Origin of the sequence: Brevundimonas sp. NPDC007368 (genome assembly GCF_042869015.1) — a bacterium.
Lineage (GTDB): Bacteria > Pseudomonadota > Alphaproteobacteria > Caulobacterales > Caulobacteraceae > Brevundimonas.
On sequence record NZ_JBIAFA010000006.1, the window covers coordinates 1 to 57046 of the forward strand.

At 68.7% G+C, this 57046-nt stretch carries 47 protein-coding genes and 1 tRNA gene (1 of these 48 cut by a window edge); 39 read left to right on the top strand and 9 right to left on the bottom strand.

Annotated features, from left to right (window positions below; genetic code table 11):
* The first annotated feature begins 675 nt into the window (after positions 1-675).
* Genes ACFYLW_RS13500 through leuB form a run of 9 tightly spaced genes read left to right on the top strand, consistent with a single transcriptional unit; the run spans position 676 to position 10767 of the window.
* The gene (locus ACFYLW_RS13500) at positions 676-2415 is read left to right on the top strand and encodes a dihydroxy-acid dehydratase (RefSeq protein ID WP_312065315.1); all 1740 of its coding nucleotides are present in this window, start codon (positions 676-678) and stop codon (positions 2413-2415) included.
* Positions 2416-2418: 3 nt separating this feature from the next.
* Entirely contained in the window at positions 2419-3432 is a 1014-nt protein-coding gene (ilvC, locus tag ACFYLW_RS13505; RefSeq protein ID WP_312065314.1) for a ketol-acid reductoisomerase, read from the top strand.
* A 30-nt stretch (positions 3433-3462) separates the two neighbouring features.
* Entirely contained in the window at positions 3463-5181 is a 1719-nt protein-coding gene (gene ilvG, locus ACFYLW_RS13510; RefSeq protein WP_312065313.1) for an acetolactate synthase 2 catalytic subunit, read from the top strand.
* 2 nt (positions 5182-5183) lie between these two features.
* Complete coding sequence (locus tag ACFYLW_RS13515; protein ID WP_312065312.1) at positions 5184-5435, top strand: ACT domain-containing protein; 252 nt, start codon at positions 5184-5186, stop codon at positions 5433-5435.
* Positions 5435-6691, top strand: coding sequence for a 2-isopropylmalate synthase (locus ACFYLW_RS13520; RefSeq protein WP_312065311.1), 1257 nt, complete (start codon positions 5435-5437; stop codon positions 6689-6691). The genes ACFYLW_RS13515 and ACFYLW_RS13520 overlap by 1 nt, the downstream gene beginning before the upstream one ends.
* The gene (locus tag ACFYLW_RS13525) at positions 6675-7646 is read left to right on the top strand and encodes a branched-chain amino acid transaminase (protein ID WP_312065310.1); all 972 of its coding nucleotides are present in this window, start codon (positions 6675-6677) and stop codon (positions 7644-7646) included. Before ACFYLW_RS13520 ends, ACFYLW_RS13525 begins: the two co-directional genes overlap by 17 nt.
* Complete coding sequence (gene leuC, locus ACFYLW_RS13530; RefSeq protein ID WP_312065309.1) at positions 7633-9054, top strand: 3-isopropylmalate dehydratase large subunit; 1422 nt, start codon at positions 7633-7635, stop codon at positions 9052-9054. Before ACFYLW_RS13525 ends, leuC begins: the two co-directional genes overlap by 14 nt.
* Positions 9047-9649, top strand: a complete 603-nt coding sequence (leuD, locus tag ACFYLW_RS13535; protein WP_312065308.1) for a 3-isopropylmalate dehydratase small subunit — start codon at positions 9047-9049, stop codon at positions 9647-9649. Before leuC ends, leuD begins: the two co-directional genes overlap by 8 nt.
* A complete protein-coding gene (gene leuB / locus ACFYLW_RS13540; protein WP_312065307.1) occupies positions 9649-10767 on the top strand; it encodes a 3-isopropylmalate dehydrogenase in 1119 nt (372 codons plus the stop codon). Before leuD ends, leuB begins: the two co-directional genes overlap by 1 nt.
* A gap of 57 nt (positions 10768-10824) precedes the next feature.
* Here the strand turns inward: leuB and ACFYLW_RS13545 are convergent, their stop codons facing one another.
* On the bottom strand, positions 10825-11418 hold the full coding sequence (locus ACFYLW_RS13545; RefSeq protein ID WP_292084718.1) for a TetR/AcrR family transcriptional regulator: 594 nt from the start codon (positions 11416-11418) through the stop codon (positions 10825-10827).
* A gap of 160 nt (positions 11419-11578) precedes the next feature.
* Here ACFYLW_RS13545 and ACFYLW_RS13550 point away from each other — a divergent pair, with 160 nt between their 5' ends.
* The 9 genes from ACFYLW_RS13550 (at position 11579) to ligD (ending at position 30221) form a co-directional block, all read left to right on the top strand.
* Complete coding sequence (locus ACFYLW_RS13550) at positions 11579-12772, top strand: efflux RND transporter periplasmic adaptor subunit (protein WP_312065306.1); 1194 nt, start codon at positions 11579-11581, stop codon at positions 12770-12772.
* Positions 12773-12778: 6 nt separating this feature from the next.
* On the top strand, positions 12779-16051 hold the full coding sequence (locus ACFYLW_RS13555; RefSeq protein WP_312065305.1) for a multidrug efflux RND transporter permease subunit: 3273 nt from the start codon (positions 12779-12781) through the stop codon (positions 16049-16051).
* A complete protein-coding gene (locus ACFYLW_RS13560; protein ID WP_312065304.1) occupies positions 16051-17490 on the top strand; it encodes a TolC family protein in 1440 nt (479 codons plus the stop codon). The genes ACFYLW_RS13555 and ACFYLW_RS13560 overlap by 1 nt, the downstream gene beginning before the upstream one ends.
* Positions 17491-17659: 169 nt before the next feature.
* Positions 17660-18805, top strand: coding sequence for a glutamate 5-kinase (gene proB, locus ACFYLW_RS13565; RefSeq protein ID WP_390183204.1), 1146 nt, complete (start codon positions 17660-17662; stop codon positions 18803-18805).
* Positions 18802-20064 (top strand): glutamate-5-semialdehyde dehydrogenase, encoded by a 1263-nt coding sequence (locus ACFYLW_RS13570; protein WP_312064028.1) that lies wholly within the window; start codon positions 18802-18804, stop codon positions 20062-20064. The genes proB and ACFYLW_RS13570 overlap by 4 nt, the downstream gene beginning before the upstream one ends.
* A gap of 267 nt (positions 20065-20331) precedes the next feature.
* Positions 20332-21765, top strand: coding sequence for an NAD(P)-dependent oxidoreductase (locus ACFYLW_RS13575; RefSeq protein ID WP_312064030.1), 1434 nt, complete (start codon positions 20332-20334; stop codon positions 21763-21765).
* Positions 21762-26288 carry a glutamate synthase large subunit gene (gene gltB, locus ACFYLW_RS13580; RefSeq protein WP_312064032.1) on the top strand — a complete coding sequence of 1509 codons (4527 nt, stop codon included), beginning with the start codon at positions 21762-21764 and terminating at the stop codon, positions 26286-26288. The genes ACFYLW_RS13575 and gltB overlap by 4 nt, the downstream gene beginning before the upstream one ends.
* A 44-nt stretch (positions 26289-26332) precedes the next feature.
* Positions 26333-27658: an ammonium transporter gene (locus ACFYLW_RS13585; protein ID WP_312064034.1), complete on the top strand. Its 1326-nt coding sequence runs from the start codon at positions 26333-26335 to the stop codon at positions 27656-27658.
* A 55-nt stretch (positions 27659-27713) separates the two neighbouring features.
* Positions 27714-30221 carry a DNA ligase D gene (gene ligD, locus ACFYLW_RS13590; RefSeq protein WP_312064036.1) on the top strand — a complete coding sequence of 836 codons (2508 nt, stop codon included), beginning with the start codon at positions 27714-27716 and terminating at the stop codon, positions 30219-30221.
* On the opposite strand, the gene ACFYLW_RS13595 is transcribed toward ligD, so the two are convergent.
* On the bottom strand, positions 30218-31117 hold the full coding sequence (locus tag ACFYLW_RS13595; protein ID WP_313471828.1) for a LysR substrate-binding domain-containing protein: 900 nt from the start codon (positions 31115-31117) through the stop codon (positions 30218-30220). The two genes, ligD and ACFYLW_RS13595, sit on opposite strands and share 4 nt — an antisense overlap.
* A 100-nt stretch (positions 31118-31217) precedes the next feature.
* Between ACFYLW_RS13595 and ACFYLW_RS13600 the strand changes: the two genes are divergently transcribed.
* Positions 31218-32402, top strand: coding sequence for an MFS transporter (locus ACFYLW_RS13600; protein ID WP_312064040.1), 1185 nt, complete (start codon positions 31218-31220; stop codon positions 32400-32402).
* Between the two features lie 90 nt (positions 32403-32492).
* Complete coding sequence (locus tag ACFYLW_RS13605) at positions 32493-32675, top strand: DUF3606 domain-containing protein (RefSeq protein WP_292084701.1); 183 nt, start codon at positions 32493-32495, stop codon at positions 32673-32675.
* Here the strand turns inward: ACFYLW_RS13605 and ACFYLW_RS13610 are convergent, their stop codons facing one another.
* On the bottom strand, positions 32676-33515 hold the full coding sequence (locus tag ACFYLW_RS13610; RefSeq protein WP_312064044.1) for a Ku protein: 840 nt from the start codon (positions 33513-33515) through the stop codon (positions 32676-32678). It lies immediately after the preceding gene.
* 89 nt (positions 33516-33604) lie between these two features.
* On the opposite strand from ACFYLW_RS13610, the gene ACFYLW_RS13615 reads away from it, so the two are divergent.
* Positions 33605-34255, top strand: a complete 651-nt coding sequence (locus ACFYLW_RS13615) for a DUF1345 domain-containing protein (protein ID WP_312064046.1) — start codon at positions 33605-33607, stop codon at positions 34253-34255.
* On the opposite strand, the gene ACFYLW_RS13620 is transcribed toward ACFYLW_RS13615, so the two are convergent.
* The gene (locus ACFYLW_RS13620; protein WP_312064047.1) at positions 34252-34626 is read right to left on the bottom strand and encodes a helix-turn-helix domain-containing protein; all 375 of its coding nucleotides are present in this window, start codon (positions 34624-34626) and stop codon (positions 34252-34254) included. The genes ACFYLW_RS13615 and ACFYLW_RS13620 overlap by 4 nt on opposite strands.
* A gap of 112 nt (positions 34627-34738) precedes the next feature.
* Here ACFYLW_RS13620 and ACFYLW_RS13625 point away from each other — a divergent pair, with 112 nt between their 5' ends.
* Together ACFYLW_RS13625 and ACFYLW_RS13630 are read left to right on the top strand one after the other, a co-directional pair.
* A complete protein-coding gene (locus tag ACFYLW_RS13625) occupies positions 34739-35494 on the top strand; it encodes an SDR family NAD(P)-dependent oxidoreductase (protein WP_312064049.1) in 756 nt (251 codons plus the stop codon).
* A 354-nt stretch (positions 35495-35848) separates the two neighbouring features.
* Positions 35849-37318 carry a DEAD/DEAH box helicase gene (locus tag ACFYLW_RS13630; protein ID WP_312064080.1) on the top strand — a complete coding sequence of 490 codons (1470 nt, stop codon included), beginning with the start codon at positions 35849-35851 and terminating at the stop codon, positions 37316-37318.
* Between the two features lie 79 nt (positions 37319-37397).
* On the opposite strand, the gene ACFYLW_RS13635 is transcribed toward ACFYLW_RS13630, so the two are convergent.
* Together ACFYLW_RS13635 and ACFYLW_RS13640 are read right to left on the bottom strand one after the other, a co-directional pair.
* Positions 37398-38690 (bottom strand): OmpP1/FadL family transporter, encoded by a 1293-nt coding sequence (locus ACFYLW_RS13635; RefSeq protein WP_292084696.1) that lies wholly within the window; start codon positions 38688-38690, stop codon positions 37398-37400.
* Between the two features lie 165 nt (positions 38691-38855).
* Complete coding sequence (locus ACFYLW_RS13640; protein ID WP_313471830.1) at positions 38856-39629, bottom strand: molybdopterin-binding protein; 774 nt, start codon at positions 39627-39629, stop codon at positions 38856-38858.
* A 134-nt stretch (positions 39630-39763) separates the two neighbouring features.
* Between ACFYLW_RS13640 and map the strand changes: the two genes are divergently transcribed.
* From map to ACFYLW_RS13665, 5 genes are all read left to right on the top strand, one after another.
* Positions 39764-40585 (top strand): type I methionyl aminopeptidase, encoded by an 822-nt coding sequence (map, locus tag ACFYLW_RS13645; protein ID WP_312064054.1) that lies wholly within the window; start codon positions 39764-39766, stop codon positions 40583-40585.
* Between the two features lie 138 nt (positions 40586-40723).
* Positions 40724-41461: a DNA repair protein RadC gene (radC, locus tag ACFYLW_RS13650; protein WP_313471831.1), complete on the top strand. Its 738-nt coding sequence runs from the start codon at positions 40724-40726 to the stop codon at positions 41459-41461.
* Positions 41458-41982 (top strand): GNAT family N-acetyltransferase, encoded by a 525-nt coding sequence (locus ACFYLW_RS13655; protein ID WP_312064057.1) that lies wholly within the window; start codon positions 41458-41460, stop codon positions 41980-41982. The genes radC and ACFYLW_RS13655 overlap by 4 nt, the downstream gene beginning before the upstream one ends.
* A 66-nt stretch (positions 41983-42048) precedes the next feature.
* Positions 42049-42291: a BolA family transcriptional regulator gene (locus ACFYLW_RS13660; protein WP_292084691.1), complete on the top strand. Its 243-nt coding sequence runs from the start codon at positions 42049-42051 to the stop codon at positions 42289-42291.
* Between the two features lie 3 nt (positions 42292-42294).
* Positions 42295-43212: an oxidoreductase gene (locus tag ACFYLW_RS13665; protein WP_312064059.1), complete on the top strand. Its 918-nt coding sequence runs from the start codon at positions 42295-42297 to the stop codon at positions 43210-43212.
* Here the strand turns inward: ACFYLW_RS13665 and cysQ are convergent.
* Positions 43209-43994, bottom strand: coding sequence for a 3'(2'),5'-bisphosphate nucleotidase CysQ (cysQ, locus tag ACFYLW_RS13670; protein WP_312064061.1), 786 nt, complete (start codon positions 43992-43994; stop codon positions 43209-43211). The genes ACFYLW_RS13665 and cysQ overlap by 4 nt on opposite strands.
* Positions 43995-44083: 89 nt before the next feature.
* Here cysQ and chpT point away from each other — a divergent pair, with 89 nt between their 5' ends.
* The 3 genes from chpT to ACFYLW_RS13685 all read left to right on the top strand — a co-directional run bounded on the left by chpT (position 44084) and on the right by ACFYLW_RS13685 (position 46054).
* On the top strand, positions 44084-44770 hold the full coding sequence (chpT, locus tag ACFYLW_RS13675) for a histidine phosphotransferase ChpT (RefSeq protein WP_312064063.1): 687 nt from the start codon (positions 44084-44086) through the stop codon (positions 44768-44770).
* 88 nt (positions 44771-44858) lie between these two features.
* On the top strand, positions 44859-45242 hold the full coding sequence (locus tag ACFYLW_RS13680) for a response regulator (RefSeq protein ID WP_312064065.1): 384 nt from the start codon (positions 44859-44861) through the stop codon (positions 45240-45242).
* Positions 45239-46054, top strand: a complete 816-nt coding sequence (locus ACFYLW_RS13685; protein WP_312064066.1) for a protein-glutamate O-methyltransferase CheR — start codon at positions 45239-45241, stop codon at positions 46052-46054. Before ACFYLW_RS13680 ends, ACFYLW_RS13685 begins: the two co-directional genes overlap by 4 nt.
* Here ACFYLW_RS13685 and ACFYLW_RS13690 read toward each other — a convergent pair.
* Positions 46051-47418 (bottom strand): metallophosphoesterase, encoded by a 1368-nt coding sequence (locus tag ACFYLW_RS13690; protein WP_312064068.1) that lies wholly within the window; start codon positions 47416-47418, stop codon positions 46051-46053. The genes ACFYLW_RS13685 and ACFYLW_RS13690 overlap by 4 nt on opposite strands.
* A 249-nt stretch (positions 47419-47667) precedes the next feature.
* On the opposite strand from ACFYLW_RS13690, the gene ACFYLW_RS13695 reads away from it, so the two are divergent.
* The 3 genes from ACFYLW_RS13695 to ACFYLW_RS13705 all read left to right on the top strand — a co-directional run bounded on the left by ACFYLW_RS13695 (position 47668) and on the right by ACFYLW_RS13705 (position 52984).
* Positions 47668-49914: a TonB-dependent receptor gene (locus tag ACFYLW_RS13695; RefSeq protein WP_390183196.1), complete on the top strand. Its 2247-nt coding sequence runs from the start codon at positions 47668-47670 to the stop codon at positions 49912-49914.
* Between the two features lie 117 nt (positions 49915-50031).
* On the top strand, positions 50032-51918 hold the full coding sequence (locus tag ACFYLW_RS13700) for a M28 family peptidase (RefSeq protein WP_312064072.1): 1887 nt from the start codon (positions 50032-50034) through the stop codon (positions 51916-51918).
* A gap of 43 nt (positions 51919-51961) precedes the next feature.
* Positions 51962-52984, top strand: coding sequence for an NAD-dependent epimerase (locus ACFYLW_RS13705; RefSeq protein ID WP_312064074.1), 1023 nt, complete (start codon positions 51962-51964; stop codon positions 52982-52984).
* A gap of 48 nt (positions 52985-53032) precedes the next feature.
* Here ACFYLW_RS13705 and ACFYLW_RS13710 read toward each other — a convergent pair.
* Positions 53033-53108 (bottom strand) — tRNA-Ala (locus tag ACFYLW_RS13710).
* A 123-nt stretch (positions 53109-53231) separates the two neighbouring features.
* Here ACFYLW_RS13710 and ACFYLW_RS13715 point away from each other — a divergent pair.
* From ACFYLW_RS13715 to hisS, 5 genes are all read left to right on the top strand, one after another.
* Positions 53232-53561, top strand: coding sequence for a YggT family protein (locus tag ACFYLW_RS13715; RefSeq protein WP_292084678.1), 330 nt, complete (start codon positions 53232-53234; stop codon positions 53559-53561).
* Between the two features lie 127 nt (positions 53562-53688).
* Positions 53689-54567: a 3-hydroxybutyryl-CoA dehydrogenase gene (locus tag ACFYLW_RS13720; RefSeq protein WP_312064075.1), complete on the top strand. Its 879-nt coding sequence runs from the start codon at positions 53689-53691 to the stop codon at positions 54565-54567.
* Complete coding sequence (locus ACFYLW_RS13725) at positions 54567-55130, top strand: hypothetical protein (protein ID WP_312064076.1); 564 nt, start codon at positions 54567-54569, stop codon at positions 55128-55130. The genes ACFYLW_RS13720 and ACFYLW_RS13725 overlap by 1 nt, the downstream gene beginning before the upstream one ends.
* A 77-nt stretch (positions 55131-55207) precedes the next feature.
* A complete protein-coding gene (locus ACFYLW_RS13730) occupies positions 55208-56443 on the top strand; it encodes a DUF418 domain-containing protein (RefSeq protein WP_312064077.1) in 1236 nt (411 codons plus the stop codon).
* 55 nt (positions 56444-56498) lie between these two features.
* Positions 56499-57046 carry the 5' end (the start) of a histidine--tRNA ligase gene (gene hisS / locus ACFYLW_RS13735; RefSeq protein ID WP_313471833.1) on the top strand. The gene runs 946 nt beyond the window's last position, so the window shows 548 of its 1494 coding nt (coding positions 1-548); it begins with the start codon at positions 56499-56501; its stop codon lies off the right edge, out of view.

Here is a 57046-nt window from a genome sequence, read left to right on the forward strand (position 1 = left end):
GCCCGTCTCCGAGCGAGCGGCGGATATACGGACACCACCCCGAGTCCACAAGCCCTGAATGACAGTTTCACAAACTATCTCAACGAACGAGAGTCCCGGAAAGGATGCGGCCGCTGACCGCCACGCCCCTGCACATACAGGGAGACTGCAGCCCCGCCCCTAGGCCTCCCCACTCAGCGCACAACAGCCCTCGCCACCCCCGCGCTGAGGCCGCCCGCCCCGGTGGAGCCGAGCCCGCCAGACCCACACAATAATAGGCCCGCCGCCACGACGCGGTAAAATGTTGCGCCGAGGACACCGCTTCAGAGCACAGACGCGCGCTGGAAGGACCGAAAGACGGCATGACGCACTTTTATTCCACATTCGGGCCGCTGCGGGTTGCAACGCAGCATCGACGGCGGCATAAGAGCGCCCAGTTGAAAGGTTCTCCTGTGTCCCACCGCGCCGCCACTGCTGCGATCCTGAGCCCCGCGAAAGCGGCGGCTGATCTGCGCGTGCTGTCGCTGGGCGTACTCCTTCTTTCGGTAATTCTTATTCCGCTTAGCCGAGCGGTGTGGATGCCTGCGACCTGACCTGACCCCGTCAAAATCGCCCGCTTCACCCCGCTCCCTCCCGGCAGCGGGGTTTTTCATGTGCTCAGCCCAGACCCGACAGACAGAAACTTCCAATAACCCGATGACCAAGACGCCAGGCAGCAATAATCGACCCAATACGCGCAGTTCGGCCGTCACCCAGGGCCCGAACCGCGCCGCCGCGCGCTCCTATCTGCGGGCGGCGGGCATGCAGGACGCCGACTTCGACAAGCCGATGATCGCCATCGTCAACACCTGGTCGACCGTCACGCCGTGCAACATGCACTTGGATCGCCTGGCCAAGGACGTCCGCGCCGGCATCATCGCGGCGGGCGGCTATCCCGTCGACTTCAACACCATCGTCGTCACCGACGGCATCTCCATGGGCACGGCGGGCATGAAGGCCTCGTTGATCAGCCGCGAGGTCGTCGCCGACTCCATCGAGCTGGCGGTCGAGGGCCATCAGCTGGACGGCGTCGTCTGCATCGTCGGCTGCGACAAGACCATCCCGGCGGCGGCCATGGCCCTGGCGCGGATGGATATCCCCGGCCTGGTCTATTACGGCGGCACCATCCTGCCCGGCCGGATCGGCGAGAAGGAGGTCTCGGTCCAGGAGGTGTTCGAGGCCATCGGCGCCCACGGCGCGGGCGCCCTGTCCGACGAGGGCCTGAAGGCGGTCGAGAGCGCGGTCTGCCCCGGCGCCGGCGCCTGCGGCGGTCAGTTCACGGCCAACACCATGGCCATGGCCCTGTCGATCATGGGCATCAGCCCCATGGGCGCCAATGACGTCCCCGCCGTCGATCCCGGCAAGCGCGCGGAAGGCGAGCGCTGCGGTCGCCTGATCGTCGAGCGCGTCTTCGCCGGCGACACCGCCCGAAAATACATCACCAAGGCCAGCCTGAAGAACGCCGCCGTCGCCGTCTCGGCCTCGGGCGGATCGACCAACGCCGTCATGCACCTGACCGCCATCGCCGCCGAGGCCGGCGTCGACTTCGGCATCGAGGACTGCCACCAGGCCTGCGTCGAGGCCCCGGTCATCTGCGACCTGAAGCCCGGCGGCCGCTTCCTGGCCTCGCACCTGTTCGCGGCGGGCGGCACGCGTCTGGTCGCCCAGCGGCTGGCCGAGGCGGGCAAGATCGTCAACACGCCGACCGTCAGCGGCCGCAGCCTGTTCGCCGAAGCCGCCGAGGCCGAGGAGACGCCCGGCCAGCAGGTCGTCACCAGCATGGACGCCCCGGTCATGGCGCGCGGCTCCTACGCCGTCATCTATGGCGACGTGGCCCCCGAAGGCGCGGTCATCAAGCTGACCGGCCACAAGGTCGACCGCTTTGAAGGCCCCGCCGCCGTCTTCGACTGCGAGGAGGACGCCTTCCACGCGGTTCAGGACGGCTCGGTCGGCGAAGGCGACGTCATCATCATCCGCTACGAAGGACCCAAGGGCGGTCCCGGCATGCGCGAGATGCTGCAGGTCACCGCCGCCCTGAAGGGCCGCAAGGTCGAGAACGTCGCCCTGCTGACCGACGGCCGCTTCTCGGGCGCCAGCTACGGCTTCGTCGCCGGCCACGTCTCGCCCGAAGCGGCGGTCGGCGGCCCGATTGCTCTTATTCGCGATGGCGATCCGATCGTCATCGACGTCACCAACCGAAGGATCGACGTGCTCGTCGATCTGGAGGCGCGCCGGGCGGACTTCGCCCCCAACCGTGTCCGCCCGGCGCAAGGCGTTTTCGCGAAATACCGCGCCGCCGTCGCCTCCGCCTCGCAAGGGGCCGTGACCATCCCCAATCCGCCGCCGGCTCAAACCGCCGAAACCTATTCCAACGCCGCCATCTCTGAGGACGCCTGACCCATGGCCATCACCATCTACACCAACGACGACATCAAGCCGGGCGCCATCGCCGGCCAGCGCATCGCCGTCATCGGCTATGGCTCGCAGGGCCGCGCCCACGCCCAGAACCTGAAGGACTCGGGCCATGACGTCATCGTCGGCGTTCGCCACGGCGGCACGGGCTGGAAGCACGCCACCGCCGACGGCGTCCCCACCGCCGAGCCGGCCGAGGCCGTTCGCGGCGCCGACATCATCGCCATCCTGACCCCGGACATGATCCAGAACGAGGTCTATCGCGACATCATCGAGCCCAACGCCAAGCCGGGCGCCGCCCTGCTGTTCGCCCACGGCTTCTCGATCATCTACGACCGCATCACGCCGCGCGACGACATGGACGTCATCCTGGTCGCCCCCAAGGGTCCGGGAGATCTGGTCCGCCGCGAGTTCGCCCGTGGCCGCGGCGTCCCCTCGCTGTTCGCCATCGAGAAGGACGCGACCGGCAAGGCGCGCGACCGCGCCATGGGCTACGCCAAGGGCATCGGCGGCGCGACCGGCGGCCTGCTGGAGACCAGCTTCCGCGAAGAGACCGAAACCGACCTGTTCGGCGAACAGGCTGTGCTGTGCGGCGGTGCCAAGGAGCTGGTCATCTCGGGCTTCAACACCCTGGTCGAAGCCGGCTACCAGCCCGAGATCGCCTACTTCGAATGCCTGCATGAGCTGAAGCTGATCGTGGACCTGTTCTACGAGGGCGGCATCTCCAAGATGCACCACTTCATCTCGGAAACGGCCAAGTGGGGCGCCGTCGCCTCGGGCCCGCGCGTCATCACCGACGAGACCCGCGCCCGCATGAAGGAGGTCCTGACCGAGATCCAGGACGGCACCTTCGCCCGCAACTGGATCGCCGAGAACGAGACCGGCAAGCCGCAGTACCAGGCCTGGCTGGACGCGGATCGCCAATCCCACATCGAACAGACGGGCGCCCGCCTGCGCGAGCGGATGGCCTGGCTGCAGACCCCCAAGTCTGAAGCCGCCTGACCCGCACATATATAAAGAGAGACTGACCCGATGAGCGCCGTCGCGCCCGCCCCGAAACCCGCCTCCGCCCCGGCGTCCGTGAACGACACGGCCACCGGCGCGCGCCTGCTCGTCTCCAGCCTGGAGCGGATGGGCGTGGAGGTGGTCTTCGGCTACCCCGGCGGCGCCATCATGCCCATCTATGACGCCCTGACCGGCACGGGCCTGAAGCATATCCTGGTCCGCCACGAACAGGGCGCGGCCTTCGCCGCCGACGCCTATGCCCGCGCCTCGGGCAAGGTCGGCGTCTGCATGGCCACCTCCGGCCCCGGCGCCACCAATCTGATCACCGGCATCGCCAACGCCATGATGGATTCTGTGCCGATGGTCTGCATCACCGGCAACGTCCCCCAGGGCGTCATGGGCACCGACGCCTTCCAGGAGATCGACATCCTGGGCGTCACCCTGCCGATCGTGAAGCACTCTATATTGGTGCGCGACGCGGCCGAGATTCCGGCCGCCGTCGAACAGGCCTTCCACATCGCCGCCTCGGGCCGTCCCGGTCCGGTCCTGGTCGACCTGCCAAAAGACGTCCAGTTCGCCACGGCGACCGCCCCCTTCGGCTTCAACATCCCCAATGAGACCGCCGACGTCGACCACGACGCCATCGCCGAGGCCGAACGCTTCATCCGCGCCGCTGAACGACCCCTGATCTACATCGGCGGCGGGGTGAAGATCGGCCGCGCGACCGAGGCCGTCCGCACCTTCGCCGAGACCACCGGCATCCCGACCGTCTCCACCCTGAACGCCCTGGGCACGGTCGCCACCGACGCCCCGGGCTATCTGGGCATGCTGGGCATGCACGGCACGCGCGCCGCCAACGAAGCGGTCCAGGCGTCCGACCTGCTGATCGTCCTGGGCGCCCGTTTCGACGACCGCGCCACGGGCAAGCTGGCCGAGTTCGCGCCCCACGCCCGCGTCGTCCATTTCGACGTCGACGCCTCCGAGATCGGCAAGCTGCGCGAGACCCATGTCGCGGTCGCCGGCGAGCTGAAGCCGGGCGTCGAGGCCCTGACCGCGCGTCTGGCGACGGCGTCTCTGGCCATCGATCCCTGGGTCATCCGCTGCGCCACGACCGCCGAGCGTCACGCCGCCCGCTATGACGCACCTGGCGAAGGCGTCTATGCGCCCGCCCTGCTGAAGCAATTGTCAGAAGCCGCCGGCGACCGCTTCGTCGCCGCCTGCGACGTCGGCCAGCATCAGATGTGGGCGGCTCAACATTGCCGCTTCTCCAAGCCGGAAGCCCACATCACCTCGGGCGGTCTGGGGGCCATGGGCTTCGGCCTGCCCGCCGGTCTGGGCGCCAAGCTGGCCGATCCGTCGGCCACGGTCGTCACCATTGCCGGCGACGGCGGCTTCATGATGAACATCCAGGAGCTGGCGACCCTGAAGCGCTACGGCGTCGCCCTGAAGATCGTCCTGCTGGACAACTCCTCGCTGGGCCTGGTGCGCCAGTGGCAGGAGCTGTTCTTCGAGGAGAACTATTCCGAGGTCGACCTGTCCGACAACCCGGACTTCGTGAAGGTGGCCGAGGCCTTCCGCATCGAGGCCTTCCGCATCGACCAACGCGATCAGGTCGAGGCCGGCATCGCCCGTCTGCTGGCCGCCGACGGCCCCTGCCTGGCCCACGTCGTCATCAACCCCAAAGAGAACGTCTGGCCTCTGGTTCCGCCGGGCAAGAGCAACGCTGAAATGATGGAAGGCGCATGAGCATGAGCGACACCATTCACATCCAGATCGACCGGGCCGACGGCTCGCTTCAGCGTCTCATCGGCCTGGTGGAACGCCGCGGCTTCCACATCGACGGCATGAGCATGGCTGACGAAGGCCCCTCGCGCCGCATCGCCCTGACCGTGCGCGGGCGCGACGCCGCGCGCTCCATCGACAATCTGGGTTGCCAGATCGACCGCCTGTTCGGCGTCGCTCGCATCAGCACCCCTGCCTATCAGTCCGAGGCCGCCTAATGTCCCGAGTAGAACGAGTATCCAGAACCGCCGAGATTACGGCGTCGGATCCCAACCGCGTCATCATCTTCGACACCACCCTGCGCGACGGCGAACAGGCCCCCGGCTTCTCCATGTCGGCCGAGGCCAAGCTGAAGATGGCCCATGTCCTGCGCGACCTGGGCGTGGACGTGATCGAGGCCGGCTTCGCCGCCGCCTCGCCGGGCGACGAGGAATGCATCCGACGCGTCTGCGGCGAGATCGAGGGACCGATCTTCGCCTCGCTGAACCGCGCCAACGAGAAGGACATCGACGCCTCGTTCCGGGCTCTGGCGCCGGCGCCCAAATCGCATCGCCGCTGCCACGTCTTCCTGGCCACCAGCCCGATCCACCGCTCGGCCAAGCTGCGGATGAGCACCAACGAGGTGCTGGCCACCATCTCGCGCACGGTGGAATACGCCGCCTCGATGTTCGACGACGTCGAGTTCTCGGCCGAGGACGCCTTCCGCACCGAGCCCGAGTTCCTGGCCGAGGCCCTGATGGCCGCCGCCGATGCGGGCGCCCAAACGCTGAACGTGCCCGACACCGTCGGCTACGCCACGCCGGAAGAAGCGCGCCAGCGCTTCGCCTATCTGGACGGGATCATCCGTCCGCGACACGCCGACATCATCTTCTCGTCGCACGCGCACAACGACCTGGGCCTGGCCGTGGCCAACTCCCTGGCCGCCGTCGAGGGCGGCGCGCGTCAGATCGAGGGCGCGATCAACGGCATCGGCGAACGGGCCGGCAACGCCTCGATCGAGGAGATCATCATGGCCCTGCGCACCCGCGCGGACCGCTATGGCGTCACCGTATCCGCCGAGAGCCGCCATCTGGTGCGCGCCTCGCAGACCCTGCGCGAAGTGACCGAGACGGTCATCGCCCGCAACAAGGCCATCGTCGGCCTGAACGCCTTCGCCCACGAGGCCGGGATCCACCAGCACGGCATGATGGCCGACGCCCGCACCTACGAGATCATGCGTCCCGAGGACGTCGGTTTCGAGGGCAGCTACTTCGTGCTGGGCAAGCATTCCGGCCGCCACGCGGTCGGCAAGCGGGCCGAGGCCCTGGGCCATGTGCTGGAAGGCCAGCGCCTGGCCGACGTCTTCGCCGGCTTCAAACAACGCGCCGACCAGATCGGCGAAATCAATGACGCGGAGCTGACCGCCATCATCACGGCTGTGACAGCCGCCGGCGCCTCCGCACAAATGGACAAGACCTATGCAACCGCTGGCTAAGAATATCTGGATCAACGGCGACCTGACGCCCTGGGCCGACGCCAAGATCCACGTCATGAGCCATGCCCTGCACTACGGCACCTCGGTGTTCGAGGGCATCCGTGTCTATGACACCCCCAACGGCCCGTGCGGCTTTCGACTGACCGACCACATCCGCCGCCTGTTCGACAGCGCGCGCATCTATCACTTCCCCCTGCCCTTCACCGAGGACGAGCTGGTCCAGGCCTGCAAGGACGTGGTCAGTTCCGAGGGCCTGCGTTCGGCCTACCTGCGCCCGCTGGCCTTCCTGGGCGAGTGCGGCATGGGCGTGACCCCGTCGCCGGAAAGCATCCGCACCGACGTCATGATCTCGGCCTTCCCCTGGGGCGCCTATCTGGGCGAGGAAGCCTTGGAGAAGGGCGTCGACGCCTGCGTCTCCAGCTGGAACCGCGTCGCTCCGAACACCATCCCGGCGGGCGCCAAGGCGGGCGGCAACTATTTGTCCGGCTACCTGATCGGCCGTGAAGCCCGCGTCGGCGGCTTCGGCGAAGGCATCGCCCTGGGCGTCGACGGCCGCCTGTCTGAAGGCGCCGGCGAGAACCTGTTCGTGGTCAAGGACGGGGTGCTGATGACGCCCCCCGCCGCCGCCTCCATCCTGCAGGGCATCACGCGCGACAGCGTGATGAAGCTGGCGCGCGGTCTGGGCTACGAAGCCCGCGAGCAGATCCTCCCGCGCGAAGCTCTCTACGTCGCCGACGAAGTCTTCATGACCGGCACCGCCGCCGAGATCACTCCGGTGCGCTCCATCGACGGCATCACGACCCGCGCCGCCGGCCCCGGCCCGATCACGAAGGCGGTCAACAAGGCCTTCCGCGGCCTGTTCGACGGCACGACGCCCGACCGCTTCGGCTGGCTGGAGCCCATCCACGACACCGCCATCGTCGCCACGAAAGAACGCGTGCATGAGCCCGCCTAAGACCGGCCCGAAAACCCTGTACGAAAAGGTCTGGGACCGGCACGTCGTCGTGCCGGAAACGGCCGAAACGCCGGGCGTCATGTATGTGGACCTGCATCTGGTTCACGAGGTCACCTCGCCCCAGGCCTTTTCCGAAATCGAGGCGCGCGGACTGAAGGTCCGCCGCCCCGACCGCACCTTCGCCACCCTGGACCACTCCACCCCGACCCTGCCCGCCGGGCCGGACGGCCAGCGGCCCTATTTCACCCAGGCCGCCAAGGCCCAGGTCGAGACCCTGGAGACCAACTGCGCCCGCCACGGCGTTGAGCTGGCCGGCTGGGATTCCGACCAGCGCGGCGTCGTCCACGTCATGGGGCCTGAACTGGGCCTGACCCAGCCGGGCATGACCGTGGTCTGCGGCGACAGCCACACCGCCACCCACGGGGCCTTCGGCGCCCTGGCATTCGGCATCGGCACCTCCGAGGTCGGCCATGTTCTGGCGACCCAGTGTCTGTTGCAGCGCCGCGCCAAATCCATGCGCGTGACCGTCGATGGCCGTCTGCGTCCCGGCGTCTCGGGCAAGGATGTCGCCCTGGCCGTCATCGCCGCCATCGGCTTCGGCGGCGGCACCGGCTACGTCATCGAATACGCCGGCGAGGCCGTGCGATCGCTGGACATGGAAGGGCGCATGACCCTGTGCAACATGTCCATCGAGGCAGGCGCGCGGGCGGGCATGATCGCCCCCGACCGCGTCACCATCGACTGGCTGCGCGGCCGCAAACACGTCCCCGCCGACTATGAGAGCGCCGCCGCCGACTGGCTGAGTCTGGCCTCCGACCCCGGCGCGACCTTCGACAAGGAAGTCGTGCTGGACGGCGCCGCCATCCGCCCGATGGCCACCTGGGGCACCACCCCCGACGCGGGCGCTCCCGTCGGCGCGCCCGTCCCGCAACCGCGCTCGGACTCGGACCGCAAGGCCATCGACTACATGGGCTTCACCGCCGGCGAGGCGACGACCGGCCACAAGGTCGACGTGGTCTTCATCGGCAGTTGCACCAACGGCCGCCTGCCCGACCTGCGCGCCGCCGCCGACGTCCTGCGCGGCCGCAAGGTCCAGCCGGGCGTGCGGATGCTGGTCGTTCCCGGCTCCGAGGCCGTGCGTCGCGACGCCGAGGCCGAGGGTCTAGACAAGGTCTTCACCGAGGCCGGCGCCGAATGGCGCATCCCCGGCTGCTCCATGTGCATCGCCATGAACGGCGATTTCGTCGCTCCCGGTCAGTTGGCGGTCTCGACCTCCAACCGCAATTTCGAAGGCCGCCAGGGCAAGGGCGCCCGCACCATCCTGGCCAGCCCGGCGACCGCCGCGGCCAGCGCCGTCGCCGGCGTCCTGACCGACCCGCGCGCCTATCTGGAGGCCGCTCATGTCTGAGCCCTTTAAAACGCTGACGTCGCAGACCCTGACGCTGAGCCAGGCCAATATCGACACCGATCAGATCATCCCGGCGCGCTTCCTGACCACCACGACGCGCGAGGGTCTGGGCACCCACGCCTTCTATGACTGGCGCTATGAAGCCGACGGCTCGCCCAAGCCCGAGTCCGTGCTGAACCGCATCGACCCGAGCGAGCACCGCATCCTGCTGGCCGGCCCCAACTTCGCCTGCGGCTCGTCGCGCGAGCACGCGCCCTGGGCCCTGCTGGACTATGGCTTTCGCGCGGTGATCTCGACCGAGATCGCCGACATCTTCACCTCCAACGCGCTGAAGAACGGCCTGCTGCCCATCGTCGTCGATCAGGCGACCTGGGACGACCTGGCCGCCCACCCGGAACAGGCCGTCACCGTCGATCTGGAAGCCGGCGAGATCCGTCGCGGCAACGTCGCCCCCGTCCCCTTCAAGGTCGAGGCCTTCGCCCGCCAGTGCCTGCTCGACGGGGTCGACACCCTCGGCTGGCTGCAAGCGAAGCTGCCCTACGTCGAAACCTTTGAACGCCTGCGCCAAGATTCCTATCAGCCGGAGACCGCCTGATGCCCCACCATGAAGCCCACCCCGCTCCCCGTACCTTCAACATCGTGGTCCTGCCCGGCGACGGCGTCGGGCCTGAGGTTGCCCTGGCCGCAGAGCGCGTCCTGACCTGCATCGGCGATATCTACGGCCACCGCTTCGACTTCACCGAGCACCTGATCGGCGGCGCCGCCATCGACGCGACCGGGGAGGCCCTGCCCGAGGACACCAAGGCCGCCTGCCTGGCCTCCGACGCCGTCCTGCTGGGCGCGGTCGGCGGTCCCAAGTGGGACGGCGCCCCGGTCCGCCCTGAACAGGGTCTGCTGGCCATCCGCAAGGCCATGGGCCTGTACGCCAATCTGCGCCCGCTGCAGGTCTCGCCGGTCCTGGCCCACCGCTCCCCGCTGAAGAAGGAGATCGTCGAGGGCGTCGATCTGATCGTCTTCCGCGAACTGACCAGCGGCGTCTATTTCGGCGAGAAGACCCGCACCGCGACCAGCGCCTCGGACCTGTGCGTCTATACGGTCGAGGAGATCGAACGCGTCGCCCGCGCCGCCTTCCAGGCCGCTGCTCAGCGTCGCGGCAAGGTCACTTCGGTCGACAAGGCCAATGTCATGGAGACCAGCCGCCTGTGGCGCGAGGTGGTGACCCGCATCCACGCCGAGGAATATCCGCAGATCACCCTGGAACACGCCCTGGTCGACTCCATGGCCATGCACCTGATCAGGAAGCCGCGCGACTACGACGTCATCCTGACCGAGAACATGTTCGGCGACATCCTGTCGGACGAGATCTCGGTGCTGGGCGGCTCCATCGGCCTGCTGCCCTCGGCCTCGCTGGGCGCGGACGGCCCCGGCCTGTTCGAGCCGATCCATGGCTCGGCCCCGGACATCGCCGGTCAGGATCTGGCCAACCCGGTCGGCATGGTGCTGTCAGCGGCCATGATGCTGCGCCACAGCTTCGATCTGGAGGACGAAGCGGACTCGATCGAAGCCGCCGTTGCGGCGGTTCTGGCCTCGGGCGCGGTCACCGCCGATCTGGGCGGCGCCCTGGGCACGGTCGAGGCCACCCGCGCCATCGTCGACGCCATCCGCGCCATCCACTGGGCCGCCGCCCGCCACGTGCCGATGCACTGGGCCTGAGCCCCGACGTCGGCGCACAAAGAAAGGGCGGGCCTCGCGGTCCGCCCTTTTGGCGTTTCAGTTGTCGATCAGGCCCTGCAAGGCCACGGCCATGCGCCGCGCCAACTCCGCCTTCTGCGTCTCATCCAGCGAAGAATAGCCGTCCGACAGTTCGCGCCCGATCGCCATGCCCATGATCAGGCCCGCCGCCAGACGCGCACGCACCGGGGCCTCGGGACCGCCGATCCAGGCGGCCAAAGGGTCGAAGAAGCGGTTGTTGGACGTGCGCTGCATGACGTCCATCGCTTTGGCCGAACCGACTGATCGCAGCAGGATCAACAGACCTCGCATCTTGGCGCCCGCGCCGTCATCCTGACAGGGCATGACCTCCCCGTAGACGATCTCGCGCGCCAGCCGCTCGCCGAAGTCCTCGCGCGGGCCGTCCATCAGGTCGCGACCGTTCTTGCAGCTGTCCAGCACGGCGACGAACAGGTCTTCCTTGGACCCGAAGTAGCGGCTGATCAGAGCGGCATCCACGCCGACGTCGCGCGCGACGTCTCGCATGCCGACGTCATCGTAGCTGTCGGAACAAAAACGCTCCCGCGCCGCTTCCAGAATCGCCTGGCGCGTCGCGTTGGCGTTACGCGGTCGAGGGGCGTCGCAAAGGACCAACGGAACCTACTCCAATAAACCTTAAACCCTATATGGCTTTGTCATCAGACGTTGACAAGCGCTGCCGCCGTTCTTTAAGTCACCCAGCGTTGACTGGACGCTCCCTCCCCAAAGAGCGACGGTCTTCCAGATTCAATTCCCTCCCAAGGAGAATGCGCCGATGCGCACGGTGAAGATCGCGGCCGCGTCCGTACTGATGGCGACCGCCCTCTACGGCTGTTCCAAGGGCGGCGAAGCCCCCGCCCCCCAAGCCCCGCCGGTGACGGTGGCCCTGCCCCTGGCCCGCCAGGTGGTGGACTGGGACGAAGTCACGGGTCGCTTTGAAGCCCCCCGCACGGTCGATGTGCGCGCGCGCGTCGGCGGCTACATCCAGTCGGTCCATTTCAAGGACGGCGACTTCGTGCGTCAGGGCCAGCTGCTGTTCACGCTTGACCCGCGCCCGGCCCAGGCCGCCCTGGCCTCGGCCCAGGCCCAGCTGTCGCAGGCCCAGGCCCAGCTGACCCTGGCCCGCACCGAGTTCGCACGCGCCGAAGGCCTGCTGGCCTCGCAGGCCGTGTCCCAGGCCGAGGTCGACGCCAAGCGCGGCGCCGTGGCCCAGGCCCAGGCCGCCGTCTCGGCCGCCAACGCCGCCATCCGCGCGCGTCAGCTGGACGTCGAGTTCACCCGCGTCACGGCCCCGATTTCCGGCCGTGTGTCCGACCGCCGCGTCGATCCCGGCAACCTGGTCGGCGGCGGCTCCTCCGCCGGCGACGTGCTGACGACCGTGGTTTCAGCCTCGCCGATCTACTTCGTCTTCGACGGTTCCGAAGCCCTGGCGCTCAAGTATCAGCGCGACGCCCGCTCCGGCGGCGCGGCCCCGATCCGCATCCGCCTGCAAGACGAGACCAGCTATGACCGCGTCGGCACGCTGGACTTCACCGACAACGCCATCGACCCGGCCTCGGGCACTATCCGCCTGCGCGCCGTGGTGCCGAACGCCGACGGCTTCCTGAAGCCCGGCATGTTCGGTCAGGCCCAACTCGCCGGAGCGGGCGCCTATCAAGCCCTGCTGGTGCCCGACGCCGCCATCGCCACCGACGCAGCGCGCCGCGTGGTCATCGTGGTCAAGCCTGATGGCACGACCGAGCCGCGGGCGGTCCAGACCGGACCTCTGGTCGACGGCCTGCGTGTCATCCGTTCCGGCCTGAAACCGACCGATCGCGTCATCATCGCCGGCGGTCAGCGCATCCAGATGCCGGGCATGAAGGTCGCACCCAAGAACGGCACCATCGCTCCGGTCGCGCCGCAGGCTGGCGGCGCCCCGGTCACCCAGGCGGCGCCGGCTTCCAGCGCCTCCTTCGCCAACGCCGGCTGATAGCTCATGAATTTCTCACGCTTCTTCATCGATCGGCCGATCTTTGCAGGCGTGATCTCGGTGTTCATCACCCTGATCGGCCTGTTCGCCTATCCGATGCTGCCCCTGTCGCAGTATCCGGAGATCGCGCCGCCCACCATCACCATCAACGCGGCCTATCCGGGCGCCTCGGCCGAGACCCTGGCCGAGACGGTCGCCGCCCCCATCGAGCAAGAGGTCAACGGCGTCGAGAAGATGCTGTACCTGACCTCCTCGTCCACCTCCGACGGGGCAGTGGCGATCACGGTGACCTTCCAGCCAGGCACGGATCTCGATTCCGCCCAGGTGCTGGTGCAGAACCGCGTCGCCCTGGCCGAGCCCAAGCTGCCTGAACAGGTCCGCCAGATCGGCGTGACGGTCAACAAGGCCGAAAGCGGCTTCCTGATGATCGTGGGCCTGACTTCGCCCGACGGCAGCCTGGACAACGACTATGTCGGCAACTTCGCCAACTCGACGCTGCGCGACCGCCTGCTGCGGATCGACGGTGTCGGTCAGGTCCAGGTGTTCGGCGGCGGCAACTATTCGATGCGGATCTGGATCGACCCGGCCAAGGCGGCCGAGCGCGGCCTGACGGGTCCTGACATCGTCGCCGCCCTGCGCGCCCAGAACGTCCAGGCCGCCGCCGGCGCCATCGGTCAGCCGCCCTTCGCCACCAACGCCGCCGCCTTCCAGCTGCCGGTTCAGGTCCAGGGCCGTCTGTCCGACCCTGACCAGTTCGCCGACGTCGTCATCAAAACCGATGCTCAAGGGCGCGTGACCCGCGTCCGTGACGTCGCCCGCGTCGAACTGGGAGCTCAGGACTACGGTATCCGCGGCTTCTTCGACGGAGAGCGCGGCGTCGGCGTCGCGGTCGTCCAGCAGCCGGGCGCCAACGCCCTGGGCACTGCCAACCGCGTCCTGGCCGAGGTCGAGGCCATCAAGACCGAACTGCCGGCCGGCATGGCCGTCTCCATCCCCTACAACCCGACGGAATTCGTCGCCGCCTCGGTCGAAGCGGTGCAGCACACTCTTCTGGAAGCCGTCGTCCTCGTCGTCATCGTTGTCATGGTCTTCCTGCAGACCTGGCGCGCGGCCATCATTCCCATCGTCGCCATCCCCGTCGCCCTGGTCGGCACCTTCGCGGTGCAACTGGCGCTCGGCTATTCCATCAACTCCCTGTCGCTGTTCGCTCTGGTCCTCGCCGTCGGCATCGTCGTCGACGACGCCATCGTCGTGGTCGAGAACGTCGAGCGCTACCTGAGACAAGGCCTGACGCCCAAGGAGGCCGCCTATCGCTCCATGCAGGAGGTCTCCGGCGCCCTGATCGCCATCGGCCTGGTGCTGACGGCGGTGTTCGTTCCGACCGCCTTCGTCCCCGGCATCCCCGGCATTTTCTACCGTCAGTTCGCCGTCACCATCGCCTCGGCGGCTCTGATCTCGCTGCTGGTGTCCCTGACGCTGTCCCCGGCCATGGCCGCCCTGCTGCTCAAGCCGCACACAGAGCACGACAACGTGCGCAAGCCGGGCCTCTGGGGCGCGGTCGTCTATTACGTCCGTTGGGCCGGCGACAAGTTCAACCAGGGCTTCGACTGGCTGTCGGACAAGTATGGTCGTCTGACCGCCCGTCTGGTCCGCTCGCTGATGGTCGTCATGATCATCTATGCGGGCCTGTTGGCCCTCACCGGCTGGCGCCTGATGGACACGCCCTCGGGCTTCATTCCGGAGCAGGACCAGGGCTTCCTGATCGGCGTCATCCAGCTTCCGGCCGGCGCTTCGCTTGACCGCACCGAGGCGGTGATGAAGCGCGCCAACGAGATCATCCAGAAGACCGAGGGTGTCGACGGCACCGTGGCCTTCGCTGGTCTCGACGGCTCCAGCTTCTCGTTCGGTTCGAACGCCGCGACCATCTTCGTGCGCCTCGACGCCTTCGAGAACCGCACCAAGGAACAGGCCGCCACGGCCCTGGCCGGCGCCATCACGGGCGCCACCGGCGGCATCGAGGAAGCCAACATCTTCGTCATCGCCCCCCCGGCCGTTCAGGGCCTGGGCAACGGCAACGGCTTCAAGATGATGATCCAGGACCGTTCCGGCGCGGGCTACCGCGCGCTGGAAGGCGCCACCTTCGCCATGATGGGCGGCGCGGCCCAGATGCCTGAACAGGTGCAGCAGGTCTTCTCGACCTACAACACCGGCTCGCCCCGCATCGCCGCCGACGTCGATCGCAACAAGGCCCTGATGATGGGCGTCCAGCCGTCGGCGGTGTTCGACACCCTCGGCGTCTATCTGGGCTCCTCCTACATCAACGACTTCAACCTGCTGGGTCGCACCTTCCGCGTCACCGCCCAGGCTGAACCCTCGGCCCGCGACGACATCGCCGACATCGCCAACCTGAAGACCCGCTCCGCCTCCGGCGCCATGGTGCCGATCGGCGCCGTCGCCAACCTGCGCGAGGATTCCGGTCCGGCCCGCGTCGTCCGCTACAACCTGTTCCCCGCTTCCGAGCTTCAGGGCCAGGCCGCGGCGGGCGTCTCGTCCGGCCAGGGCATCGCGGCGATGGAGCAACTGGCCTCTCAAGCCCTGCCGCAAGGCTTCAGCTACGAGTGGACCGAACTGGCCCTGCAGGAGAAGCAGGCCTCGGGCGGCGCCTCGATGATCTTCATCATGGCCGTGGTCTTCGTCTTCCTGGTGCTGGCCGCGCAGTATGAGGCCTTCACCCTGCCGCTCGCGGTGGTGCTGATCGTCCCCATGTGTCTGCTGGCGGCCATGATCGGGGTGAACATCCGCGGTCTGGACAACAACATCCTGGTCCAGATCGGTCTGGTCGTCCTGATCGCCCTGGCGGCCAAGAACGCCATCCTGATCGTCGAGTTCGCCAAGCAGGCGGAAGAAGAAGAGGGCATGGATCGCTTCGAAGCGGCTGTTTACGCCGCCAAGGTGCGCCTGCGTCCGATCCTGATGACCTCCTTCGCCTTCATCTTCGGCGTCGTGCCGCTGATGCTGGCGACCGGCCCCGGCGCCGAAATGCGCCAGTCGCTGGGCACGTCGGTCTTCTCCGGCATGCTGGGCGTGACCTTCTTCGGCCTGATCTTCACCCCGGTCTTCTACGTGATGATGCGTTGGCTTTCGGCCAAGCTGCCCAAGACGCCGGAGAAGCCGCGCGAGCTGCCGACGACCTACGGCGCGCCTCCGCATGATCCGTACGACCCCAACGACCCCGCGCCGACGGCCCCCACGGCCAGCCCGCGCCTGGGAGACGCCTGATGAACCGTAAAGCCCTCTCGCTCCTGACCGCTTCCGGCGCCGCGCTTTTGCTCGCCGCCTGCGCGGTCGGGCCCAAGGCGCCGGACGCTACGATCCCGGCGCAGGGCCAGGGTGCCTTCATCGGCTCGCAATCCGCCTCGGTTTCGACCGAGGCGGCCCGCGCCGACTGGTGGCGGCTCTATAACGACGCCACGCTGGACGGCCTGATCCAGCAGGCGCTGACCGAGAACAACGAGCTGGAGGCGGCCGCGGCCAATCTGCGCGCCGTCCGGGCCTCGCTGTCCGAGGCTCGCGCCGGCCGTCTGCCCACGACCAACGCCAACGCCGCCTTCAACCGCAGCCAGGCCTCGACCATCACCAACCCCGCCGCCAACGGGGCCAAGCTGGACGACGTCGACACCTACAGCCTCGGCCTGGACGTCTCCTACGAGGTCGACCTGTTCGGTCGGGTGGAGTCCTCCATCCGCGCCGCGCGTGGCGACGCCGCCGCCGCCGCCGAGGCGCTGGAGATCGTTCGCATCTCGGTCGCCGCTGAAACCGCCCGGGCCTATGCCGACACCTGCTCGGCCAACGCCCAGATCGCGGTGGCCGAACGCACCATCGACCTGCAGGGCAAGACCGTCGATCTGACCCAGCGTCTGCTCGACGGCGGATCGGGCAATGGCCTGGACGTGGCCCGCGCCCGCGCGGCCCTGGAGCAGACCCGCGCCAGCCTGCCGCCTCTGCGGGCCTCTCGCGACGGCGCCCTCTATCGCCTCGCCACCCTGACCGGGCGCACCCCGGCCGAGGCCAGCGAGGCGGCGCGCGGTTGCCAGTCGCCGCCGCAACTGTCGCAGCCGATCCCCATCGGCGACGGCGCGGCCCTTCTGGCCCGTCGTCCCGATGTGCGTCAGGCCGAGGCCCGTCTGGCCGCGGCCGCCGCCCGCGTGAACGTGGCCACCGCCAGCCTCTATCCGTCGATCAGCCTGGGGGGCTCGCTGGGCTCGACCTCGCTGGATTCCTCGGGTCTGGGCGACGACGCCAACTTCCGCTTCAGCGTCGGCCCGCTGATCAGCTGGAACTTCCCCAACATCGCCGTGGCCCGCGCCCGCATCAAGCAGGCCGGAGCCCAGACCGACGCGGCCCTGGCCACCTTCGACCAGACCGTGCTGACGGCGCTGCAAGAGACGGAAACGGCGCTCAGCAGCTACGCCAACGAGCTGGACCGCCGCACGGCCCTGCGCACCGCGCGGGATCAGGCGGCGACGGCGGCCCGTCTGTCGCGTCTGCGTTTCGACGCCGGCGCCGACAGCTTCCTGACGGTGCTGGATTCGGAACGGACCCTGGCCGGCGCCGACGCCGCCCTGGCGGCTTCGGAAGCCCAGGTCGTCACCTACCAGATCGCCCTGTTCAAGGCCCTGGCCGGCGGCTGGGATCAGGCGCCCGATCCGGAAGCCTGATCGTCCGATCACCACTGAAAATGCAAACGCCCGGCAGGTTCGACCCCGCCGGGCGTTTTCTTTTGAAGCCCGCCGCACGATTTTCACGCCCGTGGGCGTGACCCCGGCCCGATTGATGCTCTAGGGAGAACGGGTGACCGTTCCCGCCGCGCCCTCCCCCGCCGCCGAGATCGCCGCCGAGGCCGCCCCCTCGCCTGCGACAGCGCTGGCCCACGCCCGCCGCCTGGTGGTCAAGATCGGCTCCTCCCTGCTGATCGACGCCGCCACCCGCGCCGTGGCCCGCGACTGGCTGGCCTCCCTGGCCCAGGACATTGCCGACCTGCGCCAGCAAGGCCGCGAAGTCATCGTTGTCTCCTCCGGAGCCGTGGCCCTGGGACGCGGACGCTTGAACACCACGCCCGGACGGCTGCAGGACAAGCAGGCGGCCGCCGCCGTCGGCCAGACCCTCTTGATGCACGCCTGGGAAGAGGCCCTGGCCCCCCACGGCCTGATCACCGCCCAGGTGCTGCTGACCCGCGACGACACCGAGCGCCGCCGCCGCTGGCTCAACGCCCGCGCCACGGTCGAGGCCCTGCTGGCCCACGGCGTCGTCCCCGTCGTCAACGAGAACGACACCGTCGCCACCGAGGAAATCCGCTACGGCGACAACGACCGGCTGGCCGCCCGCGCGGCCCAGTTGGCGCGCGCCGACCTGCTGGTCCTGCTGTCCGACGTGGACGGCCTCTACACCGCCGACCCGCGCCGCGATCCCGAGGCCCGCCATCTGCCCCTGGTCGAGAGCCTCGGCCCCGACATCCTCGGCATGGCCAGCGGCGCCAACGCCGACGCCGGGGTCGGCACCGGCGGCATGGCCACCAAGCTGGCCGCCGCCCAGATCGCCCGCTCGGCCGGCTGCGCCACCGTCATCGCCTCGGGCCTGACGCTGCATCCGCTGAAGGCCGTCGCCGAGGGCGCCCGCGCCACCCTGATCACCGCCCCGGCCACGCCCCTGGCCGCGTGGAAGCAGTGGATCGCCGGCAGCATGGCGCCCGGCGGGTCGCTGACCCTGGACGACGGCGCCGTGCGCGCGCTGCGGTCGGGCAAGAGCCTGCTGCCCTCCGGCGTCGTCGCCGTCAGCGGCGCATTTGAAAAGGGCGAAAGCCTGCGCCTGCTCGACCCGACCGGCGCCGTGGTCGGCGTCGGCCTGGCGGCCTATCCGGCCGATGAAATCGCCCTGATCCGGGGCCGTCATTCCGACGAGATCGAAACCCTGCTGGGCTATCGCGGCCCCTCGGTCGTGATCCACCGCGACGACCTGGTGCTGGAAGCCCGATGACCGACATCAACGCTCTCATGCTGGACATGGGCCGTCGCGCCCGCGCCGCCGCCAACGCCCTGCGCGCAGCGACGCCAACCGCCCGCACCGAGGCCCTGACCCGTCTGGCCGAGGGCCTGCGCGCCGCCGAGGCCGAGATCCTGTCCGCCAACGTCCGCGACATCGAAAACGCCCGCGCCTCCGGCCTGTCCGAGGCCCTGATCGACCGCCTCGCCCTGACGCCCGCGCGCGTCGAGGGCATGGCCGTCGCCGTCGAGACCATCGCCGCCCAGCCCGATCCCGTCGGCGCCGAGATGGCCCGCTGGACCCCCGCCAACGGTCTGGACATCGCCCGCGTCCGCACCCCCATCGGCGTGCTGGGCGTCATCTACGAGAGCCGGCCCAACGTCACCGCCGACGCCGCCGCCCTGTGCCTCCGCTCCGGCAACGCCGCCATTCTGCGCTGCGGCTCGGACTGTCTGGAATCCTCACGCGCCATCGCCGCCGTGGTCGCCCGCGTCGTCACCGGGGCCGGTCTGCCCGCCGACGCGATCCAGCTGGTCCCCGTCCCCGATCGCGAAGCTGTGGGCGCCATCCTGTCGGGGCTTGAGGGCGCCGTCGACCTGATCATCCCGCGCGGCGGCAAGAGCCTGGTCGCCCGGGTTCAGGCCGAAGCGAAAGCCCCCGTCCTGGGCCACCTCGAAGGCCTGTGCCACACCTATCTGGACGCCGCCGCCGACCTCGACGTCGCCCGCCGCGTCGCCGTCAACGCCAAGATGCGCCGCGTCTCGGTCTGCGGCGCCACCGAGACCCTGCTGGTCGATCGCGCCGCCGCCGAGCGGCTGCTGCCCGCCGTCGCCGCTGACCTGATCAAGGCCGGTTGCGAACTGCGCGGCGACGCCGAGACCCGCGCCCTGGTTCCCCAGGCCGCCGAAGCGACCGAGGCCGACTGGACCACCGAATACCTGGCTCCCGTCCTGTCAGTGAAAATCGTCGATGGCGTGAACGGCGCGGTCGAGCACATCCGCCGCTACGGCTCGGGCCACACCGAGGCCATCATCACCACCGACGCCGAGGTCGCCGAACGCTTCGTGGGCGGCGTCGACAGCGCCATCGTCCTGATCAACGCCTCGACCCAGTTCGCCGACGGCGGTGAGTTCGGCTTCGGCGGCGAGATCGGCATCTCGACCTCCAAGCTGCACGCGCGCGGCCCCGTCGGCGCTGAACAGCTGACCACCTACAAGTACGTCGTGCGCGGTCAGGGTCAGACCCGACCCTGAGCCTTCCCCCCCCCCCCGGAGAGCGCCACAGCCCTCCCCGGAATGACGCAAGGCCGCCTGAAACCAACATTTTCCCCAAGGCGATGCCCGCAGGGGCCGCGCCCATCGCGTCCGCACCCGCGAAAACATGCTGCGTCGCACACCACAGCCAGGTGATAAATTCCGCAAATTTAGATTTGAAAGCCCATTAATGCCTATGCATATAAAATTTTAGCTTCACTTCGGAAAATATTTGCGCTCTCGCCGCAGGATTCGCTTAATGAGCAGATGCAAAAAGGTGGACGTTCCAACCCCGGTGGTTTTCTGATCGAGCAGCGTCGGCTGGAGAAACAGCCCGCTGATCTGCGCGTACGCGCCTTTACGGAGATCACGCTCAAACCGACCGCCGACAGCGGGACGGTCCAGGCGTCGCGCTGCACCGACTGCGGCGTGCCCTTCTGCCAGAACGCCTGCCCGCTGCAGAACAACATCCCCGACTGGCTGGCCCTGTCGGCCGACGGCGACCTGCGCGAGGCCTGGCGCGTCGCCTCGGCAACCTCGACCATGCCGGAAATCTGCGGCCGCATCTGTCCTCAGGACCGCCTGTGCGAGGGCGCCTGCACCCTGCAACAATCCGGCTGGGACGGCGTCACCATCGGCTCGGTCGAGGCCTGGATCGCCGACACGGCCTTCGACAACGGCTGGGTCGAGCCCATCCGCCCCCTGGCCGACCGCGGCCAGAGCGTCGCCATCGTCGGCTCAGGTCCCGCCGGTCTGGCCGCCGCCGACCGCCTGCGCAGCGAAGGCTACGCCGTCACGGTCTATGACCGTCACGACCGCGCCGGCGGCCTGCTGACCTACGGCATCCCCGGCTTCAAGCTGGAGAAGCGCATCGTCCAGCGCCGCATCGACCGCCTGGTCGAGGGCGGGGTCCAGTTCGTGCTGAGCACCAACGTCGGCGTCGACGTGTCGATGGACGAGCTGCGGTCGCGCCATGACGCCGTCCTGCTGGCCATGGGCGTCTATCAGGCCCGCACCCTCGCCGTGCCCGGTCGCGGTCCGAATGACACCGTCGCCGCCCTCGACTTCCTGATCGCCCAGAACCGCGTCGACTGCGGCGACGCTGCTGATGCGTCCGCGCCTCATGCGGCGGGTCGCGACGTGGTCGTCGTCGGCGGCGGCGACACGGCCATGGACTGCGTCCGCACGGCTATCCGCCAGGGCGCCAACAGCGTCGTCTGCCTCTATCGCCGCGACCGCGAGAACATGCCCGGCTCGGCCCGCGAGGTGCAGAACGCCGAGGAGGAAGGCGTCCGTTTCGAATGGCTGGGCGCGCCCAAGGCCCTGATGTCGAAAGGCGAGGCCGTCACCGCCGTCCGCGCCCAGCGCATGGCCCTGACGGAAGCCGCCCCCGGCCAGCGTCGCGACATCGCCTCTGTGGCCGGCTCGGACTTCGACCTGCCCGCCGACCTGGTGATCGAGGCCCTCGGCTTTGAGCCCGAGGCCTTCGCCGAACAACTCGACGCCGGCCTCGGCCTGACCAAATGGAACACCCTGCAGGTGGCGCGTGGCGGTTTCGCCACCACCCTGCCCGGCGTGTTCGCCGCCGGGGACGCCGTGCGCGGCGCCTCTCTCGTCGTCTGGGCCGTGCGCGACGGCCAGGACGCCGCAGCCGAAATCGACCGCTACCTGCGCGCGCGTACCGAGGAAGCCGCGGCATGACCGACGCATCGCAACAGAACTGGCTGGCCCAGTACGAAGAGAACCGCGCCCGCCTGATCGAAGGGGGGGCCTATGATCCGGCATCGGAACGCGACGCCTGCGGCGTGGGTCTGGTCTGCGCCATCGACGGCAAGCCGCGCCGCGAAATCGTCGAGATGGCGATCAAGTCGCTGAAGGCCGTGGCCCACCGTGGGGCGGTCGACGCCGACGGCCTGTCCGGCGACGGCGCCGGCGTCATGATCGAGCTGCCCCAGGCCTTCTTCGCCGCCCAGGTGCGCGCCGTCGGCCAGACCCTGCGCCCCGGCCCCATCGCCGTGGGTCAGGTCTTCCTGCCCCGCACCGACCTGGGCGCCCAGGACCACGCCCGCGCCATCGTCGAGGCCGAGGCCATCCGCTCGGGCTTCTACATCTACGGCTGGCGCCAGACGCCGCTGGATTTGTCGGTCGTCGGCGTGCGCGCCGACGCCACCCGGCCCGAGATCGAACAGATCATGCTGGCCGCCCCCGAAGGCATGGAGATCGAGGAGCTGGAGCGCGAGCTCTTCCTGTGTCGCCGCCGCATCGAAAAGGCGGTGCAGGCGTCGGGCCTGAACGGCTTCTACCTGTGTTCGCTGTCGGCCCGCTCCATCGTCTACAAGGGCATGGTCCGCGCCGAGCTGCTGGGCCAGCTGTATCACGACCTGAACGACCCCACGGTCGAGGCCGGCTACGCCGTCTTCCACCAGCGCTACTCGACCAACACCTTCCCCGAATGGAAGCTGGCCCAGCCCTTCCGCATGCTGGCCCACAACGGCGAGATCAATACGCTTCAGGGCAACCTGAACTGGATGCGCGCCCACGAGATCCGCATGGCGGCCTCGGCCTTTGGCGACCGCGATCAGGAGGTCAAGCCGGTGGTCCAGCCGGGCGGCTCGGACTCGGCGGCTCTGGACAATGTCTTCGAGGTTCTGGTCCGCGCCGGGCGTCCCGCCCCCCTGGCCAAGGCCCTGCTGGTGCCCGAGGCCTGGTCCTCGGACGACGTGGTGATGAAGCCCGAACACCGCGCCCTCTACGCCTATTGCAACGCGGTGATGGAGCCGTGGGACGGTCCCGCCGCCCTGTGCGCCGTCGATGGCCGCTGGGTCGTGGCGGGCAAGGACCGCAACGGCCTGCGCCCCCTGCGCGCCGTCGAGACCGTGGACGGCCTGCTGCTGGCGGGCTCCGAAGCCGGCCTGGTCCCCCTGCCCGAGGGCCGCATCAAGCGCCGTCTGCACATCGGCCCCGGCAAGTTGATCGCCGTCGATCTGAAGCATGGCCGCATCTATGACGAGCATGAGGCCGTCGACGCCCTGGCCGCCGCCCAGCCCTATTCGGACTGGCTGGAGAACATGGTCGATCTGGAGCCCATCATCGGCCCCGGCCCCGAGCCGCGCGCCGCCGTCGGCGAGGCCCTGATCCGTCGCCAGATCGCCGCCGGCTTCAGCCGCGAGGATCTGGACCTGCTGCTGGACGCCCTGGTCCGCGACGGCAAGGAGGCGGTCGGCTCCATGGGCGACGACGCCCCGCCGGCCGTCCTGTCCAGCCTGCCTCGCCCCCTGGCCCACTACTTCCGCCAGAACTTCTCCCAGGTCACCAACCCGCCCATCGATCCCCTGCGCGAAGCCGGGGCCATGAGCCTGAAGACCCGCTTCAAGAACCTGGGCAACATCCTGGCCCAGGACGAGGCCCAGACCGAGGTCTTCGTGCTGGACAGCCCGGTCCTGACCACCGGCATGTATCAGCGCCTGCTGGGCGTCGTCGCAGACGGCTCGACCACGGTGATCGACTGCACCTATCCGGTCCCCGCTGAAGGCGATCGCCCCGGCGCCGGCCTGCGTCAGGCGCTGGACCGCATCCGAGACGAAGCTGAGGCCGCCGCGCGCGAGGGCGCCACCCTGATCGTCCTGACCGACGAGCACGCCTCGGCCGAGCGCCTGGCCGCGCCCATGATCCTGGCTGTCGCCGGAACCCACGGCCGCCTGATCGAAGCCGGCCTGCGCACCTATTGCTCGCTGGTCGTGCGCTCCGCCGAGACTCTGGACCCGCACGCCTTCGCCGTTCTGGTCGGGGTCGGCGCCACCGCCGTCAACCCGTGGCTGGCGCAGGAACTGTTCCAGGAGCGTCTGGATCGCGGGGCCTATCCCGGCCTGACGCTCCACGACGCCTGCCTCAACTACAAGCACGGCATCGAGGCGGGCCTGCTGAAGGTGCTGGCGCGCAAGGGCATCAGCATCATCTCCGCCTATCGCGGCGGCTGCGAGTTCGAGGTTCTGGGCCTGTCGCGGGCCCTGGCCGCCGAGTTCTTCCCCGGCGCCCCGTCGCGCATCTCCGGCATCGGCCTGGCCGGTCTGGAGCAGGCGGCGCTCAAGCGCCATGCCCTGGCCTTCGGCGCGGCAGTCCCCTCTCCGTCGATGGGCGGCTTCTTCCGCATCCGTGCGGGCGGAGAGGCCCACGCCCATGACGCCAGGACCATCCACCTCTTGCAGGACGCGGTGAATCGCGGCGACTACAAGCGCTTCAAGCAGTACTCCGCCGCCGTTCGCGAGCAGCCGGATCTGGCCCTGCGCGACCTGCTGGACTTCAAGGACGGCCTGACCCCGGTGCAACTGCATGAGGTCGAGAGCGTCTCGGACATCCGCCGCCGCTTCCTGTCTCAGGCCATGTCGCTCGGCGCCCTGTCGCCCGAGGCGCATGAGACCCTGAATATCGCCATGAACCGGATGGGCGCGCGCGCCGTGTCCGGCGAGGGCGGCGAAGACCCGGCGCGTTACGTGCCGCGCCCGAACGGCGACAACGCCAACTCGGCGGTCAAGCAGGTGGCCTCGGGCCGCTTCGGCGTCACCGCCGAATACCTGAACCAGTGCCGCGAGATCGAGATCAAGGTGGCCCAGGGCGCCAAGCCCGGCGAGGGCGGCCAGCTGCCCGGCTTCAAGGTCACTGAATTCATCGGCCGGATGCGCCACGCCGTTCCGGGCACGACCCTGATCAGCCCACCGCCGCACCACGACATCTATTCGATCGAGGACCTGGCCCAGCTGATCTACGACCTGAAGGCGATCAATCCCGACGCCAAGGTCACGGTCAAGCTGGTCTCGGCCACAGGCATCGGCGCCATTGCCTCCGGGGTCGCCAAGGCCAAGGCCGACGCCATCCTGATCGCCGGCCACAACGGCGGCACGGGCGCCTCGCCCCAGACCTCCGTCAAGCATGCAGGCATGCCGTGGGAGATCGGTCTGGCCGAGGCGCACCAGGTCCTCAGCCTGAACCACCTGCGGTCCTCGGTGTCCTTGCGCTCCGACGGCGGCATCCGCACCGGCCGCGACGTGGTCCTGGCCGCCCTGCTGGGCGCCGAGGAATACGGCATCGGCACCTCGGGCCTGATCGCCATGGGCTGTCTGATGGTGCGTCAGTGCCACTCCAACACCTGCCCGGTCGGCGTCTGTTCGCAAGACGAGCGCCTGCGCGCCAAGTTCACCGGCACGCCGGAAAAGGTGGTCAACCTCTTCACCTTCATCGCCGAAGAGGTGCGCGAAATCCTGGCCTCGATCGGCGCCCGCACCATCGACGAGATTGTGGGCCGCACCGACCTGCTGCGTCAGACCCGGCGCGGCGGCTCGCATCTGGACGACCTGGACCTCAACCCCCTGCTGATGAAGGTCGACGTCGACCGGCCCGGCCGCTGGGCCGACAAGGTGCGCAAGCCCGTCCCCGAGAGCCTGGACGCTCAGGTGCTGAAGGACGCCGCTCCCTTCCTCGAGCGCGGCCAGACGCTGGAGCTGTCCTATCCGCTGAACAACACCCAGCGCACCGCCGGCGCCGGCGTCTCCTCGGCCATCGTCCGCAAGTTCGGCCCTCAGGGTCCGCAAGGCCGTCTGAAGCTGAAGCTGGAAGGCATCGCCGGTCAGAGCTTCGGCGCCTTCGGGGCCAAGGGCCTGATCCTCGACGTCACCGGCGAGGTCAACGACTACGTCGGCAAGGGCCTGTCCGGCGCCGACATCCATGTCCGTCCCCATGAGTGGCGCGCCGATCAGCAGGTCTGCGGCAACACCACCCTCTATGGCGCCACCTCGGGCCGTCTGTTCGTGGCGGGCGCGGCGGGTGAACGCTTCGCCGTCCGCAACTCCGGCGCCGAGGCCGTGGTCGAGGGTCTAGGCGCGCACGGCTGCGAATACATGACCGGCGGCCGCGTCGTTGTTCTGGGATCGGTCGGCTGGAACCTGGCCGCGGGCATGAGCGGCGGCGAGCTGTTCGTGCTCGACGCCGACGGCCGCGCGGCTCAGGCCCTGAACGGCGATCTGGCCGGCATCGGCCGCATCGACGCCGACGCCGAGGCCCGGTTGAAGGCCCTGATCGAGGCCCACGCCGCCGCCACCGCCTCGCCCCTGGCCCGACGCATCCTGGCCGACTGGTCCCAGTTCGCACCGCGCTTCGTCCGCATCGCGCCCAAGACCGTCCTCGCCGCCGAGGCCGCTGAGACCGACGTCAGGCTGGCCCAACCGGCCTGACGTCGCCCTCCCCTTTTCGCCCGCGTCTTCTCCCCGAGACCTTCATGACACCACCGACGATCACCAAGGCCGCAGCATTCTGTTGCGGCCTTTTCGCCTTTGCGTTCGCGGCGCCCGCCTTCGCCGCGCCGCCGAACCTGCTCGCGCATCAGGTCGCGCTGGCGCTGGACGGTCCCGGCACGGCCTGGATCCTGACCTCGACGGCCCTGGTGCTGATGATGACCCTGCCGGGTCTGGCCCTCTTCTACGGCGGCATGGTGCGCAAGAAGAACCTGATCGCCACCATCGCCCATTCCACGGCGGCCATGGCCATCGTCACCGTCCTGTGGTTCGTCGCCGGCTACACCCTGTCCTTCGGCACCGTCGACGGCCCCGCCAACGACTTCATCGGCAGTCTTCAGGCCCTCTTCCTCAACGGCGTGGGGGTGAAGACCGCCCACGCCCTGACCCCCGGCCTGCCCGAGTTCCTGTGGGTCAGCTATCAGCTGACCTTCGCCATCATTACTCCGGCCCTGATCGCGGGCGCCTTCGCCGAGCGGATCAAGTTCTCGGCCAGCGTCCTCTTCTTCACCCTGTGGCACCTGATCGTCTATGCGCCGATCTGCCATCAGGTCTGGGGCGGCGGCTGGATGGGCGAACTGGGCGTGCTCGACTTCGCGGGCGGGGCCGTGGTCCACGTCAATGCGGGCGTGGCCGGTCTGGTCTGCGCCATCGTGCTCGGCCCGCGCCACGGCTGGGGTCGCGACAACATGGCCCCGCACAACCTGGCCTTCACCGCCATCGGCACCGGCCTGCTGTTCGTCGGCTGGATGGGCTTCAACGGCGGCTCGGCGGCCGGCGCCAATGAGATCGCCGCCGTCGCCGTCTTCAACACCCTGCTGGCCCCCGCCGCCGCCGCCGTCGGCTGGATCGCGGTCGAGTGGACGCTGAAGAAGAAGCCGACCCTTCTGGGCCTCCTGACCGGCGTGGTCGCCGGCCTCGTCGCCATCACCCCCGCCGCCGGCTTCGTCGACCCCAAGGGGGCCTTCCTGATCGGTCTGATCTCGGGTCCGGTCGCCTATATCGGCGCGGTCTGGCTGAAGCACAAACTCAAGTACGATGACAGCCTCGACGCCTTCGGCGTGCACGGCGTCGCGGGGATCGCGGGCGCCCTGCTGACCGGGGTCTTCGCCAACGCCGCGATCAACCCCCTCGCCGAAGGCGCCACGGTCTGGAAACAGGCCATCGGCCTGGGCGGCGCCATGGTCTGGAGCGCCGTCGGCACCTTCGTCGTGTTGATGATCTGCAAATACACCGTCGGCCTGCGCGTCGAGAAGGAGGCCGAGATCGAGGGCCTCGACTACAGCCAGCACGGCGAGGCCATGCACTGACGAGCGGGCGGCGTGGGTCGATGAAGCCTTCGCCGCCCCTCTGCGTTCCCACCGGATGACCGCGCGCGGCGAGCTCGACACCTATCAGGCCAAACGGAACTTCGGCGTCACGCCGGAGCCGAAGGGCCGCAAGGCGAAAGCCCGCCAGACCGGCCTGCGCTATCTGATCCAGCGCCATGCCGCCTCGCACCTGCACTACGACTTCCGCATCGAGCACGACGGGGTGCTCAAGTCCTGGGCCGTGACCAAGGCCCCGTCCCGCGATCCCGCCATCAAGCGGCTGGCGGTCGAGGTCGAGGACCATCCCCTCGACTACGGCGGCTTCGAGGGGACTATCCCGGCCGGGAACTATGGCGCGGGCACGGTGCAGTTGTGGGACGTCGGCGAATGGACGCCCCAGGACCCCGATCTGGACGCGGCCTTCGCCAAGGGCGTGATCAAGCTGACCCTCGACGGCGAGCGGCTGAAGGGCGGCTGGGCCCTGGTCCGGCTGAAGTCGGATCGCGGCAAACCCTCCAAGCGCCCGAACTGGCTGTTGCTCAAGGAGAAGGACGCCTACGCCGTCGACGGCGAAGGCGACGCCCTGGCCGAGATCGACGCCTCGGTCGTCAGCGGGCGCAGCCTGGCCGAGATCGCCGAAGGTCATACCGAATGGACATCGTCCAAACCCGCCGCCCGCAAGACGGCGCCCAAGCCCGCCGTCTCTCCCAAACCCCTCGCCAAGCCCCGCGCCTTCGTGCCGATCCAGCTGTGCCAGGTCGCCGAACGTCCGCTTTCGACGCCCGGCTGGGTGCATGAAATCAAGTTCGACGGCTATCGGATTCAGGTCGCGACCGGCGGCGGGCGAGCGTCCCTGCGCACTCGCAAGGGCCTGGACTGGACCGACCGATTTCCCGAACTGGCCGACGACGCCGCCCATTGGCCCGACGCCGTGGTCGATGGCGAACTGTGCGCCCTGGATGAGGACGCCATGCCGGACTTCTCGGCGCTGCAAACCGCCATCGCCGAGGGCGACACGGGCCGTCTGGTCTACTTTGCCTTCGACCTGCTGTTCGACGGGGCCGAAGACCTGCGCCCACTGCCGCTGTCGCACCGCAAGGCGCGGCTGCAGGCCTGGTGCGACCGCGTGACGAAATCTCATGGAGCGCGTCTGCGCTACGCCGACCATTTCGTCGCCAAAGGTCAGGCCGTTCTGGAAGGCGCCTGCCGCATTGGGCTGGAGGGCGTCATCTCCAAGAAGCTGGACGCCCCCTATCGCGCCGGCCGCTCGGCGACCTGGATCAAATCCAAATGCCGGGGTCGCGACGAGGTGGTGATCGGCGGCTGGTCCTCCGAGGACGGAAGCCGCTTTCGCTCCCTGCTGGTCGGGGTGAAGGCGAAGGGCGGCCTGCGCTACCTGGGCCGCGTCGGCACGGGCTATTCCGCCGCCTTGACCAAGACCCTTCTGCCCGCGCTGAAAGCCGCCGCCGCCGAGCGCTCGCCCTTCGTCGCCCCGCCCGAGGCGGAGGATCAGTTGCACTGGGTCACCCCCGTCCTCGTCGCCGAGATCGAACACGCCGGCTATTCCAAGGATGGCCTCCTGCGTCAGGCCGCCTTCAAGGGCCTGCGCGAAGACAAGGCCCCCGCCGATGTGACCGCCCCGCCCCAACCGCCCGCCGCCAAAGCCGGTAAGCTGACCGTCGCAGGCGTGAGCATCACCCACCCCGACAAGATCCTGTGGCCCGCGACCGACGACCACGCCGCCGTCAGCAAGGCCGATCTGATCGCCTATTACGAGGCCGTGGCCGAGCGCCTTCTGCCCCATGTGCTTGACCGGCCAGTCTCCATCATCCGCGCCCCAGACGGCATCGAAGGCGAACGCTTCTTCCAGCGCCACGCCCTGGCGGGCCGACATCCGGGCCTGACGGCGATCGACGTCGGCGAAGGCAAACCCTACCTCGCCGTCACCGACCTAAGCGGCCTGATCGCCGTGGGTCAGTCAGGCGGGCTGGAACTGCATCCCTGGGGCTGCAAGCCCGGCGATCCCGAGACGCCGGATCAGATCACCTTCGATCTTGATCCCGACGAGGGCCTCGACTTCGACGCCGTCGTCGTCGCCGCCAACATGCTGAAACCTCGCCTCGAGGCCCTGGGCCTGACGCCCTTCGTGAAGACCACCGGCGGCAGGGGCCTGCACGTCGTGGTCCCGATCAGGGCCGACGCTCGCAGCAGCATCGACTGGGACGCCGCCAAGGCCTTCGCCAAGACCCTGTGCGAAGCGATGAAGGCCGACCATCCCGACCGCTTCACCACCACCCTGGCCAAGAAGGCGCGGGGCGGGAAGATCTTCCTCGACTATCTGCGCAACGGCCGCGCCGCCACCGCCGTCGCCCCCTGGTCGCCCCGCGCCCGGCCCGGGGCCGGGATCGCCTGCCCCCTGTCCTGGAATCAGGTGAAGCCGGGGCTCGACCCGAAGGCCTTCAACCTGTCGTCGGCCGTCGACCTGTTGCAGGCGCCCGATCCGTGGGCGGAGTTCCGCGCCTCGGCGGCGTCGCTGAAACCCGCACTGCGGAGGCTCGGCTAGGTCTGCAGACGCTCGGCCAGGAAGTCGACGAAGACCCGCACCCGCGCCGGGGTGTTGGGCCCGCCGATGAAGACGGCGTGGGTGTTCTCCACATCGCCGGGATTGAAGTCCTCCAGCAGGGGGATCAGCCGACCGGCGGCGATGTCATCCGCCACGCTGAAGGCGCCGACCCGGGTGATCCCCACCCCGTCAGCCGCAAGCTGGCCCAGGGTTTCACCATTATTGGCCTCTAGGCTTCCCCGCACCGTCAGGCGGAATTCATGCCCGTCGCGCACGAACGGCCAGACCGGCTCTGCCCGACGAAAGTTGAAATTCAGGCAGTTGTGGGCGTGCAGGTCCTCGGGGACGACCGGCGTTCCCCGACGGACCAGATAGGCGGGCGAGGCCACGATGACCCGCCGTGTCTGGCTGATCTTTTTCGCCGTCAGGCCGCTGTCTTCCAAGGGGCCCGAACGGACGCCCACGTCCGCCTGCCCGGCGGCGATGTCCACCACCGCGTCGGTCAGGTTGATATCGACCAGGATGTGCGGATAGAGGGCTGTGAAATCGCCCAGCAGCGGCACGACGTGCAGACGCCCGTGCGACTGGGACACGCTGACCCGCAGCCGCCCGCGCGGCGCGCCTTGGTCGGCGATGGCCTGCTCGGCATCGTCCAGATCGGTCAGGATGCGTCGCGCCGCCTGCAGATAGGCCTCGCCCTCCGCCGTCAGGGTCAGGCTGCGCGTGGTGCGGATCACCAGCCGCACACCCAACCGGGCCTCGGTCCGCGCCACCGTGCGACTGACGGCCGAGGGCGTCAGCTTCAACGCGCGCGCCGCGCCGGAGAAGCTCCCCGCTCGCGCCGCCGCCTCGAATACCGCCAGCTCGCCTGCGCGATTGACCTCGATGTCGGCCATTCGTGCCTCCAGAGCAAAGATGTTTGACCTCACCCAGCCCTACTCCCTGCACCTCGCTCGCGCCACCTGTCCGCTCGAAACAGGACAGGCCTCCCCTCTTATGAAACTCAATCCTCCCCTTCTCGCGCTGGCGGTCGGCGCCTTCGGCATCGGCGTCACCGAGTTCGCGCCCATGGGCATGCTGCCCGTCATCGCCGGCGACCTGGGCGTCTCCATTCCGGCGGCGGGTCTGCTGGTCAGCGCCTACGCCTTCGGGGTCCTGATCGGCGCGCCGCTGATGACCCTGACCACCGGCCGCGTGCCGCGCCGAACCCTGCTGATCGGCCTGATGGGAATCTTCACCTTGGGCAACCTGCTGTCGGCCATAGCCCCGGAATACTGGAGCCTGATGGCGGCGCGGGTCGTGACCTCGTTCAACCACGGCGCCTTCTTCGGCGTCGGCTCCATCGTCGCAGCCAGCGTGGTGGCGCCGAACCGGCGCGCGGGCGCGGTGGCGGCCATGTTCATGGGTCTGACCATCGCCAACATCACCGGCGTGCCCCTGGCCGCCTGGGCCGGCGAGACCCTGGGCTGGCGCGCCTCCTTCTGGGGCATCGCCGGTCTCGGCGCCCTGGCCATGATCGCCCTGCGCCTGACCCTGCCGCATGGCCGGGTCGAGGCCTCGGCCGACGGCGGCGCCATGAAGGCCGAACTGGCGGTGCTGAAACGCGGCCCCGTTCTGGCCGCCCTGGCCCTGACCGTGATCGGCTCCAGCGCCATGTTCACCGTCTTCACCTACATCGCCCCGATCCTGAAGGAACAGACCCTGGCCTCCAGCGCCTTCGTCACCGCCATGCTGGTCGTCTATGGCGTCGGCCTGACCGTGGGCAACTGGCTGGGCGGCCGCTTCGCCGACCGCTCGGTGGACCGCACCCTGATCGTCACGCTCGGCGCGCTCGCCGCCCTGCTGGTCCTGTTCGCCGTTATCATGCCGTGGCAGGCGCCCGCCGCCGTGGTCATCTTCCTGTGGGGCGTGGCCAGCTTCGCCCTGGTGCCGCCGCTGCAGATGCGGGTCATGACGGCCGCCGCCGACGCGCCCAACCTGGCCTCGGCCATGAACATCGGCGCCTTCAACCTGGGCAACGCCATCGGCGCAGCCCAGGGCGGAGCGGTCATCGGCCTCAACCTCGGCTACCCGGCCGTGGCCCTGGCCGGGGCGGCGATGGCAGCCTCGGGTCTGGTCCTGGTCCTGCTGCTGGTCCGGCGCGAGGCCCGCGAGGCGACGGCGGCTCCCGCCCGCTGCTAGTTCAAAAGACCGGCCTCTTCTTCACCCGAAGGAGGGGCCGCTTCGCCGCTTTGGTGCTAGGCTTGATCTTTGCGATCAAGGAACACCCTCATGGCGGGCCTCAAGGACAAGCGCGGCTTTATCGACAAGGACCGACTGGACCTGTCCGAACGTCAGGCCGTCGAATACTGGATGAAGCGCTGGGGCGTGACCCGCGACCAGATCGTCACCGCCCACCGCAAAGTCGGCCGCATGACCAAGGACATCGCCGCCGAACTGGGCAAGAAACGCTAGTCAGCCGATCTTCTTTTTCGGCGCGGCCTTCCTGGCGGCAGGCTTGGCCGGAGCCGCCTTGGAGGCCGCCCCCTTCAAACTCGCTTTTAGCGCCGCCATCAGGTCGATGACATTGGTGTCGTCCGGCTCGGGGGCCGAGACCACGCCCTTTCCGCCCTTCTGCTTGGCCGCGATCATCTCGCGCAGGGCTTCGTCGTAGCGATCATGGAAGCGGGTCGGATCAAACGCCGCCTCCTTCTGGCCGATGATCCGGGCGGCGATCTCGACCATGTCGGGGTCGGCCTTCGCCTCCGGGATGTCGTCGAAGAAGTCGTCGGCGTCGCGCACCTCGTCGTGGGCGCGCAGGGTGTAGGCGACCAGCCCCTTGCCGTGGACCTCCAGCGCCAGTTGCCGCTCCTTGCCGCGCAGCACCAGTTGCCCCAGGGCGATCTTGCCCGCCGTCTTCATCGCCTCGCGGATCACGGCGAAGGCTTCAACCCCGACGCCCTTCTCCGGCACCACATAGAAGGGGTCGTCCCAATACAGACGGTCGATGTCGCTCTCGTCGACGAACTGGTCGATGGAAATGGTCTTGGTGCTTTCCAGCCTCACCTTGTCGAAGTCGGCGTCGTCGAACAGGACGTACTCGTCCTTCGACACCTCATAGCCCTTGACCAGATCCGACCGCTCGACCGGTCCGGTGTCGGGGTCGGTCGTCACCATGCGGATGCGGTTGTTGGTCGCCGGGTTGATCAGGTGAAAGCGCACGTCGGCGGCGCTGCTGGTCGCCGTGTAGAGGGCGACCGGACAGGTCACCAGCGACAGCTTCAGATGCCCCTGCCAAGTCGGTCGCGCGGCCATGATCCGGTCCTCCAGCCCGCTTCAACGGGTGCGGCGCGGATTCGTTCAGGCCTCTGGCCCCGGCCGAAGAACCGCGCAATCATCCGTCCATGACCTGGACCGTCCGCCTGTTCCGTCTGCACGCCGCCCTGTGGCTGGGGCTGGCGGTGCTGGGCGCGGTCATCGCCCTGACGCCCGGCGTCCGGGACTGGCCGACGCGGATCGCGGCGGGATGGGGCGCGGGCGCCGCCGCCTTTCTGCCCCTGACCTTCGCGCGACTGATGCGCGCCCGCTCGGTCGAGGCCATTCGCAAGCGCGCCGCCGAACTGGATCAGGCCGGCGGCGCGGTCCTGCCCCTCAGCCTGCTGGCGGCGGCCGCCAGCGTCTTCATCATCGTCATGGAGGCGGCCGACGGCGGCAAGCCGTCGGCGGCGGCCTTTTTCTCGATCGTCGTCATCGCCCTCTCCTGGCTGTTCGTCCATGTCATCTTCACCCTGCATTACGCGCATGAGTTCTACGCGCCCGCCGACACGGGAAAGGGCGACCGCCAGGGACTGATCTTCCCCGGCGAGGACGACGCCGACTACTGGGATTTTCTGCACTTCGCCCTGATCATCGGCGTCGCCAGCCAGACCGCCGACATCCAGATCAGCAGCCAGAAGCTGCGCCGGATCGCCACCCTGCACAGCCTGGTCGCCTTCCTGTTCAACACGGTGATCCTGGCCCTGGCGGTCAATATGGCCGTGAGCCTGCTGGGCTAGCCCGTCGCCTTGCGCTCATCAAAGGCCAGCCTCGCCGCCTCGATACGATCCAGGTTCTTCTCCGCCCAGGTCCAGACCCCGCAGAAGGCTTCGGCCAGGGTCACGCCAAGATCGGTCAGCCGGTATTCGACGCGCGGCGGGATGACCGGATGCACGGTCCGCACCACCAGGCCGTCGCGCTCCATCTGCCTCAGGGTCTGGGTCAACATCTTCTGACTGATGCCGCCGACCCGTTCGCCCAGGCGGGTGAAGCGCTGCTCCCCGTGCTGCTCCAGCACCTCCAGGATCAACATGGTCCACTTGTCCGCCACACGGCCGATCACCTCGTTGACCAAGGCCTCAACGCGCGGATCGAGCGGATAGTGCGTCATATCCAAATCTTCCCATCCGGTAAGTATGGCTGTTTCCGGTGCCTACTTTCTAACGGAGAGCATAGACCATAGCTGAGCCCCGGCGTGAATGCGCACGCCGAAGGAGCCTGAAATGAAGATCACCGGCAACACCATCCTGATCACCGGCGGCGGCAGCGGCATCGGCCGCGCCCTGGCCGAAAGCCTGCACGCGCGCGGAAACCGCATCATCATCACCGGCCGCCGTGAGGCGCCGCTGAAGGCCGTCGCCGCCGCCAACCCCGGCATGGCCTGGGCGACGCTGGACATGGAAGACGCCGCCGCCATCCGCGCCTTCGCCGACCGGATCGTGCGGGACCACCCCGACCTCAACGTCGTCGTCAACAACGCCGGGATCATGCAGCCCGAGGACCTGACCGCCGAGCCCTTCTCGCTGGAGACGGCTGAGACCACCATCGCCACCAACCTGCTGGGCCCGATCCGGCTGACCATGGCCCTGCTGCCGCATCTGCGCCGCCGCCCGGCCTCGACCGTGATCACGGTCACCTCCGGCCTCGCCTTCATCCCCTTGGCCGCCACTCCGACCTACAACGCCACCAAGGCGGCTATCCATTCCTGGACCCAGTCCCTGCGCACCCAACTGGCTGGCGCCTCGGTCGAGGTGCTGGAACTGGCCCCGCCGGCGGTCGCCACAGACCTCATGCCCGGCCACGCCGAAAACCCCGCCTCCATGCCCTTGGCCGACTATACGGCCGAGGTGATCGGCCTGATCGAGCGTGGCGAAACCCCGCGCGGCGAGATCCTGGTTGAGCGGGTCAAACCCTTGCGCCGCGCCGAGATCGACGGGCGCTATGAACAGATCTACGCTGCTCTGAACGGCCATACCTGAGCCTGAAAAAGTCAAGGCCGCGCCCGCGCCGCCTTGACTTGGCCGCTATTGAGGCCCATCTGCGCTGCACCGCACAATCGCGGTATCCGGTTTCCTGCAACGCGTGTGGGCCTTCCTCCCCGAAGACCTGATTGCAGACGCAGCCGGCCAGACCTCAGAGTCATTACGTCGTCCGGACACGCGGGGCGGCGCCCGATCCACCCCGACGGCTTCATTCCGAAGCTCTATCGGGACTGGCGGTGCGTCTTCCTTGTTGCGTGCGGTCAGAAGGCTTCGCCTTCTCGACCCGACGCACGCGGGATGCGCACTTCCGCAAGCGAAAGACGCTCCGTGAGCAACACCACCTTTGAATCCATGGGCCTGAACAAGGCCATCCTTCAGGCCCTGGCCGCGACCGGCTATGAAAAGCCGACGCCGATCCAGGCCAAGGCCATTCCCGACGTCATGGCCGGCAAGGACCTGCTGGGCATAGCCCAGACCGGCACCGGCAAGACGGCCGCCTTCGCCCTGCCGATCCTGCATCGCCTGGCCGAGAACCGCATCCCGCCGCGCCCGCGCACCACGCGCGCTCTGATCCTGAGCCCGACGCGCGAACTGGCCACCCAGATCGGCGAGAGCTTCAAGCAGTACGGCGCCCATCTGGGCTTCCGCGTCGCCGTCATCTTCGGCGGCGTGAAGTACGGCGGCCAGGAACGCGCCCTTCAGCAGGGCCTGGACGTTCTGGTGGCCGCCCCCGGCCGCCTGCTGGACCACATCCAGCAAAAGACCCTGGACCTGTCGACCTGTGAGATCTTCGTCCTGGACGAGGCCGACCAGATGCTGGACCTGGGCTTCATCAAGCCCATCCGTCAGATCGTCAGCCGCATCCCGGCCAAGCGTCAAAACCTCTTCTTCTCGGCCACCATGCCGTCGGAGATCGGCAAGCTGGCCGGCGAACTGCTGAAGGATCCGGTCAAGGTCCAGGTCACGCCGCAGTCGACCACGGTCGAGCGCATCAAGCAGTCGGTCATCCATATCGAACAGGGCCGCAAGCGCGCCCTGCTGACCGAGCTGTTCAGCGACCCCGCCTATACGCGTTGCCTGGTCTTCACCAAGACCAAGCACGGCGCCGACAAGGTCGCGGCCTATCTGGAAGCCGGCGGCGTCGAAGCCGGCGCCATCCACGGCAACAAGAGCCAACCCCAACGTGAGCGCGCCCTTGAGGCCTTCAAGAACGGCAAGCTGCGCGTCCTGGTCGCCACCGACATCGCCGCGCGCGGCATCGACGTCGACAAGGTCACCCATGTGGTGAACTTCGAACTGCCCTATGTGCCGGAAGCCTATGTCCACCGCATCGGCCGTACGGCCCGCGCGGGCAAGGACGGCACCGCCATCAGCTTCGTCGCCGGCGACGAGATGAAGCTGCTGAAGGACATTGAGAAGGTCACGCGCCAGAAGATCCCGGCCGTGGATCGCCGCAACGACAAGGCCCTGGCCCAGCTGGACGCCTCGATCATGGCGGCAGGCGTGGCCAAGAAGGCGACCCTGCCCGAGCGCGAAGGTCGTGAAGGCCGCGGCGGCGGCGAAGGCCGCAATCGTCCTCGCAACCCGCGTCGCGACGGCGTCAAGCCGGAGGGCGGCGGTCAGCCGCACCGCCAGCGCAAGGGCGGCCGCGACCGCACCCACCACGCCGAGCGTCCGGCCGCCGTCTATGATCCGATGGCGGGTGAACGTCCCAAATCGTCGCCGCGCGCCCAGCCGGCGGCCGAGCCCAAGCCGGTCGGCGAGATGAAGCGCCGCCCCCGTCGTCGCCCGTCGAACGGCGGCAAGGGCTACAGCGCCTAGGATCGTCCGATCCGAAGCCAAAGAAAAAGGGCGGCTCCCGCAAGGGAGCCGCCCTTTCCATGTCAGCCTGGGGCCGGGATCAGAAGGCCCAGCGCGCGCCCAGCGAGGCGACCAGGGCCGAACCCTCGGCCGTGCCGCGCAGGTGCGACGTCGTCGCCGCCGGAGTGCCGGCGTAGAAGGTGCGGTCGTCATAGATGTCTGAGTCGCTGAAGGCGATGTAGGTCAGACCCGCGTCGAAGGTCACGCCCTTGTTCACCTCGGTCGAGGCGCCGACCGAGACCAGCAGACGGTCGGCGTCGGGGATGCGGGCCGTGCGCAGGCTGTCGCGGGTCGGGGTCGGATCATAGCCGACGCCGGCGCGCAGGGTGGTCTTGTCGCTGTAGGCGTAATCCAGGCCGATGGCGCCGGTGGTCACGTCCTTGTAGTTCTGATGGATGGAGTCGCCGCCGTTCGGATATTCGACGTTGATGGCGTCGAACTCGGACCAGCCGATGCGGTTGACCTGGGCGTTCAGGGTCAGCTTGTCGTTGACGGCGTAACGCACCGAGGCCGAGGCGAACCACGGGGTGTTGAAGCTGGCCATGCCGCCGGTCGAGACGCTGTTGGGCGCCAAGGGGCCGGTCAGGACGATGTTCACGTCGCCGTCCAGTTCATGCTCGATGGCCGAGCGATAGGACAGGCCGAAGTCCCACGCGCCCTTGTGCACCTGGGCGCCGACGTTCCATCCGAAATCCCATCCGTCGCCTTCCAGCGAGGACGAGCCGTCCGGCAGCAGGGGCGAGACCGACGGCATGGCCGAGGTCAGCTTGGCCTTGACGTACTGGGCGTTCAGGCCGGCGCCGAGGTCCAGCCAGTCGTTGACCTGATAGGCCACGGTCAGGCTGGCGTCGCCCGAGCGCAGTTCCGAGGTCAGGGCGTCATAGCGGGCGAACGAACCCGGCTCGTATTTGGTGGTGAAGTTGTAGGGCGCGGCCACCGAGACGCCGACGGCGAAGCGGTCGCCGATCGGGGTGGCGAAGGCGAAGTTGGGCACCAGGCCGCTTTCGATCGGATCCACCTCGGTGTTGCGCGGGTCGCGCACCGGCACGTTCACGCCGCCCGGATAGGTGACGTAGGAGCCGGCGTTCTTCACTTCGGAGTCGATGCGGATGGCGTGCATGCCGAACGACAGCTCGCGCCCGCTGCGGGCGATGGCGGCGGGGTTCCACCACATCGAGCCGGTGCCGCGATCGGCGGCTTCGCCCGAGAAGGCGCGACCGGCGCCGCGCACCGACTGCTCCTGAAGATAGAAGGAGCCGGCGAAGGCCGGGGCCGCCACGGAGGCCATGAGGACAGCGAGGCCGCCGATGCGAGCCGTGTTCCTGGGGGTCATACTGTTTCACCTATGTAAGTCCGCCCGTTCTTACTGGTGAACGGGTCGTTTTTCGGGGAGAGGCGCCACGCTATCAGCCACAGCGCTCGTGTCATGAAAGCGTTGCGCCTGAGACTCCTCTCGGACCGCAAATCGTCGAAACCGTGGCGACTTTGTCGCACAATTCTACACCTGAGACGGTGACGTTACGGCAAGATTAATTCCCAAATAACGCAGTTCGCGAGAAAGATCGTGTTCCGCAAGGTCAACTTTCGCTTCATCACGACCACGGATCACCAGCTCGATTCCGACCGGTCCGTCGCCGCCCAAGCCGAAGGGATAGCTGCCGAACGACAGGTCCGGACGAGCCTCCGCGGCGGCCCTCAGAACCTCGGCGACGACCCCCTCGCCGACGCCTTCGACCCGGATCGTCCTGGCATGGACCACGGCCCCCGTGCGCAGACGCGGGACCACGTCCTGCAGCATGGCCTCCATGATCTTCGGCACGCCGGCCATGACGAAGACATTGCCGATCTGGAACCCCGGCGCATCCGTCACCGGATTGGCGATCAGCGTCCCGCCGTCAGGAATGCGCGCCATGCGCCGGCGCGCGGCGTTGAACTCGCCAGGTCCGTAGCGTCGCTCCAGAACGGCCACGGCGTCAGGGTGCTCGTTCACCGGCACGCCGAAGGCGGCCCCGACGGCGTCGGCGGTAATGTCGTCATGGGTCGGACCAATGCCGCCCGTCGTGAACACGTAGTCATAGGTCGCGCGCAGGGCGTTCAACGCCTCCACGATCTGCGATTGCCGGTCGCCGACCGTGCGCGCCTCCATCAGGTCGATCCCCAAGGCCGCCAGAAATCGGGCCATGGTGTTCAGGTTGGCGTCCCGCGTCCGACCGGACAGGATTTCATCCCCGATAATCAGAACGGCGGCGGTGGGGGCGGCTTGATCGGTCATGATCTGCAGATAGGCGCCGCCTTCCGCCGCGTCATCGTCTCCGCCTGACGGGGTTGAGCTTTTGTGCTAGTCTCGCCATCTGACGTCTAAGAAACAGCCGCCCTCCCTTTCGTCGCGGCGCCCGAAAGCAGATCATGTACGAGACCCCCGACCTGGATACCGACGCCTTCGTCCGCAGCCATGAAATCCGCATCCATGACGCGGAGGCCTTCGAGGGCATGCGCAAGGCCGGACGTCTGGTGGCCGAGGCTCTGGACATGATCGGCGAACACGTGAAGCCCGGCGTCACCACCGGCGAACTGGACGATCTGGTGCGCGAGTTCACCCTGGCGCGCGGCGGCGTCCCCGCCTGCCTCGGCTACAAGGGCTACACCCGGACGATCTGCACCTCGATCAACCACGTCGTCTGCCACGGCATTCCCGGCGACAAGGTTCTGAAGGAAGGCGACATCGTCAACATCGACCACACCGTCATCGTCGACGGCTGGCATGGCGACTCGAGCCGCATGTATCCGGTCGGCGAGATCAACGCCCGGTCCAAGAAGCTTATCGACGTCACCTATGAGGCGCTGGAGCTGGGCCTGGCCCAGGTCAAGCCCGGCGCCACCTTCGGCGACATCGGCTACGCCATCCAGAAATTCGTCGAGGCCCAGCGCATGAGCGTGGTGCGCGACTTCTGCGGTCACGGCATCGGCCGCGTCTTCCACGACAGCCCCAATGTCCTGCACTATGGCCGCCGCGGCGAGGGCGCCGTGCTGAAGCCCGGCATGTTCTTCACCGTCGAGCCGATGGTGAACCTGGGCAAGCCGGCGGTGAAGGTGCTGTCCGACGGCTGGACCGCCGTGACCCGCGACAAGTCCCTGTCGGCCCAGTGCGAGCACACCATTGGCGTGACCGAGGACGGCCTGGAAATCTTCTCGGCCTCGCCGAAGGGCCTGTTCCGCCCGAAATTCTAGACCCCGCTCATCCCCGCGGAGGCGGGGACCCAGAGCTTTGGCCCCGCAATCCAGCGCTTGATCCCTGCGACGGACAAGTTAGCGTCCGGTCCCAGGACTGGGTCCCCGCCTCCGCGGGGATGAGCGGATGGGGGCATCGTGTCCGACGGCGTCGCGGGAGCAATTCCAAAGCAGGCCAAGCCGCACCACGCCGGTCATCGCGAACGGCTGCGCGACCGCGCGCGGAGCGCCGGCATCCACCATCTGCCCGACTATGAACTGCTGGAACTCTTCCTGTTCCGCAGCCAGCCCCAGGGCGACGTCAAACCCATCGCCAAGGCCCTGCTGACGCGGTTCGGCTCACTGGCGGCGGTCCTGGCGGCTTCGGTCGAGGACTTGATGACCGTCCGCGCAGAGGACTCGCGCGGCCGCTCCAAGGGCGTCGGCGCCGAGACCGCCCTGGACCTGGCCGCCCTGCATGAGGTCTCGCGCCGCGTGGCCAAGGAGGAAGCCAACAAGCGCACCGTCATCTCGTCCTGGACGGCCCTGCTGGCCTATGTCCGCCTGTCGCTGCAGCACGAGCCGCGCGAGCAGTTCCGCGTCCTCTACCTCGACAAGAAGAACCAGTTGATCCTCGACGAGATCCAGAACCGGGGCACGGTCGACCACGCCCCCGTCTATCCGCGTGAGGTGGTGCGCCGCGCGCTGGAGCTGTCGGCCAGCGCCATGATCATCGTCCACAATCACCCGTCCGGCGACCCCACCCCCAGCCGCGCCGACATCGACATGACGAGACAGGTGATCGAGGCCGCGCGCTCGCTCGCTGTCCAGGTCCACGACCACCTCATCGTCGGCCGCGAAGGCGTGGCCAGCTTCAAGCAACTGGGTTTGATGTGACCATCCTGACCACCGACCGCCTGACCCTGACGCCTGTCGCCGTCGGCGACATGGACGATCTGATCCCGCTCTGGGCCAACGCCGACTTCACCCGCCACATCATGGGGCGCGGCCTGTCGGAGGAAGAGGTCTGGTTCCGGCTGTTGCGCGATATCGGCCACTGGCAGGCCAAGGGGTACGGCAACTGGTCGATCCGCGAGACGGATACGGGCGCCTATGTCGGCAGCGTCGGGGTGCTGGACTATCGCCGCGAGATGACGCCGCCGTTCGACGCGCCGGAACTGGGCTGGGGCGTGGCCCCCGCCTTTCAGGGTCAAGGCCTGGCGCTCGAAGCCCTGCAGGCGGCCCTGACCTGGACCGACGCCTATCGGCTGGAGCCGCGCACCGTCTGCATGATCTCGCCCGACAACGCCCCCTCGGTGAAGCTGGCGGAGCGCGTCGGCTACCGCCCCTATGCCGAAGCCGACTACAAGGACTCGCGCGTCACCCTGTTTGAACGACCCCGCGCGGTTGCGGGCTGACAGACGGCGCAGACCTCTCTAGGTTTTACAGTTCAGATCCGATCTTCCGGTTTCGAGAGTAGCTTCATGCCCATGTCCGTCGACGTCCTTCGCGCCCATCTGGTCGAGGCCTTCCCCGATGCGGACATCGCCATCGAGGACCTGGCCGGCGACGGCGACCACTATCGCGCCCGGATCGTCTCAGCGGCTTTCAAGGGCCTGCCGCGTGTGCGCCAGCACCAGTTGGTCTACGGCGCGTTGAAGGGTCAGATGGGCGGCGAGTTGCACGCCCTCGCGCTGGAGACCTCCGCTCCTGCCGAGGCGGGCTGACCCATGCGCTATCGTCCGTTCGGCGGCACCGGCGCGGCGGTCTCGAACCTGACCCTCAGCCTCGGGCATGAGGCCCTGGGGCGGGGACGCGCGGCCCTCAGCGAGCTGATCTTCACCGCGCTCGAAGCAGGGGTGAACAGCTATCACCTCGAGAACGCCGACCCGGTCCTGGCCGAGATCGTCGGCGAGGCCCTGGGCCACGTCGAGCGGCGGCTGGTCTGCGTCGGCGTCACCCTGGGCGTCGGCGACGGCCGCAAAAAGGGCTTCCGCGACTTCTCGGCCGAGGGTCTGAGCGGCGCCATCGACCAGGCTCTGCACGCCTCGGGTCTGGGCTGGTTCGACGTGGCCGTGCTGGACGAACCCGCCGACGACGAACTGCCCCAGGCTTCGCTGATCGTGCTCAAGGCCCAGCGCAAGGCCGGTCACGTCAGGTTGCTCGGCGTATCCGGCGACGCGCCCGTGATGGACGTCTACGTCTCGACCGGGGCCTTCGACGTTCTCTACACCCCCTTCCACGCCAATGTGGAATGGCGCATCCGCTCGCGGATGCGAGCCGCGCGCGAACGCGACATGGCGGTCTTCACCTACGACTACTTCCCTGAAAGCCTGTCGACCGAACGCAAGGCGGCGGGCGCGGGCGCAGCGCCCAAGAAGAAGGGCCTGTTCGGCTTCGGCGCCAAGCCCGTCGATCCGGGCCTGGCCAACGCCGGCTCCTTCGCCTTCCTGCACCAGACGCCGAACTGGAAGGCCGAGGAAATCTGCCTGGCCTTCACCCTGACCGACCCGGCCATCGCCAGCGTCATGGTGGATGCCGTCAATCCAGAGCGGATGGAGGCTCTGGCGGCCGTTCCTGAGCGCGATCTGCCGCCCGGCCTGTCAGCCCAGATCGAGATGGCGCGCGTGGGCTCGGCGGCGGCTTAGCCGCCCACAGCGACGAACGGCCCGTTGAGGAAGCCCGGCTTGCGATAGGCCAACCGCGCCCCGTCCGCCCCCAGGACGCGGCCCCCGGCCGCTTCCAGCACCGCCTGCCCGGCGGCCGTATCCCATTCGGATGTCGGCCCGGTGCGCGGATAGGCGTCGAAACGGCCCTCGGCGATGAGGCAGAACTTCAACGACGAGTCCGTGCCCTGCCACCGGCTGCAGCCGTGACGCGCGGCCAGCCGCGCCGCATCATCGTCGGTCATGCTGTGGCTCAGCAAGGCGACGCCTTCGGCCGGACGGTCGCGCACCTTGATCGGCCGCCAGGCCTCGCCGAAGGCGCGGCGCACGGCCCCCTTGCCCGGTGTGGTCGAGGCCCAGGTCACCCCCGTGGCTGGGGCCGTCACCACGCCCGCGACAGGGGCGTCGCCGCGCATCAGGGCGATGTTGACGGTGAAGCTCTCGCGGCCCTGGACAAAGCCCTTGGTGCCGTCCAGCGGGTCGATGAGCCAGAACCACTCGCCGACCGAGGTCGGGACGCCGTCGGCGGCGGAGGCTTCCTCGGCCACAGCCTCGACCTCGGGCCAGCGCTCGGCCAGCCGCTTCAGGATCAGGGCCTCGGCGGCGCGGTCCGCCTCGGTCACCGGGCTGGCGTCGGACTTGGTCTCGACCGCCGTGTCGGCCCGCCAGTACGGCAGGATCAGACGCGCAGCCTCCTCGGCGATGTCGGCGATGGTCTCGGCGAGGGCGCCGGAAGCGAGGTCGGTCTCAAGAGCGTGCGTCATGTCTTCGCCTCGATAGCCCATGCGACCGGTTTCAAGAACCGGCAAATCAGGTCAGCCTTAACCATTCCATCCAGAAGACCGCCCGAACGATGACCCTCCCTGACCTAGCTATTCCCTCGGCCGACCTCGCCGCCGCCGACCTGCCCGTGGGCGGCGCCGAACTGGCGGCCTTCATCGCTGGAAAGCTGTGTCACGACTTCATCAGCCCGGCCGGCGCCATCATGTCGGGGCTGGACCTGCTGGAGGACCCCACCGCCCAGGATATGCGCGACGACGCCATGAGCCTGATCCGCCAGAGCGCGAAGAAGATGGTGGCCCACGTCCATTTCGCCCGCGTCGCCTTCGGCGCCGCCACCACCAGCGAACACTTTGTCTCGGCCGAGCTGCGCGGCCTGGTCGCCAACCTGTCCGAAGGCGGACGCGCCACGCTGGACTGGCGCATCGACGACGGCCAGACGCTCACCAAGCCCGAGGCCCGCATCCTGATCAATCTGGCCTGGATGGCCCTTGGCGCCCTGCCGACCGGCGGCGTGGCGACCATCACCGCTCGCCGCGAAAGCGACCGTCTTCTGCTGATCGGATCGGCCGAGGGGAACCGCGCGCGGCTCAAGCCCGAGGCCCTGACCGGGCTCGGGGGGCAACGCCTGACCGAGGGTCTGGCCGGTCAGTGGATCCAGCCCTACTGGCTGTGGCTGGCCGTCAACGAGGCGGGCGGACGCCTCGATGTCGCCAGCGACGAGGGCCGCGTCGGTCTGATCGCCCGCATTCCGGCCTGATCGCGGCCCGTTCCAATCGTCCGTTAACCCCCAGGAACGATCATGGCGCGAGCCGCGCTTTGATTGTGCGCGCAGCGGGATAGAGCCCTTGGACCCCAAGACCTGTTTGATCGTCGATGACAGCCGGATCATCCGCAAGGTCGCGCGCCGCATCATCGAGGACCTTGGCTTCGAGGTCGACGAAGCCGCAGACGGCGCCGAGGCCCTGACCTACTGCATGGGCCTGATGCCCCAGGTGGTCCTCCTGGACTGGCAGATGCCGGTCATGGACGGTCTCAGCTTCCTTCGTCGCCTGCGCGACCTGCCTGGCGGCCGCGTACCCAAGGTGTTGTTCTGCACGATCGAGACCCGCGCCGACCGGATTGCAGAAGCCCTGTCCGCAGGGGCCGACGATTATGTTATGAAACCCTTCGACGGCGAGATCCTTCATTCCAAACTCGCCGAAGTGGGAGCTGTTCAGTCGCCGTCATGACGCCGGAGGATTTCGATCGCCTTCAGACCTTGCTGGCGTCCCGCGCCGGCTTTCGGCTGTCGCGCGACCGGATGCATCTGGCCGAGCATCGGCTGGGCCCCGTGGCGCGCCGCGAGGGCTACCACAATGTCGAGGCCATGCTGGCGACGCTGTGGAACAAGCCGGTCGCCTCGCTCGGCTGGGCGGTGATCGAAGCCCTGCTGAACGGCGAGACCTGGTTCCGTCGCGACCGCGCCGTCTTCGACGTCTTTTCGCGTGAACTGATGCCGGCCCTGACCGCCGCCCGGCCCGGCGGCAAGGTGCGACTGTGGTCCGCCGGCGCCTCGACCGGTCAGGAGGCCTATTCCCTGGCCATCGCCGCCCTGGAGAACAGGGCCGACGTGGAAATCCTCGCCACAGACCTGTCGCGCCTGTCGATCGAGAAGGCGCATTCGGGCCTCTACACCTCGTTCGAAATCCAGCGCGGGCTGTCGGCCCGCACCATGCTGCGCTGGTTCGAACAAGCCGATGAACAATGGCGCGCCCGTCCCGAGCTGCGCAGCGCGGTGAAATTCGAACGCGCCAACCTGCTCGACGAACCAGCCGACGAGCGCCAGTTCGACGTCATCTTCTGTCGCCATGTTCTCAGCGACCTGGAGCCGGCGCACCGCGCCCGGGTGCTCGACCGACTGGAGCGCCAGCTGGTCGATGACGGCTGCCTCTTCCTCGGTGTCGATGAACGCCCCGAGGGCGACAGCGTCGCCTTCCGTCCGGTCGCCGGCCGCAAGGGCCTGTATGTGAAGGCCCCATCGGCGGTGCGCCGCGCCGCCTAGGCCGTCAGCAGGCCTTCGGCCGCTGCCGTCTTGACCCGCACCTGCGGAACCTCGCTGAAAACCAGATCGCCGACGCCGAAATACTCGGCCTGATTCAGGGCGCACCAGTCGGTAGTGACCAGACGGATGGTTGCCCTGCCCGCGACATCGCTCGCCGCGCCATAGACGAAGTCGCCGTTGCGCTCGGGCAGGGGCATGGGTCGATCCTGATTGGCTCGCGCCATGAAGCCCGCCAGGCGTTCAACCGGGACCTCGGCGACCATCAGCTTGCCGTCGAAGCGCACCACGGCGTCGAACTCATAACGCGTCACCGGCCCCGCCGGCAGGCCGGTCCCCAGGGTGGTGTGGCCGATGAAGCCCGCCTCGGCGTCCGCCGCTCTCGCCAGCGCGGCGGCGACGGCCCGGCCGGTTTCGCCCAGGCTCATCGCGCGCGGACTGACGCCCAGCACCGCCCTTTCCTCGTCGGTCAGATGCGTCGCCAGGGTCGTCGCGATCAGATCGGCGATGCGCGCCGATGGCGCGGCTTCGCGATCCACCGCCGTGGAGCCGACCGTGATCCGCCCGTCGTCGAACAGGGTCGCCGTGGTGTAGGCGTTGCTCCACGATCCAGTGTGGGCATAGGCGCTGCGGCCCTGTTCATGCTGGAACAGCAGATGGTTGTGCCCGCCGATCATCAGCGCCCCTTCGGGCAGAAGGGGCAGGATGTCGCGATCCCCCGCCACCCCGGCATGGCTCATCACCAGCATCAGGTCGGCCCCGTCCAGCAGCCGGGCCAGGTTCGCCTGCGCCCAGTCGCCCGGTTCGGGGATCGACAGCCAGTCGCGGCTGGCCTTGGGATAGGTGTTCAGCGAATCCGTCCCCGCCCCGACGATGCGCAGCGACCGCCGGCCCAACGGCACGGTCACGGCGGCCTCGGCGTAGGGCTGGCCCGTGCGGGCGTCGATGATGTTGCTGACCACCAGAACGCCCAGCGACCGCATCCGCGCCACCACCTCATGCAGGTCCGGCGTCAGGTCGTTGTCGTGGTTGCCCAGGTTGACCACCGTCGGCGCCAGCTTCGGCAACTCGCCCAGGAAGGCCCAGTCAATGGCTCCGCCCGAGCGCACCGAGACGACATTGCCGTGCTCGAAGATGTCGCCGTCGATGGCGATCAGGTGCGGAACATCCGATCCTGCGATTTCGGCCTCCAGCGCCGCCAGCAGCTGTCCCGTCCGCTCATAGGCCGAGTGCAGGTCGGACATGGCCAGAACCCGACTGATCGCCTGCGCGCCCGCCGACGGGGCCGACGCCCCCAGGCCCGGCGCTACGACGGCGACGGCCATCAGCTGAAACAGGCGACGGCGGTGAAGGCTGGAAGTCGGCATGCGCGGGTCCCTGTCAGGCCGCGCCCGGCGCGTCGAGAGTTTCCTCGCCAGAGGCGGCGCAGCCCTGCCGTTTCGCATGGGACTTTGCGCCGCACAATGCCGGGACGCCCCCGTCATCGCCTGATGCGTCAGGTTTTCCGGCAGCGTGTCCGTGTCGCGAAAGCTTCATCGAGCCAGCGCTATCGAAGCTGGCAAAAGCGTCGCCGCAGACCTAGGCCCCTCGCCAGTTTCAACGAGGACCCTCCCCCCATGTCCCCTCGCCTCTCCGCCCTCGCCGCTTCCGCCAGCGGCCTCGCCCTGCTCCTCGCCGCCCCGGCCATGGCCCAGACCGCTGACGCCGCCGCCGAACAGGCCGTCGCCGTCGACGAGATCGTCGTCACCGCCCAGCGCCGCAGCGAGAACATCCGCGACGTGCCCTTCGCCGTCACGGCGATGAACACCGAGACCCTGACCGCCATCTCGGCCGGCGGCGCCGACATCCTCAGCCTGTCCGGCCGCGTGCCCAGCCTGCAGGTCGAAAGCTCGAACGGCCGCTACGCCCCGCGCTTCTACATCCGCGGCCTCGGCAATGTGGACTTCGACTTCACCGCCTCTCAGCCCGTCTCCATGGTGATGGACGACATCGTGCTGGAGAGCGTCTACCTGAAGGGCTTCCCCCTGTTCGACGTCAAGCAGCTGGAAGTGCTGCGCGGTCCGCAAGGCACCCTGTTCGGCCGCAACACCCCGGCGGGCGTGATCAAGATCGACACCACCAAGCCGGGCGACGACTTCACCGGCTACGGCTCGCTGACCTACGGCAACTACGGTTCGACCCGCGCTGAAGCCGCCGTCACCCTGCCCGCCACGGACACCCTGTCGGTCCGCGTCGCCGCCCTGTGGAACCACCGCGACGACTACATCAACAACGCCTATGACGCCCCCTTCGCCAAGAAGGACGGCAAGGATCTCGGCAATTTTGACGACATCGCCGGCCGCGTTCACGTCGCCTGGACCCCGACCGACCGCCTGTCGACCCTGCTGACCCTGCAGGCCCGCGACTACGAGGGGACGGGCACGATGAACCGCGCCAACGCCCTGACCAAGGGCTCCAACAAGCTGAACGACAACTTCGACCGCGAGACGGTCTGGTACGATGGCGGCCGCAACAACTTCCAGAAGCAGCAGACCACCTCGCAGTCGCTGCAGGTCGCCTATGACTTCGGTCCCGCCACCCTGACCGGCGTGGTCGGCTCCTATCAGGGCTCCAGCCAGGGCGACGGCGACATCGACGGCGGCGTGGCCTCGGCCCCCGCAGGCTCCGGCTACAAGACCCCGTTCAACGTCGAGTCCGGCACCCTCTCCAGCGACCTGCTGCAGAACACCTATGAACTGCGCCTGGCCTCGAACGGCGACGGCCGTCTGGGCTGGCAGGTCGGCGCCTTCTACTGGGACGAGCGCATCAACCTGGTGTCCGGCACCTTCAACGGCACCGGCGGTCTGATCCCCACCAAGGCCACCGACATCGTGCAGAAGTCGGACTCCTGGTCGATCTTCGGTCAGGCCAACTATCAGGTCACCGACGCCTTCAAGATCACCGGCGGCGTGCGCTACACCGACGATAGCCGCGACTATCACGGCAAGATCGTCATCGGCACGCCGGCCAACGCCGAGGGCCGGGTCTCGGTCGGCGACGAGCAGGTCAGCTGGGACGTCAGCGCCCTGTATGAGGTCAACGGCAGCCTGAACCTGTTCGCTCGCGTGGCCAGCGGCTATCGCGGTCCGTCGATCCAGGGCCGCAACCTGCCGGTCCTGACCACGGCCGAGGCCGAGACCGTCATGTCCTACGAGGCCGGCCTCAAGTCCCGCCTGTGGAACGGCCGCGCCCGTCTGAACGCCACGGCCTATCTGTATGACGTCAAGGACATGCAGTTCACCGCCATCGGCGGCATCGACAACTCCAACCGCCTGATCAACGCCGACAAGGGTCAGGGCTACGGCCTGGAAATCGACGGCGACGTCTATCTGGGCGCGGGCTTCACCCTGGCCGGCGGCGTGGCCTGGAACCACACGGAGATCAAGGACAAGGACCTTCTGGTCGCCATCTGCGGCAACCACCTGTGCACCATCACCGATCCGATCGTGAAGGTGGGCGCCAGCGACCGCGCCGCCATCGACGGCAACCCCTTCCCCCAGGCGCCGGAGTACACCGCCAACCTGACCCTCTCCTATGTCCGCCCCATCGGCGACGCCCAGGAGCTGTTCGCCTCGACCGACTGGGTGATGCAGAAGGACTTCAACCTCTTCCTCTATGAGGCGGTCGAGTTCCGTCAGGACGCCAACTTCGAGGGCGGCCTGCGCGCAGGCTGGCGCGACCTGAACCGCGGTCTGGAAGCCGCCGCCTATGTCCGCAACATCACGGACGAGGCCAACGTCATCGGCGCCATCGACTTCAACAACCTGACGGCCTTCGTCAACGAACCGCGCATGTACGGCGTGGAGCTGTCGAAGCGCTTCTAGCGCCTTCACGGCTGGTCACATCGGAGGGCGGCGGCGGGGCGACCTGCCGCCGCCCTCTTGCCATCCGACGCCAGCTTGGCCTTACTGGCTCCGGGATCAGGGGGAGTATCTTCTACAATGCGGCTGGCCTTGCTGTTGGGATCATTGACGCTCGCCTTCTTGCTGGCGGTCTGGACCACTCAGGTTCCCCGACCCCGTCCCCTGGATGCGCCCGTCGCCGCCTTTTCGGCCGCCCGGGCCATGACCGACATCGAGCAGATCGCTCGCGCCCCGCACCCGGTCGGCTCGGCCGAGCACGCCCGCGTCCGTGCCTATCTGAGCGACCGCATGACCCAGCTGGGCCTGTCGCCGGAGGAGCAAAGCGGGCCGCTGTCGCCCGGTTCGATCCGGCGGCTGAAAAAGGAAGGCGGCGATCCGCAGGCCGCAAACAATCAGGCCATCAATCTGATCGGCGTCCTGCCCGGCAAGGACCGCAGCCAGCCCGCCGTCATGCTGATGGCCCACTATGACACCGTGGTCGGCTCGCCCGGCGCGGCCGACGATTCCACCGGCGTCGGCGCCGTGCTGGAGGCCGTCCGCGCCATCAAGGCGCGCGGCCCCATCGAACGCGACCTGGTCGTCCTGCTGACCGACGCCGAGGAACTGGGTCTGGACGGCGCCCGCATCTTCTTCGGCGGGCACCCGCTACGCGACCGCATCGGGTCGGTGGTCAACCTCGAGGCGCGCGGCGGCGGCGGTCGCGCCGCCATGTTCGAAACCGGACGCGAGGCCGGCCCCACCGTCGACCTGTTCCGCCGCGCCGCCATGCGCGCCGACGGCGGGACCACCGCCACCTCCCTGGCCGTCTTCATGTACGAACAGATGCCCAACGGCACCGACTTCACCGTGCCCAAGGATCGCGGCGTCGGCGGGCTGAACTTCGCCTTCATCGGCCGCCCGGCCCAGTATCATGCGGCCGACTCCACCCCCGAAAATCTCGACCAGGGCGCCCTGCAGCATCTCGGCTCTCAGGCATTGGAGGCCGCCGACGCCCTGCTGCGCGCCCCCGCCCTGCCCGCCAAGGGACCGAACACCGTCTATGCCGACGTCTTCGGCCGCCTGATGCTCAGCCATTCGGCCGCCATGGGCTGGGGCCTCCTGGGCCTGACCGCCCTGCTCGGCGGCTTCGCCGCCTGGCGCGCCCGACGCGCCACCGGCCTGACCGCCGCACAGGTCGGACGCGGCCTGCTGGACGGGCTGTGGTTCCTGTCCGCCGGACTGGTCCTGGCCCAGGCCGTGCGCCTGCTGGCCGGGCCGATGTCGAGCCGCGCCGCCTCGTCCGAAACCTACTATGTCCTTCTGCATCGCCTGCCCTGGATGGAGGCGGGCGCCGTCCTGACCATCCTCGCCCTGGCCCTGCTGTTCCTGACCGGGGCGCGCCGGTCACGTCCGCGCGTGATCGCCGGGACCGTCGCCGTCCTGACGCTTCTGACCCTGCTGATCGGCGGCTTCAGCCCGGTCATGCTCGGCGCGGGCGTCATCGCCGCCGCCCTGTCGCTGTGGCCGGTCAAGGCCACCACCACGACCTGGGGCGCCTGGCTGGGCCTGATCGCCCTCGTCTTCCTGCTCGGTTGCGTGGTTCAGGGCGCAGCGCCCGAGGCCGCCCTGCTGTTCGTCTGGCCCGCCCTGCTGGCCGCCGTCGTCGCAGCGCTCGCTGCCCTGATCAGCCCCGGCCTGACGCGGCCCGTTGGCTTGATCCCCGCCGCCGTCGCGGGCGTGCTCGGCGGCGCCTGGCTCATGGGCCTGGGCCATTTCGTCTTCCTCGGCGTCGGCATGGACCTGCCCGGCGCCCTGGCCCTGATCGGCCTGCTGGCCCTGCTCTTCCTGCGCCCCCTCAGCCCGCCGGTCAGCGCGGTCCGCCCGGTGCTGATCGGCGCGGCCGCCTGTCTGATCCTGGCCTGCGGTCTCAGCCTCGCCGCCCGTTTCGCCGAGCCCGCGCCCGCGGCGACGGAGACCCAGTCCTGACCGCCCGCTGGCGAAACCGCGTCCAACCGTCTATCGCAGCCCGATGTCCACCGATCCCGTTCTCGTCACCGGCTCCGCCGGCTTCATCGGCTTTCACACCGCCCGGCGGCTGCTGGAGCGCGGCGAGACGGTCATCGGTCTGGACAACCTCAACGCCTATTACGACCCGGCACTGAAACACGCCCGTCTGGCCCAGCTTCAGCCCTACCCTGCCTATCGCCACCACACCCTCGATCTGGCCGACCGCGACGGCGTCGCCGCCCTGTTCGCCGAGCACCAGCCGCGCCGCGTCGTCCACCTCGCCGCCCAGGCTGGTGTCCGCTACAGCCTCGAGGCGCCCGAGACCTATGTGGACTCCAACGTCGTCGGCTTCCTCAGCATTCTCGAGGGCTGCCGCGCGGTGAAGGCCGCCAACCTGGTCTTCGCCTCGACCAGCTCGGTCTTCGGCGCCAACGCCGCCCTGCCCTTCTCGGTGCGTGACCCGGCCGACCACCCGCTGACCGTCTATGCGGCGACCAAGCTGGCCAATGAGGCCATGGCCCATTCCTACGCCCACCTGTTCGGCTTCCCGGCCACGGGCCTGCGCTTCTTCACCGTCTATGGACCGTGGGGCCGCCCGGACATGGCCCTGTTCAAATTCACCCGCGCCATCCTCAAGGACGAGCCCATCGACGTCTACGGCGAAGGGAAGATGTCGCGCGACTTCACCTATGTGGACGACATCGTCACCGGCGTGATCGCGGCCCTGGACCGCCCCGCCGCCATCGACCCGACCTGGGACGCCACCGCCCCCAACCCGGCCACCAGCGGCGTCGCCCCCTGGCGCATCCTCAACCTGGGCGCCGGCCGCCCGGTCGCCCTGATGCGCTACATCGAGGTGCTGGAAGAGAAGCTGGGTCGCAAGGCGAAGCTGAACCTCATGCCCATGCAGGACGGCGACGTGGCCAATACCGAGGCGGATGTCGCCGACACCCTGAAAGCCCTCGACTACGCCCCCTCGACCCCGGTCGAGGACGGCGTCGGCCATTTCGTCGACTGGTACTGCAACTTCTATCGGGAAAACTGAGCGGGCGCGCACACGCGCCGTCTCGACATCCGATTGTCTGAAAAGCCCTGGTGGAGCCGAGGGGAGTCGAACCCCTGACCTCGTCATTGCGAACGACGCGCTCTACCAACTGAGCTACGGCCCCGACCGACAGGCAGATGCCGGAGATAGAGGGCGGCGCGGGGGAGTGTCAACGGGTCGCGGAGGAATCCTTGGCGTTCCCGCAAGGCCCCGCTAGAAACAGGTCTGCTTTCAAGGGAATTGGTTCATGGGCATCGGCGCCGGCGTCATCGGCTTCATCTTCTTCGTGCTGGGCGCGCTGCTGCAGCTTCTGCTGTTCGCCATCATCGCCAATGCGATCCTCAGCTGGCTGTTCGCCTTTGACGTGATCAACTATCGCAACCGCTTCGTGGCCCAGGTGGCCGAGTTCCTGGATCGGTTCACCAGCCCCATCCTGGCCCCGCTGCGCCGGATCATCCCGCCCCTGGGCGGCATCGACCTGACCCCGATCGTGGCCCTGCTGATCATCCAGGGCGTGCAAGGCTATCTGCTGCCGCCGCTGTATCAGGCGGCGCTGGGTCTGGCGGGCGGCTACTAGGTCGTTGAGACTCGGACACGGGCGGTCAGGAATCTTAATCCCGCCCCATTCCGCCCCTTGCGCCCGGCGGGCGGGCTCCTAAGGTGCGCGCGACGGGTCCCCGCGGGACCGCAGATTGCGCGTATTTATGACCACGATCAAGACAGTCGCCGTTATCGGCGCCGGGCAAATGGGTTCGGGCATCGCTCAGACGGTGGCCGCCGGCGGCTATGAGGTGCGGCTCTACGACCTGTCGGCCGAGCGCATTCCCCTGGCCCAGGGCGAGATCGCGGCCAGCCTGGCGCGGCGCGCCGCGCGCGGGCTGATGACCCAGGCCGAGGCCGATACGGCCCTGACGCGGATTCAGCCCGTCGCCTCGCTGGCCGAGGCGGCCCAGGCCGATCTGATCATCGAGGCGGCGTCCGAGGACGAAGCGGTCAAGAAATCGGTCTTCGTCGACCTGCTGCCCCACCTGCGCCCCGACACCCTGCTGGCGTCCAACACCTCGTCCATTTCGATCACGCGCCTGGCCTCGGTCAGCGACCGGCCCGACCGCTTCATCGGCCTGCACTTCATGAAGCCGGCGCCGACGATGAAGCTGGTCGAGATCGTGCGCGGCATCGCCACCTCGGCCGCCACCTATGAGGCCGCCGTCGCCTTCGCCGAGAGCCTGGGCAAGATCACCACCGAATCCGAGGACTTCCCCGCCTTCATCGTCAACCGCATCCTGGTGCCGATGATGAACGAGGCCATCTATGTCCTCTACGAAGGCGTCGGCAACGTCGCCTCGATCGACAAGGCGCTGAAGCTGGGCGCCAACCATCCGATGGGGCCGCTGGAGCTGGCCGACTTCATGGGCCTGGACGTGGTCCTGGCCATCATGAACGTGCTGTACGACGGTCTGGCCGACAGCAAGTACCGCCCCTGCCCCCTGCTGGTGAAGTACGTCGAGGCCGGCTGGCTGGGCAAGAAGAGCGGCCGTGGCTTCTACGACTATTCCGGCGCGACGCCGGTCCCGACCCGCTGATGCTGCGCCTCGACCGGATCGAGGACCTCCCGGGCCTCAAGCGCGTCGCGCCGCGCCGTTCGACCCAGAGGTTCGTGCTGGCCGCCCTGGCCGCCGCCGCCTGGCCGCCGCTCATTCTGACCCTGGTCGTCTGGCCGCCGGAAAACTGGGCCTCGGGCGTCGACACCGACTGGCGGCTGGTGTTGCTGGTGCTGGGCCTGATCGCCGCACCCGTGGGCCTGTGGCTGCTGCGACAGACCCATGAGCGGGTCGGCCGCCCCTCGACGCGTCTGGGCGTGGTCTGCCGCTTCATGGTCTTCGGCGGGCTGCTGGCCGCTGCCGTACAGACCCTGATCGCCCTGGTCATGTCCCTGTTGTCGGTGATCGCCTCGCAGAGCCTGGTCCAGGGGCTGGGCGCGCTGGAGACCACCCTGCTGATCTTCGGCGTCGCCGGTCTGCCGCTGGCGGTGCTGGTAGGCGTCAGCTACGCCCTGTGGGCCGGTCTGTGCGTGGCCTTCATCGCCTTTGCGCCCGCCCCCGTGGTCAAGGGCCGCATGGGCCTGATGCCGAACGGTCAGCCCTGAACATTACCGCGTTTTAAGGTGTCGGCGCCGCCCGCAGCCCGCATGACCGGTCTCCTCGACGGGGGAAAGCCGACGCCATGACTGATCAGATCCTTCTCGCGGACAGCCCGCAGCCCGTGGCCGCCGGCGCGCGCATCCAGACCCTGGACGTCCTTCGCGGCGTGGCGGTGCTGGGCATCCTGGCGGTCAACGCCGCCGCCTTCGCCCTGCCCATGTCGGCGGCGATGTCGCCGGAGCAATCGCCCTTCCCCCTGGTCGGCGCGGCCGCCGTGGCCCAGTGGACGGTCGAGGTCTTCTTTCACCAGAAGTTCGTCACCCTGTTCTCCATGCTGTTCGGCGTCTCGATCTTTCTGGTCGGCGGTCAACGCGGGGACGAGGCGCGCGGCCGCGTGCTGCGCCGCCGCCTGATGTGGCTGGCCCTGTTCGGCGTCATCCACGGCGCCGCCTTCTGGTACGGCGACATCCTGCTGCTCTACGCCTGGTCGGGCCTGTTCATGATGCTGGTGCGCTCGATGTCGGCCCGTTCGCTCATCCTGTTCGGAGCGGCGGCCACACTGGCCCTGGCCACCATGCAGGCCGCCACCATGTGGCTGACGGTCAACGGCCCCGCCGCCCTAGTCGAGGCCATGAGCGACGACAGCATGGACCTGGCCGAAGGCGCTGTCTCCGCCAGCATCGCCGCCTATCGCAGCGGCTGGCCCGCCGGCCTGATCGAGAACCTGAAAGCCTGGGGCATCCTGCAAAGCGCCAGCCTGTTCGGCTATGTCTTCGCCACCATCCCGCTGATGATGCTGGGCCTGGGCCTGTTCAAGGCCGGCTTCTTCCATGGCCGCTTGCAGACCCGCGTCTATCTGACCCTGCTCGCGGTCGGCGGCGCGGTCCTGGCCCTGCTCGGCGTGTTGGAATGGCGTGAAATCACGGCCGGACCGGGCGTTGAAGCCACCCATGGCTGGGCCGAGGTCGTCGCCTCCTACCCGATCTTCATCACCCTGGCCTACGCCAGCGGCCTGATCCTGCTGACCTCGCGCGGGATCATGTGGGTGCGCCGGATCTTCGCCCCCGTCGGGCAGATGGCCTTCACCAACTATCTAAGCCAGACGCTGATCATGTGCACCCTCTTCTACATGCCGTGGGGGCCTCGCCTGATGGGACAGGTCGATTACCCGGCCCAGTGGGCCGTCGTCGCCGCCGTCTGGGCCCTGCAGTTGATCTGGTCGCCGCTGTGGCTGAGCCGGTTCCGCATGGGGCCGCTGGAGTGGCTGTGGCGCCGCCTCAGCTATGGCCACGATCTGCCTCTACGCCGCGCCGTCTGACCAAGACGCCGGACAGCAAGTTGCAGCCGGTCCGCCGATGGCTTAATCGCGCGGCATGACCGACGAAGCCCCCATCCGCCCCGAAGCCCGCTCGCCGCGCGGGTTCGCTGACCGTCGCGGCCGCGACCTGACCGCCGAACGCCGCATCGTGGCGCGCGTGTCCGAGGTCTATGAACGCTGGGGCTTCGAGGCGCTGGAGACCCCGGCGTTCGAGTACGCCGACGCCCTGGGCAAGTTCCTGCCCGACGCCGACCGCCCCAACGAAGGCGTCTTCGCCCTACAGGACGACGCCGGATCGGACGAGCCGGGCGAGTGGATGGCCCTGCGCTATGACCACACCGCGCCCCTGGCCCGCTTCGCCGCCCAGAACTGGGAGACCCTGCCCAAGCCCTTCCGCCGCTATGCCTACGGCCCGGTCTGGCGCAACGAGAAGCCCGGTCCCGGCCGCTTCCGCGAGTTCTGGCAGTGCGACGCCGACACCGTGGGCTCCGACCGCCCCGAGGCCGACGCCGAGATCATCGCCATGGGCTGCGAGGGCCTGCGCGCCGCCGGTCTCGGCGGCGGCCAGTCGGTCATCCGCGTCTCCAACCGCAAGCTGTTCGA

Excerpts from the sequence above, each read along its gene's own strand:
- ACFYLW_RS13500 (WP_312065315.1), top strand. The coding sequence starts at position 676 with ATGACCAAGACGCCAGGCAGCAATAATCGACCCAATACGCGCAGTTCG.
- ilvC (WP_312065314.1), top strand. The coding sequence starts at position 2,419 with ATGGCCATCACCATCTACACCAACGACGACATCAAGCCGGGCGCCATC.
- ilvG (WP_312065313.1), top strand. The coding sequence starts at position 3,463 with ATGAGCGCCGTCGCGCCCGCCCCGAAACCCGCCTCCGCCCCGGCGTCC.
- ACFYLW_RS13515 (WP_312065312.1), top strand. The coding sequence starts at position 5,184 with ATGAGCGACACCATTCACATCCAGATCGACCGGGCCGACGGCTCGCTT.
- ACFYLW_RS13520 (WP_312065311.1), top strand. The coding sequence starts at position 5,435 with ATGTCCCGAGTAGAACGAGTATCCAGAACCGCCGAGATTACGGCGTCG.
- ACFYLW_RS13525 (WP_312065310.1), top strand. The coding sequence starts at position 6,675 with ATGCAACCGCTGGCTAAGAATATCTGGATCAACGGCGACCTGACGCCC.
- leuC (WP_312065309.1), top strand. The coding sequence starts at position 7,633 with ATGAGCCCGCCTAAGACCGGCCCGAAAACCCTGTACGAAAAGGTCTGG.
- leuD (WP_312065308.1), top strand. The coding sequence starts at position 9,047 with ATGTCTGAGCCCTTTAAAACGCTGACGTCGCAGACCCTGACGCTGAGC.
- leuB (WP_312065307.1), top strand. The coding sequence starts at position 9,649 with ATGCCCCACCATGAAGCCCACCCCGCTCCCCGTACCTTCAACATCGTG.
- ACFYLW_RS13550 (WP_312065306.1), top strand. The coding sequence starts at position 11,579 with ATGCGCACGGTGAAGATCGCGGCCGCGTCCGTACTGATGGCGACCGCC.
- ACFYLW_RS13555 (WP_312065305.1), top strand. The coding sequence starts at position 12,779 with ATGAATTTCTCACGCTTCTTCATCGATCGGCCGATCTTTGCAGGCGTG.
- ACFYLW_RS13560 (WP_312065304.1), top strand. The coding sequence starts at position 16,051 with ATGAACCGTAAAGCCCTCTCGCTCCTGACCGCTTCCGGCGCCGCGCTT.
- ACFYLW_RS13570 (WP_312064028.1), top strand. The coding sequence starts at position 18,802 with ATGACCGACATCAACGCTCTCATGCTGGACATGGGCCGTCGCGCCCGC.
- ACFYLW_RS13575 (WP_312064030.1), top strand. The coding sequence starts at position 20,332 with ATGCAAAAAGGTGGACGTTCCAACCCCGGTGGTTTTCTGATCGAGCAG.
- gltB (WP_312064032.1), top strand. The coding sequence starts at position 21,762 with ATGACCGACGCATCGCAACAGAACTGGCTGGCCCAGTACGAAGAGAAC.
- ACFYLW_RS13585 (WP_312064034.1), top strand. The coding sequence starts at position 26,333 with ATGACACCACCGACGATCACCAAGGCCGCAGCATTCTGTTGCGGCCTT.
- ligD (WP_312064036.1), top strand. The coding sequence starts at position 27,714 with ATGACCGCGCGCGGCGAGCTCGACACCTATCAGGCCAAACGGAACTTC.
- ACFYLW_RS13595 (WP_313471828.1), bottom strand. The coding sequence starts at position 31,117 with ATGGCCGACATCGAGGTCAATCGCGCAGGCGAGCTGGCGGTATTCGAG.
- ACFYLW_RS13600 (WP_312064040.1), top strand. The coding sequence starts at position 31,218 with ATGAAACTCAATCCTCCCCTTCTCGCGCTGGCGGTCGGCGCCTTCGGC.
- ACFYLW_RS13605 (WP_292084701.1), top strand. The coding sequence starts at position 32,493 with ATGGCGGGCCTCAAGGACAAGCGCGGCTTTATCGACAAGGACCGACTG.
- ACFYLW_RS13610 (WP_312064044.1), bottom strand. The coding sequence starts at position 33,515 with ATGGCCGCGCGACCGACTTGGCAGGGGCATCTGAAGCTGTCGCTGGTG.
- ACFYLW_RS13615 (WP_312064046.1), top strand. The coding sequence starts at position 33,605 with ATGACCTGGACCGTCCGCCTGTTCCGTCTGCACGCCGCCCTGTGGCTG.
- ACFYLW_RS13620 (WP_312064047.1), bottom strand. The coding sequence starts at position 34,626 with ATGACGCACTATCCGCTCGATCCGCGCGTTGAGGCCTTGGTCAACGAG.
- ACFYLW_RS13625 (WP_312064049.1), top strand. The coding sequence starts at position 34,739 with ATGAAGATCACCGGCAACACCATCCTGATCACCGGCGGCGGCAGCGGC.
- ACFYLW_RS13630 (WP_312064080.1), top strand. The coding sequence starts at position 35,849 with ATGGGCCTGAACAAGGCCATCCTTCAGGCCCTGGCCGCGACCGGCTAT.
- ACFYLW_RS13635 (WP_292084696.1), bottom strand. The coding sequence starts at position 38,690 with ATGACCCCCAGGAACACGGCTCGCATCGGCGGCCTCGCTGTCCTCATG.
- ACFYLW_RS13640 (WP_313471830.1), bottom strand. The coding sequence starts at position 39,629 with ATGACCGATCAAGCCGCCCCCACCGCCGCCGTTCTGATTATCGGGGAT.
- map (WP_312064054.1), top strand. The coding sequence starts at position 39,764 with ATGTACGAGACCCCCGACCTGGATACCGACGCCTTCGTCCGCAGCCAT.
- ACFYLW_RS13660 (WP_292084691.1), top strand. The coding sequence starts at position 42,049 with ATGCCCATGTCCGTCGACGTCCTTCGCGCCCATCTGGTCGAGGCCTTC.
- ACFYLW_RS13665 (WP_312064059.1), top strand. The coding sequence starts at position 42,295 with ATGCGCTATCGTCCGTTCGGCGGCACCGGCGCGGCGGTCTCGAACCTG.
- cysQ (WP_312064061.1), bottom strand. The coding sequence starts at position 43,994 with ATGACGCACGCTCTTGAGACCGACCTCGCTTCCGGCGCCCTCGCCGAG.
- chpT (WP_312064063.1), top strand. The coding sequence starts at position 44,084 with ATGACCCTCCCTGACCTAGCTATTCCCTCGGCCGACCTCGCCGCCGCC.
- ACFYLW_RS13685 (WP_312064066.1), top strand. The coding sequence starts at position 45,239 with ATGACGCCGGAGGATTTCGATCGCCTTCAGACCTTGCTGGCGTCCCGC.
- ACFYLW_RS13690 (WP_312064068.1), bottom strand. The coding sequence starts at position 47,418 with ATGCCGACTTCCAGCCTTCACCGCCGTCGCCTGTTTCAGCTGATGGCC.
- ACFYLW_RS13695 (WP_390183196.1), top strand. The coding sequence starts at position 47,668 with ATGTCCCCTCGCCTCTCCGCCCTCGCCGCTTCCGCCAGCGGCCTCGCC.
- ACFYLW_RS13700 (WP_312064072.1), top strand. The coding sequence starts at position 50,032 with ATGCGGCTGGCCTTGCTGTTGGGATCATTGACGCTCGCCTTCTTGCTG.
- ACFYLW_RS13705 (WP_312064074.1), top strand. The coding sequence starts at position 51,962 with ATGTCCACCGATCCCGTTCTCGTCACCGGCTCCGCCGGCTTCATCGGC.
- ACFYLW_RS13715 (WP_292084678.1), top strand. The coding sequence starts at position 53,232 with ATGGGCATCGGCGCCGGCGTCATCGGCTTCATCTTCTTCGTGCTGGGC.
- ACFYLW_RS13720 (WP_312064075.1), top strand. The coding sequence starts at position 53,689 with ATGACCACGATCAAGACAGTCGCCGTTATCGGCGCCGGGCAAATGGGT.
- ACFYLW_RS13725 (WP_312064076.1), top strand. The coding sequence starts at position 54,567 with ATGCTGCGCCTCGACCGGATCGAGGACCTCCCGGGCCTCAAGCGCGTC.
- ACFYLW_RS13730 (WP_312064077.1), top strand. The coding sequence starts at position 55,208 with ATGACTGATCAGATCCTTCTCGCGGACAGCCCGCAGCCCGTGGCCGCC.